The sequence below is a fragment of the Streptomyces sp. NPDC020917 genome, assembly GCF_044333795.1.
Classification (GTDB): domain Bacteria; phylum Actinomycetota; class Actinomycetes; order Streptomycetales; family Streptomycetaceae; genus Actinacidiphila.
Genome location: NZ_JBIRRR010000035.1, coordinates 1 through 42,023, shown reverse-complemented (window position 1 = coordinate 42,023; position 42,023 = coordinate 1). Strand labels below are relative to the sequence as shown.

General features: G+C 74.3%; 37 protein-coding genes and 2 pseudogenes. 17 read left to right on the top strand and 22 right to left on the bottom strand.

Going from position 1 to position 42,023, the window contains the following annotated elements; all coding sequences use genetic code 11:
• Both ACH4TG_RS39895 and ACH4TG_RS39890 read right to left on the bottom strand, forming a co-directional pair.
• Positions 1 to 92, bottom strand: a pseudogene (locus tag ACH4TG_RS39895) ((Fe-S)-binding protein); the annotation flags it as partial.
• Between the two features lie 141 nt (positions 93 to 233).
• Entirely contained in the window at positions 234 to 1,349 is a 1,116-nt protein-coding gene (locus tag ACH4TG_RS39890) for an NAD(P)-binding domain-containing protein (RefSeq protein WP_398248038.1), read from the bottom strand.
• 204 nt (positions 1,350 to 1,553) lie between these two features.
• Between ACH4TG_RS39890 and ACH4TG_RS39885 the strand changes: the two genes are divergently transcribed.
• Positions 1,554 to 2,369 (top strand): transglutaminase domain-containing protein, encoded by an 816-nt coding sequence (locus ACH4TG_RS39885; RefSeq protein ID WP_398248036.1) that lies wholly within the window; start codon positions 1,554 to 1,556, stop codon positions 2,367 to 2,369.
• On the opposite strand, the gene ACH4TG_RS39880 is transcribed toward ACH4TG_RS39885, so the two are convergent.
• From ACH4TG_RS39880 to ACH4TG_RS39870, 3 genes are all read right to left on the bottom strand, one after another.
• Positions 2,364 to 2,873, bottom strand: coding sequence for a MarR family winged helix-turn-helix transcriptional regulator (locus ACH4TG_RS39880; protein ID WP_398248034.1), 510 nt, complete (start codon positions 2,871 to 2,873; stop codon positions 2,364 to 2,366). The genes ACH4TG_RS39885 and ACH4TG_RS39880 overlap by 6 nt on opposite strands.
• Positions 2,874 to 3,006: 133 nt before the next feature.
• Positions 3,007 to 3,858, bottom strand: a complete 852-nt coding sequence (locus ACH4TG_RS39875) for an NAD(P)H-binding protein (RefSeq protein WP_398248032.1) — start codon at positions 3,856 to 3,858, stop codon at positions 3,007 to 3,009.
• 160 nt (positions 3,859 to 4,018) lie between these two features.
• On the bottom strand, positions 4,019 to 4,960 hold the full coding sequence (locus ACH4TG_RS39870; RefSeq protein ID WP_398248030.1) for a glycoside hydrolase family 3 N-terminal domain-containing protein: 942 nt from the start codon (positions 4,958 to 4,960) through the stop codon (positions 4,019 to 4,021).
• A gap of 214 nt (positions 4,961 to 5,174) precedes the next feature.
• Between ACH4TG_RS39870 and ACH4TG_RS39865 the strand changes: the two genes are divergently transcribed.
• Positions 5,175 to 5,597, top strand: coding sequence for a secondary thiamine-phosphate synthase enzyme YjbQ (locus ACH4TG_RS39865; protein ID WP_398248028.1), 423 nt, complete (start codon positions 5,175 to 5,177; stop codon positions 5,595 to 5,597).
• A 120-nt stretch (positions 5,598 to 5,717) separates the two neighbouring features.
• Here ACH4TG_RS39865 and ACH4TG_RS39860 read toward each other — a convergent pair whose 3' ends face one another.
• Complete coding sequence (locus ACH4TG_RS39860) at positions 5,718 to 6,779, bottom strand: ATP-dependent DNA ligase (RefSeq protein WP_398248027.1); 1,062 nt, start codon at positions 6,777 to 6,779, stop codon at positions 5,718 to 5,720.
• 77 nt (positions 6,780 to 6,856) lie between these two features.
• Here ACH4TG_RS39860 and ligD point away from each other — a divergent pair, with 77 nt between their 5' ends.
• Positions 6,857 to 7,867: a non-homologous end-joining DNA ligase gene (ligD, locus tag ACH4TG_RS39855; protein ID WP_398248025.1), complete on the top strand. Its 1,011-nt coding sequence runs from the start codon at positions 6,857 to 6,859 to the stop codon at positions 7,865 to 7,867.
• 152 nt (positions 7,868 to 8,019) lie between these two features.
• Here the strand turns inward: ligD and ACH4TG_RS39850 are convergent, their stop codons facing one another.
• Positions 8,020 to 9,972, bottom strand: a complete 1,953-nt coding sequence (locus tag ACH4TG_RS39850; protein WP_398248023.1) for a glycoside hydrolase family 35 protein — start codon at positions 9,970 to 9,972, stop codon at positions 8,020 to 8,022.
• A gap of 181 nt (positions 9,973 to 10,153) precedes the next feature.
• Here ACH4TG_RS39850 and ACH4TG_RS39845 point away from each other — a divergent pair, with 181 nt between their 5' ends.
• A complete protein-coding gene (locus ACH4TG_RS39845; RefSeq protein ID WP_398248021.1) occupies positions 10,154 to 11,185 on the top strand; it encodes a LacI family DNA-binding transcriptional regulator in 1,032 nt (343 codons plus the stop codon).
• Between the two features lie 192 nt (positions 11,186 to 11,377).
• On the top strand, positions 11,378 to 15,943 hold the full coding sequence (locus tag ACH4TG_RS39840; protein WP_398248020.1) for an endo-alpha-N-acetylgalactosaminidase family protein: 4,566 nt from the start codon (positions 11,378 to 11,380) through the stop codon (positions 15,941 to 15,943).
• Between the two features lie 70 nt (positions 15,944 to 16,013).
• Here ACH4TG_RS39840 and ACH4TG_RS39835 read toward each other — a convergent pair whose 3' ends face one another.
• The 4 genes from ACH4TG_RS39835 to ACH4TG_RS39820 form a co-directional block, all read right to left on the bottom strand.
• Entirely contained in the window at positions 16,014 to 16,916 is a 903-nt protein-coding gene (locus tag ACH4TG_RS39835) for a MauE/DoxX family redox-associated membrane protein (protein ID WP_398248018.1), read from the bottom strand.
• Positions 16,917 to 16,925: 9 nt separating this feature from the next.
• Positions 16,926 to 17,552, bottom strand: coding sequence for a cell wall protein (locus ACH4TG_RS39830; protein ID WP_398248016.1), 627 nt, complete (start codon positions 17,550 to 17,552; stop codon positions 16,926 to 16,928).
• Between the two features lie 34 nt (positions 17,553 to 17,586).
• Positions 17,587 to 18,009, bottom strand: a complete 423-nt coding sequence (locus ACH4TG_RS39825; RefSeq protein ID WP_398248014.1) for a hypothetical protein — start codon at positions 18,007 to 18,009, stop codon at positions 17,587 to 17,589.
• A 230-nt stretch (positions 18,010 to 18,239) separates the two neighbouring features.
• The gene (locus ACH4TG_RS39820; protein ID WP_398248012.1) at positions 18,240 to 18,734 is read right to left on the bottom strand and encodes an Lrp/AsnC family transcriptional regulator; all 495 of its coding nucleotides are present in this window, start codon (positions 18,732 to 18,734) and stop codon (positions 18,240 to 18,242) included.
• 218 nt (positions 18,735 to 18,952) lie between these two features.
• Here ACH4TG_RS39820 and ACH4TG_RS39815 point away from each other — a divergent pair, with 218 nt between their 5' ends.
• Together ACH4TG_RS39815 and ACH4TG_RS39810 are read left to right on the top strand one after the other, a co-directional pair.
• The gene (locus tag ACH4TG_RS39815; protein WP_398248010.1) at positions 18,953 to 20,743 is read left to right on the top strand and encodes an FUSC family protein; all 1,791 of its coding nucleotides are present in this window, start codon (positions 18,953 to 18,955) and stop codon (positions 20,741 to 20,743) included.
• A gap of 464 nt (positions 20,744 to 21,207) precedes the next feature.
• Positions 21,208 to 22,248, top strand: a complete 1,041-nt coding sequence (locus ACH4TG_RS39810) for a lactonase family protein (protein WP_398248008.1) — start codon at positions 21,208 to 21,210, stop codon at positions 22,246 to 22,248.
• Positions 22,249 to 22,341: 93 nt separating this feature from the next.
• Here the strand turns inward: ACH4TG_RS39810 and ACH4TG_RS39805 are convergent, their stop codons facing one another.
• From ACH4TG_RS39805 to ACH4TG_RS39780, 6 genes are all read right to left on the bottom strand, one after another.
• Positions 22,342 to 23,238 carry a sirohydrochlorin chelatase gene (locus ACH4TG_RS39805; RefSeq protein ID WP_398248007.1) on the bottom strand — a complete coding sequence of 299 codons (897 nt, stop codon included), beginning with the start codon at positions 23,236 to 23,238 and terminating at the stop codon, positions 22,342 to 22,344.
• Between the two features lie 286 nt (positions 23,239 to 23,524).
• The gene (locus tag ACH4TG_RS39800) at positions 23,525 to 24,553 is read right to left on the bottom strand and encodes an N-acetylglucosamine kinase (RefSeq protein WP_398248005.1); all 1,029 of its coding nucleotides are present in this window, start codon (positions 24,551 to 24,553) and stop codon (positions 23,525 to 23,527) included.
• Positions 24,554 to 24,555: 2 nt separating this feature from the next.
• Positions 24,556 to 25,398 carry a phospholipid scramblase-related protein gene (locus tag ACH4TG_RS39795; protein ID WP_398248003.1) on the bottom strand — a complete coding sequence of 281 codons (843 nt, stop codon included), beginning with the start codon at positions 25,396 to 25,398 and terminating at the stop codon, positions 24,556 to 24,558.
• 28 nt (positions 25,399 to 25,426) lie between these two features.
• A complete protein-coding gene (locus ACH4TG_RS39790; protein WP_398248001.1) occupies positions 25,427 to 26,104 on the bottom strand; it encodes a uracil-DNA glycosylase in 678 nt (225 codons plus the stop codon).
• Between the two features lie 118 nt (positions 26,105 to 26,222).
• Entirely contained in the window at positions 26,223 to 27,308 is a 1,086-nt protein-coding gene (locus ACH4TG_RS39785) for a WD40/YVTN/BNR-like repeat-containing protein (protein ID WP_398248043.1), read from the bottom strand.
• A 130-nt stretch (positions 27,309 to 27,438) separates the two neighbouring features.
• Positions 27,439 to 28,539 (bottom strand): NADH:flavin oxidoreductase/NADH oxidase, encoded by a 1,101-nt coding sequence (locus tag ACH4TG_RS39780; protein WP_398247999.1) that lies wholly within the window; start codon positions 28,537 to 28,539, stop codon positions 27,439 to 27,441.
• 130 nt (positions 28,540 to 28,669) lie between these two features.
• Between ACH4TG_RS39780 and ACH4TG_RS39775 the strand changes: the two genes are divergently transcribed.
• A complete protein-coding gene (locus ACH4TG_RS39775) occupies positions 28,670 to 29,065 on the top strand; it encodes an ArsR/SmtB family transcription factor (protein ID WP_398247997.1) in 396 nt (131 codons plus the stop codon).
• A 79-nt stretch (positions 29,066 to 29,144) separates the two neighbouring features.
• Here the strand turns inward: ACH4TG_RS39775 and ACH4TG_RS39770 are convergent, their stop codons facing one another.
• The 4 genes from ACH4TG_RS39770 to ACH4TG_RS39755 all read right to left on the bottom strand — a co-directional run bounded on the left by ACH4TG_RS39770 (position 29,145) and on the right by ACH4TG_RS39755 (position 33,267).
• On the bottom strand, positions 29,145 to 29,738 hold the full coding sequence (locus tag ACH4TG_RS39770; protein ID WP_398247995.1) for a TetR/AcrR family transcriptional regulator: 594 nt from the start codon (positions 29,736 to 29,738) through the stop codon (positions 29,145 to 29,147).
• 317 nt (positions 29,739 to 30,055) lie between these two features.
• A complete protein-coding gene (locus ACH4TG_RS39765; protein WP_398247993.1) occupies positions 30,056 to 30,994 on the bottom strand; it encodes a M56 family metallopeptidase in 939 nt (312 codons plus the stop codon).
• 342 nt (positions 30,995 to 31,336) lie between these two features.
• Positions 31,337 to 31,972 (bottom strand): DUF5134 domain-containing protein, encoded by a 636-nt coding sequence (locus ACH4TG_RS39760; RefSeq protein WP_398247991.1) that lies wholly within the window; start codon positions 31,970 to 31,972, stop codon positions 31,337 to 31,339.
• A 404-nt stretch (positions 31,973 to 32,376) separates the two neighbouring features.
• A complete protein-coding gene (locus ACH4TG_RS39755) occupies positions 32,377 to 33,267 on the bottom strand; it encodes a DMT family transporter (RefSeq protein ID WP_398247989.1) in 891 nt (296 codons plus the stop codon).
• Here ACH4TG_RS39755 and ACH4TG_RS39750 point away from each other — a divergent pair.
• Positions 33,266 to 34,684, top strand: a complete 1,419-nt coding sequence (locus tag ACH4TG_RS39750; protein ID WP_398247987.1) for a PLP-dependent aminotransferase family protein — start codon at positions 33,266 to 33,268, stop codon at positions 34,682 to 34,684. The two genes, ACH4TG_RS39755 and ACH4TG_RS39750, sit on opposite strands and share 2 nt — an antisense overlap.
• 101 nt (positions 34,685 to 34,785) lie before the next feature.
• The gene (locus ACH4TG_RS39745) at positions 34,786 to 35,322 is read left to right on the top strand and encodes a GNAT family N-acetyltransferase (RefSeq protein WP_398247985.1); all 537 of its coding nucleotides are present in this window, start codon (positions 34,786 to 34,788) and stop codon (positions 35,320 to 35,322) included.
• A gap of 78 nt (positions 35,323 to 35,400) precedes the next feature.
• On the opposite strand, the gene ACH4TG_RS39740 is transcribed toward ACH4TG_RS39745, so the two are convergent.
• A complete protein-coding gene (locus ACH4TG_RS39740; protein ID WP_398247983.1) occupies positions 35,401 to 36,069 on the bottom strand; it encodes a glycerophosphodiester phosphodiesterase in 669 nt (222 codons plus the stop codon).
• 274 nt (positions 36,070 to 36,343) lie between these two features.
• Here ACH4TG_RS39740 and ACH4TG_RS39735 point away from each other — a divergent pair, with 274 nt between their 5' ends.
• From ACH4TG_RS39735 to ACH4TG_RS39705, 7 genes and pseudogenes are all read left to right on the top strand, one after another.
• Positions 36,344 to 37,741, top strand: coding sequence for a DUF6421 family protein (locus tag ACH4TG_RS39735; RefSeq protein WP_398247981.1), 1,398 nt, complete (start codon positions 36,344 to 36,346; stop codon positions 37,739 to 37,741).
• A 23-nt stretch (positions 37,742 to 37,764) separates the two neighbouring features.
• Positions 37,765 to 38,523 carry an SDR family NAD(P)-dependent oxidoreductase gene (locus ACH4TG_RS39730; protein WP_398247979.1) on the top strand — a complete coding sequence of 253 codons (759 nt, stop codon included), beginning with the start codon at positions 37,765 to 37,767 and terminating at the stop codon, positions 38,521 to 38,523.
• Positions 38,520 to 39,626: a threonine aldolase family protein gene (locus ACH4TG_RS39725; RefSeq protein ID WP_398247977.1), complete on the top strand. Its 1,107-nt coding sequence runs from the start codon at positions 38,520 to 38,522 to the stop codon at positions 39,624 to 39,626. Before ACH4TG_RS39730 ends, ACH4TG_RS39725 begins: the two co-directional genes overlap by 4 nt.
• An 84-nt stretch (positions 39,627 to 39,710) precedes the next feature.
• Positions 39,711 to 40,313: a transglutaminase family protein gene (locus ACH4TG_RS39720; RefSeq protein ID WP_398247976.1), complete on the top strand. Its 603-nt coding sequence runs from the start codon at positions 39,711 to 39,713 to the stop codon at positions 40,311 to 40,313.
• 59 nt (positions 40,314 to 40,372) lie between these two features.
• The gene (locus ACH4TG_RS39715; protein WP_398248042.1) at positions 40,373 to 40,741 is read left to right on the top strand and encodes a TlpA family protein disulfide reductase; all 369 of its coding nucleotides are present in this window, start codon (positions 40,373 to 40,375) and stop codon (positions 40,739 to 40,741) included.
• Between the two features lie 354 nt (positions 40,742 to 41,095).
• Positions 41,096 to 41,665: a flavin reductase family protein gene (locus tag ACH4TG_RS39710; protein ID WP_398248040.1), complete on the top strand. Its 570-nt coding sequence runs from the start codon at positions 41,096 to 41,098 to the stop codon at positions 41,663 to 41,665.
• 275 nt (positions 41,666 to 41,940) lie between these two features.
• Positions 41,941 to 42,023: pseudogene (locus tag ACH4TG_RS39705) on the top strand (electron transfer flavoprotein subunit beta); the annotation flags it as partial.

The following is a 42,023-nucleotide window of genomic DNA, read 5'->3' as shown; positions in this document are numbered from 1 at the left end:
ACGCCCAGGCGTTCCAGCAGCCGCACGACCGCCTGCCCGGTCCGCGCGAACGCCACATCATTCACACACGTCAGAAACAGGGCTACCCGCATCGCATCCCCGCGTTCCGTCCGCGCCCGGCGGCGCCGTCCAGTCGTCGATCACGCATGCGCTCATCCTGCCGTACCGGAGGCCGCCAAGGGAAGGAGACATCCGATGTATTGCGGTGCGGGTCAGGATGGAATCGTGCGGCGTCAGACGGCGGGAGCGGCGAGGGCGACGCGTTCGGCGCCGGTCCCAGGTGTGCCCGCGAGGAGCCTGCGGACCTCGCGCACGGCACTGCGCCCCGCGCGGTTGGCACCGATGGTGCTGGCCGAGGGGCCGTAGCCGAGCAGGTGGATGCGTGGATCCTTGGCGACGCGCGTGCCGTCCATCCGTATGCCGCCGCCTGGTTCGCGCAGCCGCAGCGGGGTGAGGTGGTCGAGTGCGGCGCGGAATCCGGTGGCCCACAGGATCACGTCGGCCGCCAGTTCGCTGCCGTCGGCCCAGGCCACTCCGTGCGGAGTGACCCGGTCGAACATCGGATGCCGCTGGAGGATGCCGCGTGCCTGCGCGTCGCGCACGGACTCGGTCGCGGCCAGCCCGGTCACGCTCACCACGCTCTGCGGGGGCAGCCCCTGCCGGACCCGCTCGTCGACCTGCGCCACGACCGACCTGCCCCAGTCCTCGGTGAACGGCTTGTCCTGGAAGACCGGCGGGCGGCGGGTGACCCAGGTGGTCCGGGCCACGTCCGCGATCTCGATCAGGAGTTGGACGGCCGAGGTGCCGCCGCCCACCACGATCACGTGCTTCCCGGCGAACTCGGCGGAGCCGCGGTACCCGGCGGTGTGCAACTGCCGTCCCAGGAAGGTCTCCTGGCCCGGGTAGTGCGGGATGAAGGGGCGGTCCCAGGTGCCTGTGGCGTTGAGCAGGGCACGCGCGGCCCACGTCCCGGCGTCGGTCTCCACCAGCAGTCGGCCGCCGGAGCCCTCGCGGACGGCGGCGACGTCCACCGGCCGCCGCACCCGCAGGCCGAACGTCTCCTCGTACCGGGCGAAGTAGGCCCCGACCACCTCGGCGGACGGGCGCTCGGGATCGCCGCCCTCCAGGGGGAGTCCCGGGAGGTCGTGCACGCCGTGCGCCTTGCCGTATGTCAGCGAGGGCCACCGGTACTGCCAGGCGCCGCCCGCCGCGGGGGAGTGGTCCAGCACGACGAAGTCCGGTCCCGCGCGCAGTCCCGCCCGCCGCAGGAAGTACGCGGCCGAGAGCCCCGCCTGTCCCGCGCCGATCACCACGGCTTCCACGGCCCGCGCCGTCCCTGACTCTTCCATGCCCCTACCAACCACCCACCCCACGCAATGCTTCCCCTCGCCCCCCTCGCCGCGGCCGAGGGCCACGCCCGCATCCGCCCCCAGGCGCGCGGCGCGTCCCTTCGTGGCCGGCCACGTGCCCCAAGAGTGTTGAACGTGTTCAAAACTGCTGCCACCATGGCACTGGCCCACCATCCGGGAAGCCGAAGGGGGAGGACTGCCGTCATGACGAGTTCGCTTCTGATGCCGCGCCGCCGGGTCGGCACGCGCACGACCCGCAGCGGCGCCGCCGCGGGAGGCACGGCGCCGACGCCGATACTCGACTGGCGCCACCCGGCCGTCGCTGCGTTCGTCGGGCGGATCGACGCGGCGCCCGGCGCGCAGGCCGCTCCGCACGCCGACCACCGGATCGCCCAACTGCACCGGGCCCACCGCGTGATCGCCGCGTATGTGCGGCCGGTGTACTCGGTGCAGGACGAGAGGCCGGTGTCGGAGGTGCTGCGCCGCCGTCGCGGTTCGTGCAGCCAGCGGCTGGCGGTGCTGGAGTGCGTGGCGCGGGCGTCCGGGGTCGCGACGCGGGTGCGCGGCCTCCTGGTCGACGGGCGGTTCTGGTACCCGCGCTTCCCGCGGCTCCGTTTCGTCGTCCCGCGCCACGTCGTGCTCGCCTGGCCGGAGTTCCGCGTCGACGGCCCGTCGCCGGACGGGGGTGGGACCGCCGCGTGGCTGACGGCCTCGGAACTCTTCGCAGACCTCCACGAGTCGGGCGCCGGCAGTGCCGGTGGCTTCACCAACGCGGGCGCGGAGACGCTCTTCGAGGCGGTGTCCAGGACCGCGGTCGACTGGGACGGGGTGACGGTCTGCCCGGCCGCCGGCCCTGGCTGCGACCTTTCGGCGTACGTGGTGGCGGACCTGGGGCACCACGACTCGCGGGACGCGCTCTTCGACCGGCACGGTCAGAGCCTGTGCGGGACGGCGCGGCTGATCGCCGAGCCCGTTCTCGGGCGGCGCGCGGCGGGTGCCCAGGGGGCGGCGGCGCTATGACGCGGGCGGGGGCGCCGGGAGGGGACCGCTGCGCAGGCGGGTGATCTGGGCGGCGGTGAGGTCGACCGTACGGCGCATGTGGGTGAGGAGGAGCGCCAGATGCTCCTCGTCGTAGTCGTCGAACATCTGCCACCAGGCGCCGCTCAGCTCGTTCCAGACCTGGCCGAAGGCCGCCATGCGCTCGGGCACGGTGGTGACCAGGACCCGCCGACGGTCCTCCGGGTCGCGCGTGCGGGTGGCGTAGCCCGCGCGTTCCAGGCGGTCCACCAGACGCGTGGCCGCGCCCGTGCTCAGACCGGTCAGCTCGCCGATCCGGCCGATGGTGACCGGGTCCGCCTCCATGCTGAGCAGGTTGAGGCACTGCACGTCGGTCGGGTGCAGGCCGAAGTGGTCCGCGAGCGCCTGGTTGAACAGCGCGTAGGCGGCGGTGTAGTGCCGCGCGGCCAGTGACAGCTCCGCGAGCAGGTCCGCCCGGCGGCCCGGCTCCGGCCCGGAGCGCGACATGGTCCCTCCAGCAACGTCCTCGCGGTGTTCCCCCACCCCCGAAGCTTGCCACGCCTTGCTCTCCCCGCCCTCCGCCCTCCACCGGCCGCGGGGCCGTTCCCCGGCGGGCCGGACCGTCCGCGCAGGGCCGGCGTCAGACCTCCGCGGAGCGGAACGCTGCGGCGTGGTCCGCCGCCCACGCGGCGAACGGGCGCGGCGACCGCCCGGTCAGCCGCTCCAGCGTCCCGGTGAGCCGCACCGGGACCCCGTCCCCGGCGAGCCAGAACTCCAGCAGCGCGGCCGCGTACTCCGCGGGCATGTACGCCGCGACCTCCGCCTTCCACGCGTCGTGCCCGATCGCCTCCACCCCGATGGGCCGCCCGCTCGCCCGCTCAACGACGGCGAGCTGCTCGGTGAAGGTCAGGGACTGCGGGCCGGTGAGGTGGTGGACGCCGCCCCGCGCCTCGGCGCGGGTCAGCACGGCGAACGCCGCCTCCGCGAGGTCCGCCTCGTGCACGGGATCGGTGTGGGCGCCGGGCACCGGCAGCCGTACGGTCCCGGTCGCCGCGATCGAACGCGCCCAGTACAGGGCGTTGGTGGCGAAGCTGCCCGGCCGCAGCACGGTCAGGTCCGGCCCGGCGGCCGCGAGGGCGTCCTCGGCGACGGCATGGGTGCGGGCCAGCGGGCTCTTCAGGTCCGCCGGCCCGTCCGTCACCGAGCTCGACGACAGCAGCACCACGTGCTCGACACCCGCGGCCCGCGCCGCCGCGCCGAACTCCTCGGCGTGCGACGGCTCCGCGTACAGGAAGACCGAGCGCACCCCGTCGAGAGCCGGGCCGAACTGCGCCGGCCGCGCCAGGCTCAGAGGCACGGCCGGAACGCCGCGCGGCAGGTCGAGGGCGCCGGGATCGCGCGACCCGGCCCGCACGTCATGGCCCGCGTGATGCAGCAGGCCGGTGAGACCCCGGGCGACGCGGCCGCGGGCACCGGTGATCAGGACGGTCATGGGAACCTCCGTGGTCCGACCGGACGTCGGTGAGCCCGGACGTCCGGCATGATGTCTGCGTCACGCAATGTCTGCGTAACACAGATAAATATTCGAGAGCCGGCTCGGGCCTGTCAAACGGATGGGGTGAGGGTGCCTGTGGTCCGGGCCGGACGCGCGGTCAGACGTCCCGCGTCGCGGGCTCGTGCGGCGTGCCCGGCGCGTCCCCTGTCTGCGAGGGGAGTGACGCGCCGGATGTGCGCGAGGCCCCGGCTTCGCGCCGGACCTGCCCTTCGCGCCGGGCCCCGGACCCGCCCGCCCCCGCCGGCATCCGCGGCTCGGACGCCCAGCGCCGGAGCCGGGCGACCCGCTCGGCGGCCTCCTCGAGCCGGCCGACCGGCAGATCGCCGTCGGCCACGGCGCGGGCCGCCGCCGCGTGGATGGCGTCGCGGACGCCCGGGCCGCTGCCGGGGCCGAGCCGCACCAGGTCGACGCCGGCGATCCACGCCAGCACCGCCGCGCCGGGCACGCCCCACTCCTCGACGATCGCCGGCGCGTCCAGCGCGTCGCTCATCACCACGCCGCCGTAGCCGAGTTCACCGCGCAGCGTGCCGCCGACCGCGGACCGGCTGAGCGCGGCCGGGAGCCCGTCGCGGCCGGGAGCGGTGTGGCCGACGGTGATCGCGCGGACCCCGGCGGCCGCGCCCTCGGCGAACGGCTCCAGGCTGCCCACGCCGGTGAACGGCCCGAGTGCGGCCGCCACGCCGTGCGTCTGCAGGTCGGCGACGAAGGCGCGCGTCGCGTCGGCGGCCGGCCCGGGCCGCACCCCGAGGTGCAGGTTGGCGCCCGCGCTGACCAGTTCGGCCGCGGCGGCGCTTCCGTTCGGGGCGCTTCCGTCCGGCGCGGACGGCGGGCCCGGGTGGGCGGCGAGCGCGTCGGGCGCGGCCGTGCGGAGCGCATCGGCGGTCCGGCGCGCGGCGGCACCCTCGGCCGGTACGGCCACCCCTGGCGTGCCGCGTTCCAGGCCGCGCAGGATCCACTCGGGGAGCGGGCCACCCGGACAGCCGACGGAGGGCAGCAGGCAGGAGTCGACCAGCACGGCGAGCCGGTGCGGCGCGTTCACGGCGGTTGTCCCCCTTACGGGCGCGGCAGTTGGGGCTGGTGTGCCGGGTCTGCCGAATGGTACAGACCAATCCTGCGGCCCGGCAATGACCCCTGGCCCGGGGCCCGCACATCCCGTCCGCGGGTCCCCGGCGGAGCCGGCGCGGGCTGCGGGCGGCCGCCCGTCCGCCGGGGGCCGCCGCCCCCGGCGCGGGCCGGCAGGCGACCATGGAGGCATGGCCGACACCTTCAGCACCGAGGTCATCGATGTCGACACCGGCTCGACCGAGACCGTGCACGATCTGACCGCCGCCTGCACGGCGTTCCTGCGCGCGGCGGCGCGGGGCCGGGACGGGCTGCTCAACGTCTTCGTCCCGCATGCCACCGCGGGGATCGCCGTCATCGAGACCGGCGCCGGCAGCGACGACGACCTGCTCGCCGTCCTGCGTGACCTGCTGCCCGCCGACGACCGCTGGCAGCACCGGCACGGCAGCCGCGGCCACGGCCGGGACCATGTGCTCCCCGCGCTCGTCCCGCCGCACGCCACGCTCCCGGTGATCGGCGGCCGCCTCGAACTGGGCACCTGGCAGTCGGTGGTGCTGGTGGACACCAACCGGGACAACCACCACCGCAACGTCCGGCTCAGCTTCCTCGGCTGACGGCGGCGCAGGACCGGGCCGACTGGTCCAGCCCACCGTCCGGCGCGTCCGGCCCGTCCGGCCCGCCCGTCCGGCCCCGCGGCCCGGCGTGAGGCACGGGATCACGCCGGACGGCGGGACTCACATGCCCAGGACCTCCGCCAGGTCGTAGCTCACCGGCTCCTCGAGCTGCGCGTACGTGCAGGACGACGGCTCGCGGTCCGGCCGCCACCGGCGGAACTGCGCGGTGTGCCGGAAGCGGTCGCCCTGCATGTGGTCGTAGGCGACCTCCAGGACGCGCTCGGGCCGCAGCGGGATCCACGACAGGTCCTTCTTGCCGGTCCACCGGCTCGGGCCGCCGGGCAGCCGGTCCGCGGCCTGCGCCTCCTCGCTGGCCCACTGCTCCCACGGATGGCCTTCGACCGAGTCCATCCGCAGCGGCTCCAGCTCCTCCATCAGCGCCTTGCGCCGGGCCATCGGGAAGGACGCGCTGACCCCCACGTGCTGCAGCCGCCCGGCCGCGTCGTACAGGCCCAGCAGCAGCGAGCCGACGACCGGTCCCGACTTGTGCCGGCGCAGGCCCGCCACCACGCAGTCGGCGGTGCGCTCGTGCTTGACCTTCACCATCACCCGCTCGCCCGGCAGGTAGGGCAGGTCCTGGGGCTTGGCCACGACCCCGTCCAGGCCCGCACCCTCGAACTGCTCGAACCAGCGCGCGGCCACCTCGGCGTCCGTCGAAACGGGGGTGAGGAAGACCGGTGCCGACGCGCCGGCCAGCGCCTGGGCGAGCGCCTGCCGCCGGTCCAACTGCGGCAGTTCCCGTACCGCCGTGTCGTCCAGGGCCAGTAGGTCGAACGCGACGAACGACGCGGGGGTCACCTCCGCCAGATGACGTACCCGCGAGTCTGCCGGGTGGATCCGCTCCAGCAGCGCATCGAAGTCCAGCCGCCCGCCGCGGATGATCACGATCTCGCCGTCGAGCACGCAGCGCTCCGGCAACTGCTCCCGCAGCGCTGTGACGACCTCGGGGAAGTACCTGGTCAGCGGCTTGCCCGAGCGGCTGCCCAGCTCCACTTCATCCCCGTCGCGGAACACGATGCAGCGGAAGCCGTCCCACTTCGGCTCGTAGAGCATGCCGGGCGGAATCTTCTTGGCAGCCTTGGCCAGCATGGGCTGCACCGGGGGCATGACGGGAAGCTCCATGGGGGTGATTGTGCTCGCACCGGCCGGTCCGCGCCCGCCAGGGGGCGGCACCCGGCGGCAGCCCCTAGCGTGGACGCATGGCAGAGACGCTGGAGCTGACGGTCGGTGGGCGCACCGTCAAGGTGTCCAACCCGCAGAAGGTGTACTTCCCGCAGACCGGCTACACCAAGGGCGACGTGGCCCGCTACTACGGCGTCGTGGGCGACGGCATCCTGCGGGTGCTGCGGGACCGGCCCACCACCATGCAGCGCTTCCCCGACGGCGTGGACGGCGAGTCCTTCTTCCAGAAGCGCGCGCCCAAGAACCTCCCGGACTGGATCCCGACCGGCCGGATCGCCTTCCCCAGCGGCCGCTACGCCGACGAGATGTGCCCCACCGAGCCGGCCGCGGTGCTGTGGGCGGCGAACCTGGGCTGCCTGACCTTCCACCCCTGGCCGGTGCGCCGCGGCGACACCGAGCACCCGGACGAGCTGCGCATCGACCTCGACCCGCAGCCCGGCACGGACTACGCCGACGCGGTCCGCGCCGCGCTGGAACTGCGCGACGTGCTCGAAGGGCTCGGCCTGCGGGGCTGGCCCAAGACCTCGGGCGGGCGCGGCATCCACGTCTTCGTGCCGATCCTCCCGGAGTGGACCTTCGTCCAGGTGCGGCGCTCGGCCATCGCCGTCGCCCGCGAGCTGGAGCGGCGCGCCCCGGACCGGATCACCACGGCCTGGTGGAAGGAGGAGCGCGGCGCGAAGATCTTCGTGGACTACAACCAGACCGCCCGCGACCGCACCATCGCCAGTGCCTACTCGGTGCGGCCCTTTCCGCATGCCCCCGTCTCGGCCCCGCTGCGCTGGGACGAGGTCGAGAGCGCGGTGCCCGCCGACTTCGACATCACCACCATGCCCGGCCGCTACGCCGAGGTGGGCGACGTGCACGCCGACATGGACGACCACGCCTTCCGCCTCGACGCCGCGCTGGAACTGGCCAACCGGGACGAGAGCGAGCACGGCCTCGGCGACCTGCCCTACCCGCCGGAGCACCCGAAGATGGCCGGCGAGCCGAAGCGGGTCCAGCCGAGCAGGGCGAAGAAGGAGTCCTGAGGCCGCCCACCGGCGAACCGTGCCCGGGCGGCGGCCCCTTGCCGGCCGAAGGCCGGCCGGAGCACCGGCGGGACCGACGGCTGAACCGCCCGCCGAGGAACCAGCCGACCGCCCGCCGAAGTCCCAGCCGGATCGCCCGCCGAAGGACCGGCTCAGTCGAAGGACTCCACGAACTCCTCGCCGGGGCCGAGTTCGGGCCGGTCGCGCAACTCGACGCGGTCGCCGAACCGTTCCAGCTCCAGCACGGTGACCGTGTTGGTGCCCGGGACCACCAGCGGCCCGGGCACGTACAGCGTGACCTGCGGGCCGATCTCCCAGTAGCGGCCCAGCAGCGTGCCGTTGATCCACGCGAAGCCCTTGGCGAAACCCGGGAAGGCCAGGAAGGTGTCGGCGGGCTCGTTGACGGTGAAGCGGGCGGTGGCGAACCCGGCGGTGCCCGCGGGTGCGGCCGCCGCGGGCGCGCGGAGCACCTCCTCGGGCGTCCACTCGTCCAGGGGCAGGCCGTGCATGGTCCAGCTGTGCACCAGACGGCGCTCCACCTGGACGCCGCCGAGGATGCCCTTGCCCTGGCCCAGCAGCGGGCCGTAGTTGATCCGGCCCTGGTTCTCCACCAGCACTTCGAGCCGCGCCCGGGCGCCGGCGCCCGGGACGGTCAGCGATCCGGTCTCGCGGTCCAGCACGCCCGCGGCGGCGCCGTCGAGGAAGACCTGGGCACGGTCGTGCAGCCCGGTGACGGTCAGCGTCTGCGCGCCGGACGGAAGCAGCGGCTCGGCCCGGTAGAGGACCAGGCCGGACGCCTGGCCGAGGTCGTCGAAGCCGAGCGGGTGCGGGGAGGCCACCGCACGCTCGGCCAGCGCGGACAGGCCCGGCAGGAGTCCCGCGCCCGGCTCGGGGCGCAGCACCCGCGGCGGCAGCGGCGGCCGCAGGTCGGGCAGCGGGCGCGGCTCGGCGCCGGTCAGCGCGCGCAACCGGTCCCGGACGGCGTGGAACTTCGGGCTGGGGGCGCCGTGTTCGGTGATCGGCGCGTCCGAGTCGTAGCTGGTGACCGTCGGCTGCAGGGCGGTGCCGTCGTGGTTGGCGCCCGCCCACAGGCCGAAGTTGGTGCCGCCGTGCGCCATGTAGATGCTCACCGAGCCGCCCGCGGCCATGATCTCGCCGAGGGTGTCCGCGGCGCCCTCGGCCGACCTGACGTGGTGCGGCTCGCCCCAGTGGTCGAACCAGCCGTTCCAGAACTCGGCGCACACGAAGGGCTCCCCGTCGCGCCGCTCGCGCAGCAGGGCGGCGGCCTCCGCGGCGCGCGAGCCGAAGGTGGCCGTCGCCAGGTGCCCGGGGACCGTCCCGGCGTCCAGCATCAGGTCGGTGGGCCCGTCCGCGGTGTAGAGCAGTTCGGTGACGCCCCGGTCCGCCAGCGCGTCGCGCACCCACGGCAGGTAGGCGCGGTCGTCGCCGTAGCTGCCGTACTCGTTCTCCACCTGCACGGCCGCGACCGGCCCGCCGTAGCACGCCTGAAGCCGCGCCAGCCGGGGGATCAGCACGTCGAACCAGCGGGCCACCTCGTCCAGGTACGGCCGGTAGGAGGACCGCAGCCGCATGCCGGGCGTACCGGTCAGCCACGCGGGCAGGCCGCCGTTGTCCCACTCGGCGCAGATGTACGGGCCCGGGCGCACGATCACGTCGAGCCCGGCCTCCTGGGCGAGGACGACGAAGCGCTCGACGTCGCACCAGCCGTCGAACCGGGGCAGGCCGCGGGTGCGCTCGTGGAAGTTCCACGGGATGTACGTGTCCACGGTGTTGAGGCCGAGCGCGGCCAGGCGCGCGAGCCGGTCCGCCCACTGGTCCGGGTGCACCCGGAAGTAGTGCAGCGAGCCGGAGAGGATGCGGTGCGGCCGGCCGTCGCGCAGCAACTCGCCCTGCGGGTACGTCAGCAGAGGCGTGTCCCGGTGCGCGGCGAGCGGGGGAGTGATGGCGGCGGGGCCGGCCGGCAGGGGCCCGGGCCCTGCGGCGCCGGCGGCGTCGCGGATGCCGGGTGTGCCCGCCGGGTCGTCCAGGCCGACCACGACACCCCGGAATGATATCGATACCTTCTCGCCGGTCGACGGCTTCATGTGTGCGGCCTCCGCCTTCGTCGCGCCCTCAGCTAAGGCGTGGGGGAACTGTCGCACATCATGTTATCGATGCCAAGTGGCGATCAATCAGGCGAGCCGCACCGGTCCCGACCCCTCCTTCAGTCCCCTTATGGCAGGTGGGAGCGCTATCATCTGGGCAGGGATGAGCCGGAAGGGACCCATGGACAAGCACAGTACGCGCGAAGCCGGGCGTCCGCCGGGCATGACCGACGTCGCCCGGGTCGCGGGCGTGTCGGCCCAGACCGTGTCCCGGGCCCTGGCCGGCCACCCGAACGTGCAGGAGAAGACCCGCGCCAAGGTGCTGGCCGCCGTCGAGCAGCTGGGCTACCGCAAGAACAACGCGGCCCGCGTGCTGTCCTCCGGGCGCAGCCGCACCATCGGCGTGGTCACCCTGCAGACCAGCTTCTACTCGCGCACCGCGCTCACCCACGGCATCGAACGCGCCGCCCAGGAGGCCGGATACGCGGTGAGCGCGGCCACCACCGCCTCGCTCGACACCTCCGCCATCGAGTCGGCCATGCTGCGGCTGGCGGACCAGCACGTGGAGGGCATGATCCTGGCGGTGCCGCTGATCCATGTCAGCCGGCAGATCGAGCAGCTCACCGGTGCGGTGCCGACCGTGACCGTGGACGGCTCGCGCACCTCGGCCACCGAGGTGGTGGCGGTCGACCAGTCGCTGGCCGCCCGGCTGGCCACCCGCCACCTGCTCGACCTCGGGCACGAGACGGTGTGGCACGTGGCCGGTCCGCGCGCCTGGCTGGACGCCTCCAGCCGGTCGCAGGGCTGGCGGGCGGTGCTGGAGGCCGAGGGCCGGACGGTGCCGCCGGAGCTGGAGGGCGACTGGTCGCCGGAGTCCGGCTACCGCAACGGCCTGATCCTGGGCCGCATCCCGGACGTCACCGCGGTGTTCGTGGCCAGCGACGAGATGGCCTTCGGGGTCATCCGCGCCCTGCACGAGCTGGGCCGCAAGGTCCCTGAGGACATCTCCGTGGTGGGCGTCGACGACATCGCGCTCGCCGAGTACTGCTCGCCGTCGCTGACCACCGTCGCCCAGCCCTTCGCCGAGATGGGGGCGCTGGCCGTCGGGCACCTCATGCGCCACATGGCCGACCCCGGCGCGGCCCTGGAGCCCGCCTCCGTCGAGCCGGCGCTCGTCGTCCGGGCCAGCACCGCGCCCGCCCGCCGGGGCTGACCGGGCGCCCCGCGCGGGGCCAGGGCCGGTGCCGCGGAAGGCCGCGGCACCGGCCCTGATCCGTTTTTGTCTTCCGCTAACAGGCGCCCAACAGAGCATGTCCGACTCTGGTGTTATCGATGCCATCCTTGCTACCGTCTGCCTCACTTCAGCGCTCCACGGCTCTACTACGGAAGCTCACAGGTGGTAGGTATGACCCCGCGCTTGCCCTGGACACCGCATCGCAGACGCCGCTCCCGACCAGGGACCGCGGCCTCGGCGACGGTGCTCACCTCTCTCGCCCTGCTGGCCCTCGGCGTCGCACCGGCCCACGCGAGCCCGGCGCTCGCCGCGGCCGCCGCCGACGCGGGGACGCCCGTCGATCCGGCCCAGTACAGCCTGGTCCAGGCCGACTCGGAGTCGCCGCCCTACCCGGCGCCGCCGGCCCTGGACGGCACCGCAGCCGCCGCGTTCGACAACGACACCTCCACCCAGTGGACCGTCGCCTACGACGTGGTGAACGGGGCCGGCGTCGCCAGGACGCCGATGCCGCACTGGCTCACCGTCGACGTCGGCGGCTCGTTCACGCTGACCGGCCTCGACTACTCGGTGAAGAACCAGTCCAACGGCCCGGTCAAGGACTACAAGGTCTTCGTCACCGACAGCGCGGCCGTCGCCCGCGACCCGAAGGCCGACTGGGGCGCGCCCGCCGCGACCGGCTCCTTCCACCAGCCGGCGAGCAGCACCGAGGTGCAGACCGCGGTCTTCGACCACCCGGTCACCGGCCGCTACGTGAAGTTCGAGGCCGACAGCGCCGTCAACGGCAGCGACAACGCCTCCGCCTCCGAGATCCGGGTCCGCGCCACCGGCGACACCACGCCCGCGCCCGTCGACCCGCCGCCCCCGGCGAACCCGGCGACGCCCGTGGAACTGCGCCGCGGCGCCCTGACCGTCCAGGTGGCCAAGGAGTTCCCGCAGGTCATCTCCTACGCGATGGACGGCGGCACGCTCGGCGGACAGCCGTCGGTGCTCGACACCTTCGCGATCAACGGCGTCAACCACACGGCGACGACCACGATGTCGGCCAGCGGCGCCACCGCCACCTACACCTCGACGTTCGCCGACCTGCCGGACCTGTCGATCACCTCGACGATCACGGTGACCGGCGCGAAGACCGTGGTGTTCGCGGTGACGAAGATCTCGGGGAGCGCGGCGCACACCGTCGACCAGCTCGCCGTGCCCGGCCAGTCGCTGGTCTCGGTCGACACCTCGGACCCGCACGCGACCCTGGCCCGCACCAAGATCGCGACCGACTCGACCACCACCGCCGACCAGTTCCTCGCGGTGACCGCCGCCACCAAGCCGGACTCCGCGGCGGTCGGCACCCCCTACGGATTCGTCAGCAACTCCGGGCTGTCCGCCGGGCTGATGACGGACGCCACCGAGGACTCCGCGCAGGACAGCAACACCAACAACAACACCCGCCTGATGTCGCGGATCACCGACGCCGGCGGCGGTGCCCGCCGGGCCGAACTGACGGCCGGCACCTACACCTACGCCGCCAAGGGCGCCACCGACGCGCGGGTCGCCACCTACGCGCTGCCCCGCACCACCGTGGTGCTGGCCGGCGACGCCAACCACGACGGGCAGGTGACCTGGCAGGACGGCGCGATCGCCTACCGCGACGCCATGACGCACCCGCTCGGCGCGGACCGCGTGCCCGAACGCGTCGTGCAGCACATCCCGTTCAACTTCGCGAGCGAGGCCACCAACCCGTTCCTGAAGACGCTCGACAACGTCAAGCGGATCTCGCTGGCCACCGACGACCTCGGCCAGTGGGTGCTGGAGAAGGGCTACGCCAACGAGGGCCACGACTCCGGGCACCCCGACTACGGCGGCGACTACAACACCCGGGCCGGCGGCCTCACCGACCTCAACCGGCTGGCGTCCGTCGGCGCGCAGTACAACTCCGACATCGCCGTGCACGTCAACGTCACCGAGGCGTACCCGCAGGCCAAGAACTTCAGCTCCGGCCTGATCAAGGGCCAGGTCAACGGCTGGGACTGGCTCAACCAGTCGTACCACATCGACCAGCGCACGGACCTGGGCACCGGGGCCGTCCTCGACCGCTTCCGGGAACTGCGCAAGGAGGCGCCCGGGATCAGGACCGTCTACATCGACGCCTACTACTCCAGCGGCTGGCTCGCCGACGAACTCGCCCGCCAGCTGCACGCGATGGGCTTCGAGGTCGCCAGCGAGTGGGCGTACAAGTTCGAGGGCAACTCGATCTGGTCGCACTGGGCCAGCGACAAGGGCTACGGCGGGCCCACCAACAAGGGCATCAACTCCAACATCGTCCGGTTCATCGCCAACTCCGACCGCGACGTGTGGAACGTCGACCCGCTGCTCGGCGGCTCCTCCATCAAGGAGTTCGAGGGCTGGACCGGGCAGGACGACTGGAACGCCTTCTACGGCAACATCTGGACCAACAACCTGCCGACCAAGTTCCTGCAGCACTACCAGGTCATGAACTGGGACTTCGGCAAGTCCGCCGACCTGACCGGCGGCGTGCGGGTGGTCAGCGACGGCGGCGTCCGGCAGGTCACCATGGGCGGCGCGCTGGTCCTCAAGGGCGACAGCTACCTGCTGCCCTGGGGTGAGGCCGAGGGCGGCGACGGCACCTCGTCGCCGAGCAGCGCCGACAAGATGTACTACTTCAGCGCCTCCGGCGGCAGCCACACCTTCGACCTGACCGGGCAGTTCGCCGGGTACCGGCACTTCACCCTGTACCAGCTCACCGACCAGGGCCGGGTCAAGGCCGCCGACATCACGCCCGACCACGGCACGGTCACCCTCGACGGCACCAAGAACCAGCCCTACGTGCTGGTGCCGCAGGGCGCCCAGGCCCCGCACACCGACGTCCGGTTCGGGCAGGACAGCGGGCTGGCCGACCCCGGCTTCAACGCCGGCAACCTGGACGCCTGGCACCCGACCGGCGGGGCCACCACCGCCCGCACCGGCACCGGCGACCAGGTCGCCCGGCTCGGCACCGCGCAGTCCGGCATCTCCCAGCGGGTGACCGGCCTCGTCGCCGGCAAGCGCTACGCGTTCAGCGCCGACGTCGAGATCGCCGCCGGCCAGCGCCGGGCCACCACGGTGAGCGTCACCGGCGCCGGCCGGACCGACCGCAACACCTTCGACACCACCCCGGCCGCCAACAAGGTCGCCGCCGACGCCAAGCAGGGCACCTACGCCCAGCGCGCCTCGGTGTCCTTCACCGCGCCGCCCGGCGGCACGGTCAGCGTCGCCGTCTCCGCGGCGCCGGGCGCGGCCGCCGTCACGCTGGACGACCTGCGCCTGATGGCCGACACCACCGCGCCGCTGCCGGCGCCCGCCGCCGGTGCGACGGTCATCGCCGCGGACGACTTCGAGGGCAACCAGCCTGGCTGGGGCCCGTTCGTCAAGGGCGACGCGGGCGGCATCACCGACCCGCGGACCAGCATCAGCGAACTGCACGCCCCCTACAGCCAGAAGGAGTGGAAGAACACCTACTCGCCGTACAACTCCGGCACCCTCAACGGCAAGGCGGTGGACGACGTCCTGGACGGCAGCCACTCGCTCAAGGCCCACGAGGAGAACACCGGGCTGGTCTACCGGACGGTGCCGGCCAGCGTGCCCTTCGTCGCCGGCCACCGGTACGCGGTGTCGTTCCGCTACCAGACCAACGTCGACGGGCAGTGGGCCTGGGTCACCGGCGCGGACACCGTCGGCGGCGGCAAGGTCGCCTCGAAGGACGTGACCCGCGACGTGCTGGCGCCCGCGCTGGACACCGCCACCTACACCAAGGAGATCACCGCCGGCTGCGGCGACACCTGGGTGGGACTGCGCAAGCTCGGCGGCGCGGCGGGCACCGACTTCGTGCTCGACGACTTCAAGGTCACCGACCTCGGCCCGGCGAGCCAGGGTCCGGCCTGCGCGAGCGTCACCACCCCGACCGGTGCCGAGCTGAGCCCGGGCGTGCCGAGCGCGTACGTCACCACGTTCACCAACAGCGAGCTGACCGACGCCACCGACGTGCGGGTCGCCTTCGACGGCCTGCCGCAGGGCTGGACCGCCGCGGTCGCCCAGCAGGGCGGCAACGCCTTCGCGAAGGTCGCGCCGGGCGCCTCGGTGAGCACCACCTGGCTGCTGACCGCACCGGCCGGCGCCGCGGGCACCTCGGCGACGTGGCAGGCCACCGCCTCGTACACCAACGGCGGTGCCACGAAGTCGGTGTCGGCGGACGCCAAGGCCACGGTCGCCACCCGCGCGGTGCTCTCGCCGAGCACCATGACGGCGACCGCCGACTCGGAGAACCTCTCCTCGGGAGCGGCCGAGGGCCCGGTCGGCAACGTGCTCGACGGTGACCCGGGCACCATCTGGCACACCGACTACACCGATGCGGACGCGCCCTACCCGCACTGGGTGACGCTCAAGCTGAACGGTCCGGCCGACATCGACGGCTTCGGCTACCTCGACCGGCAGAGCGGCGGCACCAACGGCCGTGTCGCCGGTTACCAGGTGGCGGTCTCCGACGACGGGACGACGTGGCGGAACGTGGCCCAGGGCACCCTCGTCGACTCGCCGCAGATGCAGCAGATCGACTTCACGTCCACGCGCGCCTCGTACGTGCGCTTCACCGCGCTCAACGCGCTGAACGGGCAGCCGTTCGCGGCCGCCGCGGAGATGCGCGTGTACGGCTCGTACGCGGACACCCCGGTCGGCTACCCGCCGCAGTAGCCGACCGGCGGACACACGCGGCCCCGGGCGAGGTGCCTCCCGCCCGGGGCCGCGTGCGTGTTCCGCGGGTTCAGTGCGCCATCGGCAGCACGGTCCTGGCGCCGGTGCCGGCCAGCAGGTCGACCGGCACCAGCTCGTCGGTGTCGTCGTCGATCACCGACACGCGCACCGCGGGGCTCGCCGTGGTGTCGATGCTGGCCGCCAGGTCCAGCGCGAACAGCACGTTCACCGGCCGGGCACCGCGGCCCGGCGCCTCGTACACCCCGGCGAACCGCAGCAGCCGCCAGCCCTCGTCGTCCCAGTGGTCCAGCAGCGCCGACCGGACGATGGGCGAGGCGGCCTGCCAGGCCAGGGACTGCTCCAGCAGTTCCACCGAGGCGACCACCGGCACCGGGCCGCCGTCCGCGCCGGCCAGCGGGTTGCCGAACACCCTGATCCGCAGCCGGCGCAGCGGCAGCAGCCACAGGTGGTCCAGGTCCGCCGACACCGCGCACAGCAGCACGGCGGCGGCCGCCACGAAGGCCACGGACCAGCCGGGCCGCCGGCCCACCTCGGTCCACCAGGTGCCGGAGGCGGTCGCCGCCACCGCACCGCCCAGCAGCACCAGGCCCGCGCGGGCGAAGGAGCGCACGCCGATGGGCCCTTCGGCCTTGGCGCTGCACCCGCAGGACGACTCCGGCGCCGTCGCCCTGGCATAGCCGAGGTAGGCGACGAACCCGGCGCCCAGCGCCGCGGTGGCCGCGCCGGGCGCCACCGTGCCGGGCACGGCCAGCAGGGCGGCGGCGACGGCCAGTTCGGCCGCGCCCACCGCGCGCAGCGCCAGCCCGGCCCGCCGGCCGTCGTTGAGGACCCGCACCAGCACGGTGTTGGCGGCGAGTTGGGCGGTGCGCCGGCCGAAGAGCTTGCTCGCGCCGGTCACCGCCAGCAGCACGCCGCACACCAGCGGGGCGAGGTCGGAGACGATCGGGATCATCGCACCCCCTCAGTGGCCGACGGTGACGCGGGCGATGTCGATCGAGTCGTCGTCGGGCCGCCAGGCACCCAGGATCTGGGCGGACTGGCCGATCCGCACCCGCGACAGGTCGGAGGTCAGGGCCCCGCCGAGATACGAGGCGGTGGTGGTGTCGCCGACGATCCGGCCGACCACGGCGTGCTCCTGGGCGCCGTGGGTGAGGTGCAGCCGGTCCTTGGCGATGCCCTTGACGGTGCAGTAGAGGTTGACGATGTTGACCCACACCGCGTCGGCGGCGATCGTGCCGTCGGGCATGTCCACGCCGCGGGCGTACAGGCCGTCGCCGACCTTGATGTCCGCGGCGGTGGTCGGGCGCAGCTTCCAGACGCTGGTGGCGTTGGTGAGCTGGATCAGGTGACGGTCCCCGTAGGAGCCGGCGACCTCCAGCACGCTGCCGTTGATCTGGCTGATCCGGCCCTCGGCGAACGCCGACTTGGCGATCGCCGGGTCCAGCGGGGGCATCGGCGCGGCGAATGCGGCGTCGGCGTCGAGGCCGCCCAGCGCGGAGGCGCCGACGATGGTGGCGCCGCCGAGCGCGGCCGTGGTGAGGAAGCGCCGGCGGTCCAGGCCGCGGCGGTCCGGGGTGTCGTTGCTCATGTCGGTCCTGCTCCTTCCTGGTGGGTGCCGGCGGTCACTCGTAGATGTAGACGGGCAGCTTGCCCGAGCTGAGGTTCCCGATCGCTGAGAAGGCGGCGGGGGTCAGGTCGATGACGCGGTTGGTGCGGCAGGCGCCGTTGCAGCAGGTGGCCTCGCCGCAGAAGCTCTTGGTGCGCGGGCCGCAGTCGGAGACGGTGACGCACACGGTGGCGCCCGAGCACTGGTGCTTGACGTTCATCACCGAACCGCAGCCGCGGCGCGCCATGTTCTCGCCGCACAGGTCGGGACGGGTGATGTCCCAGCACGCCTGGGACGCGTTGGGCCAGGCGGCCTGGTGGGCGTTGGACTGGCAGGTGCCGCAGGCGCCGCCGCCGGCGCTGCCGCACGGGCCCCAGGCCCCGCCGCAGCAGAACCAGGTCGTCTCACCGGCCCACAGGCTGGTCGATCCGCAAGCCATGTCGAACTCCTTCACTGGCACAGGAATGACCTGTGCATGACAAAGAGGAAACGGCACAGCTCCGTCGTGGAGTGGGGGGCCGCGACGGACCGGAAAAGGGAACTCCAACTGCGCCGTACGTGTCGGATGAGTCGGCAGTGCAGGTGGAACATCAGCCATGATGCGCGTTTCTACGCGCGTCCGCCAGAGGGAAGAACGGGTCCGCGGCATACGCGTGGGGCGGCGTGCGGCTACCGTGGCGCCCGCTGGCCGTCCGGCGCGGACCGCCCCACCGCCTCCACCAGCGGCAGCACCCGGGACGCCACCCGCTCGCGCAGCGCGATCTCGGTCCGGGTCCTGACGACGCCCGGCAACTGGATCAGCCGCTGGATGATGTCCTCGAGGTGGGCGTTGTCCCGGGACACGACCCGGGTCAGCAGATCGCCGCCGCCGGTGATCGAGTACGCCTCGATGATCTCCGGCACCGCGGCGAGCGCCTGCCCCACCGCGTCCAGATGCCCCTGGGTGACCTCGATGCGGACGAACGCCAGCACCGGGTGGCCGAGCGCGGCGGGCGAGATCCGCGGGCCGGCCGTCGTCGTCACCCCGTCCCGTTCCATCCGGTCCAGCCGCGCCTGAAGGGTGCCGCGGGCGACGCCGAGGATGCGGGCGTACTCGCGGACGCTGGTGCGCGGCTGCTCCAGCAGCAGCCGCAGGATCCGCGCGTCCAGGGCGTCGACGGGCATGGGCCACTGGTCCCTTCATGGTCGAGAATCCGGCGTGCTCACCGTACCAATGGCCCAGTCTCGGGCGAACGGTTTGAGCCACCACCGCAACAGGTGCTTTCCTGGTGGTGACGATGGCGTTGCGGGTCCCCGCAACGCCTTTGTCATGCCCGGCGGGCGTCGCCCGCCGCGGACACCGATACCGACCGGACAGGGGTGGGACCGCACAGGTGAAGAGGATGTTCGTCGCACCGGACCCCGGCCGCGCCCGGCTGCGCTTCGCGGCCCGGGCCCTGCTGGGCATCTCGGCGGCCGTCGCCGCCATCGTGCTCGCCGGGCTCCCGGCGCCCGCCGCCTGCGGCGGCGGCCTGGCCGCGCTGCTCGCCTTCTTCACCGTCGCCGACCCGACCGTGCGGCGGCAGGCGGTCACCACCGCCCTGCTGCCGGCCGCGGGCCTCCCGGTGCTCGCGGTCGCCGCCTGCCTCCACCCGCACCCGCTGCTCCGCGACGCGGCGTTCGTCGCCGTGGTGGGCGCCGGCGTCTACGCCCGGCGCTGGGGGCCGCGCGGCCACGCGCTCGGCGTCTTCGCCTTCATGATGTTCTTCGTCGCCCAGTTCCTGCACGCCGTCCCCGCCGACCTGCCGGAACTCGTCGCGGCCCTCGCCCTCGGCCTGGGCTGCGCGGCGGCCGTCCGCTTCGGGCTGTGGTGCTACGAGCGCGGCGGCACGCCGCCGCCCGCCGTGGACCTGCCGCAGCCGCGCGGGCTGCGCCGCCCCACCACCCGCCAGGCCGTGCAGGCGGCGACGGCCGCCGCGGCGGCGCTCGCCCTCGGCGAGGCCGTGTCCGCCGACCGCTGGTACTGGGCGGTGGCCACCACCTGGTGGATCTTCGTCAACACCGCCTCGCGCGGCGAGACGCTGGTGCGCGGCTTCCGCCGGGTGCTGGGCACCGCCACCGGGATCGCCGCCGGCTTCGCGCTGGCCGTCCCGCTGCACGGCGCGACCGCCCCCTCGCTGCTCCTGGTCGCCGTCTGCGTCTTCGGCATCTTCTACAGCGCCCCGGTCTCCTACAGCTGGATGACGTTCTTCGTGACGGTCATGGCCGGATCGCTGTACGGGCTGCTGGGCGTGCTGCACCCCGGGCTGCTGGTGCTGCGGATGGAGGAGACGGGCGCGGGCGCGGTCGCCGCCGCGCTGGCCGTGCTGCTGGTGCTGCCGGTGACCACGCACGCCGCCACCGACGCCTGGATCCAGCGCGCCCTGCACACCGTGCGGGAGGCGGCCGCGAACCTGGACGACGCGCACGGCGCCGGGGTGGCCGCGCGCGCCGCCGAACTCGACGTGGTGCTCGGCCGGGTCCGTGCCTCGGTCGCGCCGCTGGTCCACCCGCTCAGCCCGCTGCGCGCCCGCCGGCACCGGGCCCGGCGGGTGCTGGAGTTGCTCGACGCCTGCGCCCACCAGGTGCGCGGCCTCGCCGAGGTCGCCGCCCACCCCGGCGCCGGCCAGGACGAGCGGCTGCGGGCCGCCTGCCGCCGCGTGGAGCACGCGGTGCTGCGGCTGGTCCCACCGACCGGTGACCGTGCGGCGACGGAGCTGCCGCCCGGCGCCCAACTGCCGGGCCGGACCGGCCCGCTGACCGCGACCGGGCGGGAGCCGGTGAGCGGATGGCAGCCGGAGAGTGCGCGACGTATCCCGAACGCACCGCGGCGTGCGAGCGAAACGCGGGCTGCCGCCGCACCGCCGGCCGCACCGCTGGCCGCTGCGGGGACGCGGGCTGCCGCCGCACCGACGGCCGCGGCGGGGGAGCGGGTCGCCGCCGCACCGTCGGCCGTGGCTGGGGCGCGAGTTGTCGCCGGGACGCGGGCGGCCGCCGAACCGCGGGCCGTGACCGGGACGCGGGCTGCCGCGGCGCCGACAAGCTGCCCGTGGGCCGACCGCGCGCTGGCCCACCTGCACGGCCTGGAGACCGCACTCGCCGACCTGGCGGCTCCGCTGCACGCCGCGCCCGGCCGCGTTCTGGCGACTGCCTGAGGCGCGGAGCCGTAGGGAAGGTGCCGCAGCTGGCCGCGTTCTGGCGGTCGCTGTGGCGCGGAGTCGTAGGGAAGGCGTCGCGCATGGCCGCGTTCTCGCCGCACGCGGCCCCGAGTGGGTTCTGGCGACTGCCTGAGGCGGGGAGCGCAGGGAAGGCACCGCGCCCGGCGGCGTACTGGCCGCCTCCTCACGCGGAGCCCCCGCACCGTTCTCCCCGCGGCCCGGACACGGGATCCCCGCACCGTTCTCCCCGCGGCCCGGACACGGGACCCCGCATCGCTCAGGCCGCCGCCTGGGGCGCGCGGCCGCCGCCGGGCGTAACTCCCCCCATACGGGTGCCGGTCGGGCGTCACGCGGGCCGTGGCCGCCGCCGAACCGCCGGCGGCAGGACCCGGGGGCGACGTAACGGACGTCACGTACTACTCTCAGCCGCCGTAAAGACATCAGGCGGAAGAGGTACGGCAGTGGCCGGGCACGCTTATATCGGGTCGTTCACGTCGGCGGGAGGCCGTGGCCTCACCGCGGCCGGCGTGGATCCGAAAACGGGAGCGCTCACCGCGCTCGGGGACACGGCCGAGGTGCCCAACCCCTCCTTCCTCACCCTGTCCGCGGACGGGCGCACGCTCTACACCGTGAGCGAGACCGAACCCGAGGGCGCCGCCGCCGCGTTCTCCCTCGCCGACCCGGCCGCGCCCGCGCTGCTCGGCGCACCCGTGCCGGTGCGCGGCGGCGCCCCCACCCACCTGGCCGTCCACCGGGGCCACCTGCTCACCGCCAACTACGCGGCGCCCGGCAGCGTCACGGTGCTGTCGCTGCTCGACGACGGCGCCCTCGGCGAGGTCCGCTCGGTGCTGGAGCACGAGGGCGACGGGCCGAACCGCGACCGGCAGGAGGCGCCGCACGCGCACGCTGTGCTGCCCGACCCGACGGGACGCTGGGCGGTCAGCGTGGACCTGGGCACCGACTCGGTGCGGGTGTGCGAACTGGACGCCGAAAGCGGCGAGTTGGAGATCGAGCGGGAGCTGGGCCTGCGCTCCGGTATCGGCCCGCGCCACCTCACCTTCCACCCGGGCGGGGCGCACGCGTACGTGATGAACGAGCTGGACTCGGTGGTCACCGTGTGCCGCTTCGACGCGGAGAAGGGCAGCCTGCGGCCGCTCGCCGAGGTGTGCGTGCTGCCCGACGGCAGCGCGGGCGAGAACTACCCGTCCGAACTGGTGGTCTCGGCCGACGGCCGGTTCGCCTGGGCCGCCAACCGCGGCCACAACAGCATCGCCGTGCTCGCCATCGACGAGAGCGGGGAACGGCTCGAACTCGTCGACACCGTCAGCTGCGGCGGCGACTGGCCCAGGCACCTCACCCTCGACCCGTCCGGCACCCGGCTGTACGCGGCCAACGAGCGCTCGGGCGACGTCACCTGGTTCGACGTCGACCCGGCGACCGGCATCCCCAAGCAGGCCGGCTCCCTGGCGCTGCCCGCGGTGTCCTGCGTCGTCTTCGCCTGAACACGGACGCGGGCGGCCTCCCTTCTGGGAGACCGCCCGCGTTTGCGTGTGCGCCAGGGGCCGCCGCGACGGCCCCTGGTTGCCGTCCGTTGGCTACGGCCGGGCCTGCACGCCCTGCGGCGTCTGCAGGGCGATGCCCAGGACCGTGGCGTACTGCGTGACGACCAGCTTGCCGACCGCCGGGTAGGGGCCGAGCGCGTCCGCGCCGGAGCAGCCGGCCTCGGCGGCCGCGGTGTGCAGCAGCTGGGGGGCGATCTCCGGGCCGATCAGGCAGGGCGCCAGGGCCAGCGTGCCGGAGCCCGACGTGCGCAGCTGCTCCGCGGCACGCGCGATGGCGCCGTCCTCGTCCAGTGCGGCGGCCAGCACCGGAACGGCCAGCCGGGCGGCCAGCAGCAGGCCGGTGACGCCGGCGGCCTGGGCGGCCTCCTCGCCGCCGACCGTGGCCAGGATGATGCCGTCGGCCGCGGTGGCGACGGTGAACAGCCGGGCGCGGTCTGCGCGCGCCAGACCCGCCTCCGACAGCCGCACGTGCAGCGCCTCGGCGAGCAGCGGGTGCGGGCCGAGCACGTCGGTCAGTTCGACCTGCGCCTTGCTGTCCGCGATGGCCTGGCGGACGCGCCGCAGCACCGACGCCTCGGGGCCGGCCAGCAGGGGCACCACCACGGCGGAGACGTCGTCGCCGGGCTTCTCGGCCGCCACCCGGTCCAGCACGCTGCGCAGCGACGGGAACTCCGCGCCGTCGGCGTCGGTGTCCTCGCCGTCGACGAACGCGATCCGCGGGTCGAGGCCGGACAGTTCGGAGCGGGCGAGGCTCACGACCTCCTCGGCGAGGCTGAGCGCCGCGGCGGTCGGTGTGCCGGGTACCGCCAGGACCAGAACCGGCGCGCCTTCGGGCGCGGCCAGCGCCTCCGGTCGGCGGTGTCGTCCGGGCTGGCGCGGACGCGGCATGCGTACGGGGAGGCCGGAGGAGGGGCCTGGTGCAGTGCTCATGGCGTCGCATGCTAACGCGTTGCGCGGCCTCGATGTTCGGGCGGGTACGAGGAAGGCCACGGCTGTCCGGAACTGTCCGATTCCCCCGGCCCGCGCCGGACACGTTCGGTCAGCAACCGAGTCTGACCTGTACACATGCGCTGCCGCCGGGCCTGCCGGCGCGCGTGGGACGCCCGCGTCCGGCGGGCCCGCGGAAGGTGCGCGGTGCCCGGTGGGCGGGCGTGACGGGCGTGGCGGGCGGCGCCACTTGAGGTCCCCGCGAGATCCCCGGGGACCCCGCGAGCGTTCAGCGAACGGTCTCCGGAGCCGGCCGGCCGCCGGCCGCGGTATCCGTCCCGGTGAGTGTCAGCAGGACGCCGTCGGCGGGCAGGGCCAGCGCCGAACGGTGCAGGGCCGACGCGATGAGCACCGCGCCGTCCAGCGGATCGCCGGCCGCGGCGTGCAGGTCCGCCTCGGGCAGCAGCCACTCGGCCTGGTCGCGGAGCGGGTCCAGAAGCGGTTCGCCCATCCCGAACAGCCCGCCGGCCAGGGCCACGTCCACCGGGCCGGGGCCCGGGCGGACCGCGGCCGCGGCCTCCAGGATGTGGGTGGCCGCCCGCCGCAGGATCTCCGACGCCACCGGGTCCTCGGCGGCGCAGCGCGCCACGTCGGGCGCGAACGAGGCCAGCACCGCGGGCCGGTCGGGCCGCGGGTACAGCCGGCCGGGCAGCGACGCCGCCGGCCCGAACCGCTCCTCGGCCAGCGCCAGCAGCGCCGTGGAACCGCCCGCCCGGCCGTCGTGGGCGCGCATCGCGGCGTCCAGGCCCTCGCGGCCGATCCAGGCGCCGCCGCCGGCGTCGCCGAGCAGATGGCCCCAGCCGTCCGCGCGCCGCCAGCGGGTGCCGTCGGCGGACACGCCCAGCGCGATCATCCCGGTGCCGGCCGCCACCACGACACCGGACCGCAGCCCGAGGGCGCCCGCGTAGGCGGTCACCGCGTCGCCGGCCAGCGCCAGCCGCCGCACGCCGAACGCGTCGGCGAACGCCCCGGGCAGCCGTGCCCGCAGGTCGTCGCCGAGGGTGGCCATGCCGGCCGCGCCCACGCACGCGGCGTCGATCCGTGCCGCGCCGGCCTCCCGCATCAACTGCTCGGCCAGCGGCGCCACGAGGCCGAGCAGGCTCGTGGCGTCGATGCCGCGGTCACCCGTGACCGCCGGGCGCGGCGCCGAGGCGCGGGTGCCCGACCCGGTCGGACCGGCGGCCGGGGCGAGCTCGACGCGCAGCCCTGAACCGCCGGAGTCGACGCCGAGCACCCACGCGGAGTCGGAGTCCGGCACCCTCAGCCGAGCCCGCGCGAGTCCTGCTTGAGCGCGGTGTCCACGGTCAGCGCCGAGGCGACCACCATGCTCAGCAGCGGGTCGGCGAGCTGCCGGTGGATCTGCAGCACGTAGTTGTCGGCCGTGGTGAACATCGTCTTCGCGAGGCCCTCCCACGTCTTGGTGATGCGGCCGATCTCCTGCTCCGTGTGGTCCACGATGGCGAAGTTCCAGGCGCGCCAGTTCTCGGCCTTGATCGCGCCGATCTTCTGCCCGTTGTACATGAACGCGAAGTTGATCTTGCCGAAGGCGTTCTGCTGCACGATCTCGCCGAGCGGCTCGCCGTTGGCGCGGTGCACCAGCACCTTGGACTTGATGAACTTCGCCGGGCGGGTCAGCACCAGCTGCGGCTGTCCCTGGGCGTCCCGGACCTCGAGCTTGTGGGTGAGGAACTGGTCCACGCTGGAGACGAAGCGCAGCACCTTCTTGGCGGTGCTCTGGCCGATCTCCACGACCGAGCCGAGCGTGCGGCCCTGCTGGTCGAACACGCTGTACTCGTTGACGAGTTCGATCAGCTTGGCCTTCTGGTTCACCACCAGGATCGGCTCGGTGAACAGGGTGCCGCCGCCGAAGCCGCTCGGCGCGACACCGGCCTGCTGCTGGACCTGCCGCTGGATCTTGGACGGGTCCGGAGCGCCGCTGACGTTCAGCTCCCAGGCGTTCCCGCCGCCCTGCTGGGCCTGCTGCGGCACCTGACCCGGGTTGGTGTGCTCGGTCCACTGGGTGCCGTCCCAGTAGCGGAGCAGGTTCGGAGTGCCCTGCGGGTCGGCGTACCAGCCGGCCGGGGTATTCGGATGCGTCGTCACCGGGGAAGCGTACCTAAGCGGTGACCGCTCAGGGGAGCCGCCAGTCCACCGGGTCCGCACCCTGGCGTGTCAGGAGTTCGTTCGTGCGGCTGAAGGGACGGGAGCCGAAGAACCCGCGGTCCGCGGACATGGGGGAGGGGTGCGCCGACTCGATCGCCGGCAGGTCGCCCAGCAGCGGCCGCACGTTGCGCGCGTCACGCCCCCACAGGATCGACACGAGCGGCCGGCCGCGGGCGGCCAGCGCCCTGATCGCCTGCTCGGTGACCTGCTCCCAGCCCTTGCCGCGGTGCGCGCCGGGGCGCCGCGGGGCGGTCGTCAGCGCCCTGTTGAGCAGCAGGACGCCCTGCCGGGTCCACGGGGTCAGATCGCCGTTGGACGGGCGCGGCACGCCCAGGTCGTCGACCAGCTCCCGGTAGATGTTCTCCAGGCTGCCCGGCAGCGGCCGCACGTCGGGGGCCACGGAGAAGCTCAGGCCCACCGCGTGGCCCGGGGTGGGGTACGGGTCCTGGCCGACGATCAGCACCCGCACCTCGTCGAACGGCTGCTGGAACGCGCGCAGCACGTTCGCTCCGGCCGGTAGGTAGGTGCGGCCGGCGGCGATCTCGTCCCGGAGGAAGCTGCCCATGGCCGCGATCCGGTCGGCCACCGGGTCGAGCGCCTTGGCCCAGCCCGGCTCGACGATTTCGTGCAAGGGTCGCGCAGTCACGATCCGTCACTCTACTGGCTCAACGAGGGTGCTGCGGACGGGGATCGGGGATCCGGCCGGAGGCCGGCGGCCCTGGGCGAGGCCGCCGGGGCACGCCCGGAGGACCGCGCATCGACGGTCAGACGACGGCCGCCCGCACGCACAGCACGTCCGGCAGGTGCGCGATGGCCTGCTCCCAGCTGTCGCCCTGGTCGGCGCTGGCGTACACCTCGCCGTTGCGGTTGCCGAAGTACACCCCGCCGGGGTTCGCGTCGTCGGTGCACATGGCGTCGCGCAGCACCACGCCGTACGACGGTGCGTCGGGCAGGCCCGCCGACAGCCCCGTCCAGCTGCCGCCGGCGTCCTCGGTGCGGTAGACCCGGCAGCGGTAGTCCGGCGGCATCCGGAACGCGTCGGCGCTCAGCGGGAAGACGTAGGCCACGTCGCCGCGGTGCTTGTGCGCGGCGACCGCGAAGCCGAAGTCGGCGGGCAGGCCCTCCGCGATGCTCGTCCACTGGGCGCCGCCGTCGTCGCTGCGGTACACCCCGCCGTGGTTCTGCAGGTAGAGCCGGTCCGGGTCCACCGCGTCCTGCGCGACCTTGTGCACGCACTGCCCGAACTCCGGGAAGCGCTGCTCCTCGGGCATGAAGGTGGCCTGCACACCGGAGTTGGACGGCACCCAGCTCGCACCGCCGTCCTTGGAGCGGTACACCCCGCCGGTCGACACGGCGACGGTCACCAGATCCGGGTCACAGGGATGGGTCACGACGGTGTGCACGGCCTGGCCGCCGAACCCGGCCTCCCACTGCGGGCGCTGCGGGTGGTCCCACAGGCTCCGCACCAGGGTGAAGGTCTCGCCGTCGTCCTCGGAGCGGAACAGCGCGCCGGGCTGCGTGCCCGCGTAGACGACGCCCGGTGCGGACGGTCCCGCCGGGTGCAGCTGCCAGACCCGTTCCAGGGAAGTCCCGGTGTCCTCGGGGAACTTCACCGCGGGCCGGGCCGGTTCGTGCCACGTCTCGCCGAGGTCGTCGGAGCGGAACACCGACGGGCCCCAGTGGGAGCTGTCCGCGCCCACCAGCAGGCGCGGGGACGCGTTCCGGGTGTCGATCCCCACCGAGTACACCGCCTGCATCGGGAAGTGCGGCCCGGTGAACTCCCAGCCGCCGCGCCGCCGGCCGAGGAACAACCCCTTCTGCGTACCCACTGCGAGCAGCACGTCGTCCATGACGTCCTCACCTCCGCGTTGCGATGTGCTCGACATCACAAGAGTCTGCACCCACCCACTGACAACGTCCCCCTTGCGGGCATCGCCGCAGGTGACAGCGCGGGGCGGAGGTGAGGAGCCGCGGAGAAGGTCAGGCGACGGGACGCGGGTACGCGCGGGCGTACTGCGGCGGCACCGCGGCGGACGCCGGGGCGCCCAGCTCGTGGGCGGCCTGCAGCGGCCAGGTCGGCTGCCGGAGCAGCGCGCGGCCCAGCATCACCGCGTCGGCCTGGCCGCTGGTGAGGATCGTCTCGGCCTGCCGCGCGTCGGTGATCTCGCCGACCGCGCTCACCGGCAGCTCGGTCTCCGCCTTGACCCGGGCCGCGAACGGCACCTGGTAGCCCGGCCCCAGCGGGATCCGCACCCCGGCCGCGTTGCCGCCGGTGGAGACGTCCAGCAGGTCCACGCCGCGCACCAGCAGCTCCTTGGCGAACCGCACGGTCTCGTCGGCCGTCCAGCCGCCGGCGTCCAGCCAGTCGGTGGCGGAGATCCGGAAGAGCAGCGGGAGTTCGTCGGGCCACACCGCGCGGACCGCGTCGACGGCCTCCAGCGCGAACCGGACGCGGTTCTCGAACGGGCCGCCGTAGCCGTCCGTGCGGTGGTTGCTGTGCGGGGAGAGGAACTCCCCGATCAGGTAGCCGTGCGCGCCGTGCAGCTCGGCGACCTGGAAGCCGGCCCGCAGGGCGCGGCGGGCGGCGGCCGCGAACTGCTCGACGACCTCGGCGATGTCCGCCTCGGACAGCTCGTCCGGCACCGGGTGGCCGTCGGCGAACGGCACGGGGCTGGGGCCGACCGGCTGCCAGCCCTCCTCGCCGCCGAACAGCGGCGCGCCGCCCCGCCACGGCCGGTCGGTCGACGCCTTCCGCCCCGCGTGGGCGAGTTGGATGCCGGGGACCGCGCCCTGCTCCTTGGCGAACCGGGTGATCCGGGAGAACGCCTCCACCTGCCGGTCGTTCCAGATGCCCAGGTCGGCCGGGCTGATCCGCCCCTCGGGGCTGACCGCGGTGGCCTCGGTGAGGATCAGGCCGGCGCCGCCGGCCGCGCGGGCGCCGTAGTGCGTGACGTGCCAGTCGTTCGGCACGCCCTGCTCCGGTCCGGCCGGGGCCGCCGAGTACTGGCACATCGGAGCCATCCAGACGCGGTTGCGGATCGTCACGGACCGCAGGGTCAGGGGCTCGAACAGTGCGCTCACGGCATGCTCCTCGGATCGGGCAGCAGAAATAGGAGGGTTCGGCGCGCCAGGGGCCGCCGGACCGCTTCCTACGATAGGCACCGTAGTACGGCAACTGTCAAACTACGAGAGTCGTCGTAATATGACGTTCATGACCCCCTCGGCCCCCAGCTCCTCGACCGCCACCCGACCGGACGGCGACGCCTCGGCCGCCGGCCGCCACCTGGAGCACCCCGCGACGGAGGACATCCGCCTCGAAGAGGTGCTGCACGCGCTGGCCGACCCGATGCGGCTGACCGTCGTCCGCGAACTGGCCGCGGCCAGCGCCGAGGTGGCCTGCTCCGAAGTGCCGCTGCCGGTCAGCAAGTCCACCACCACGCACCACTTCCGGGTGCTGCGCGAGGCCGGCGTCATCTGCCAGGTCTACCGCGGCACGTCGAAGATGAACGGGCTGCGCCGCGCGGACCTCGACGCGCTGTTCCCCGGGCTGCTGGAGCGGGTGCTGGCGGCGGCGGCCGCACAGGAGGAGCGGCTCTCCGGGAACTGAACCCGGGGGCCGGGTCCGCCGCAGGTCGACCGACTCTGCCGCCGGGCCGGAACCGGACCCGCCGCCGGGCGGCGTCCGCTCAGGCCCTCGCGGCCGGTTCGAGCCCCGGGGTGTCCTCCGGCGGGAGGCCCGCCGACCAGTCCAGCCCGTACCGCCGGAACAACTCCGCGCGCAGCAGCGCCAGCGGCATCGGCGCGCCCGGAAGCAGCAGCGCCACCGTGGAGCCCATCAGCAGGGCGCGCAGCAGCTTGTACTCCTCCTCCGGGTTGTCGGAGCCCCAGCGCTCCACGGTGTCCCGCAGTAGGAAGGCCAGGCGCTGCTGCTCGGGGCACTGGATGAAGCCCTCCTCCTGGAGGATCGAGGCCATGTGCGTCCGCATCAGCGTGGTGCGGGTCCGGGTGAGGTTGAGGATCGCGTCGATGGCGCGGGCCAGCAGCTCGTCGCCGTCCTTCGCCGGCGGCTCGCTCTCCAGGGCGGCGGCGAGCTCCCGGTGCATCAGCCGGTGCACCGCGGACTGCAGCAGCGCGCGTTTTCCGGAGAAGTAGTACGACACCAGTCCGCGTGCCGACCCCGCGCGCTGGGTGATGTCACCCAAGGTCGTGGCCTCGTAACCGCGTTCCTCCACGAGCTCGACCGTGGCCTGCAGGAGGCGTTCGCGCGACCGCTGTCGCATGGCTTCATTGACGGAAGCGCTTCGAGGGGACATGCTTTACTCCTGCGTTGACTGGCTCAGAGCCAATATACTCAGCGCGTCCCTCCGGACCACGGGGTCCGTGAGGGGAATGAACGTCTGCCGGCCCCGGCGACGCGGGGGATCGTCGGGGCCGACAGACGCTCCTCAGCCACCGTTCGGGCAGGTCACGGCGATGCGGCGGCCGTCGGCGCCGGAGCGCGCTCCGCCTCCTCGGCCGGACGCCCCGGGTCTGCACCGGCCCGCACCGCCGATTCCGGTACTCCCCGCCAGAGCCGTTCTCCGCCGCCGCGGAACCGTCATGTAAGCGCGTGCAGTCCGGGGCCGAACGCGATGATCACCGGCACCGCGGGCACCAGCAGCGCGCACGCGGTCACCCGCAGACGGCGGGCCAGCGGCAGCCGGGGCGCGGCGTCCAGCAGCCGGTGCACCCGGCCCTGGAGCGCGCCGTCCGGGCCCGCGCCCGGGCCGAACGCCCCGCGCTCCTCGTTGAGTTCGACGAGCGCCAGGGCGGTCGTCAGCCGGCCGAAGCGGCGCGAGGCGGTGTCGTCCGCGGCCAGTTCGACCAGGTGGTGCACCTGGTCGCGGAAGGCATCGAAGACCGGCACCTGGGGGAAGCCGCCGGCCAGCGCCCCCGCGCAGTTCAGCAGGACGTCGTGGCGGGCGCGCGCGTGGCCCTGCTCGTGCGCCAGCACCGCGTCCAACTGGCGGCCCTTGAGTCGCTGCAACGCGCCCGTGGTGATGACCAGTTGGCCCTGCGCGCCGGACAGCCACCAGGCGTCGGGACGGGCGTCCTCCAGGACCACGAGGCGCTCCTCGGGCGGCACCGACTCGCCCGGCAACCGGGGCGCGCGGACCCGCAGTTCGGTGTGCCGCCGTTGGCGCCTGGCGCGGGCCGCACGCACCTCGCGGGTGAGCATGGCGGCCGTCCACACCCCGCCGAGCGCCAGGGCCGCGGCGAGCCAGCCGGCCCAGTGGCCGTAGTCCGACAGCCCGTAGGCCTCCACGACGCCGCTGGGCGCGAACGCGAAGACGTTGCCGCGGACCTCCGCCCAGGCCGCCGATCCGGCGAGTGCCATGGCCAGCACGCAGCACAGCAGTACGGCGGCGACCACGCACTGCCAGACCCACAGGGCCAGCACCGGTTCGCGCTCCGGCCAGTCGGCACGGGAGAGCAGGCGCGGCGCCGTCGCCGCCGCGAGTGCGCCGAGGACCAGCAGCACGATCGCGACCGTCATGTGATCAGCCTAGGGACGGCGGCCACGTCCGGGTACGGCGCCCGACGGGATGTGACGCATCACTCACAGGATGTGTCGGCAGGTCGCGCGGGACCGATCCTGACGCGGGCCCGCCTGCACCGCGAGGCCGGTCGTGCGGGCGCGCTTCCCGCCGGAGCGGCATCGGGGGAGGGGCCCGCGCGGCTGACGGGCGCGCGGGACGCACGCGATGTACGGGAGCACGGGACGCAATGGACGCACCGGCGTCGCGTCCGGCCGAAGGCGTGACGTCGCCCGGGAGGAACAGAGTCGGTCCGCGGGCCGTCCCCGGGACCGCGACGGCGGGCCGCGGGGGCCGGGGCGTCACATCAGAAGGAGCATCGCGACCATGCCGAGGGCCATCGAGACCCGGCAGGCCACCGCGACCTCGGGTGACTGCCGCAGGCGCAGGGCGGAGGCGGCGCCGGGTATCGCGCCGGCCGGCCCGCCGGGAAGTGCCGCCCGGCGCACCGCCGTTCCGCGGGCCGGCGTCCTCCGGACCGCCTCGTCCATGGCGGCCGGACCGTGGACCGCGGTCATGTGCGCGGGCGCGGCCACCACGCGGGTGCCGGCCACCAGCACGTACCCCGCGAAGTACAGCAGCAGCACTCCGGTGAGCAGCGGGCTGCCCGCGCCGTGGTGGCCCGCGTGGTCGCCGTGGGCGGCACCCGGGCGGGACATCGCCAGCGCCATGTAGACCATGGCGGCCGAGCAGACGGTGTGGTGGAGGCGATGGGTGCGCCGCCGGGCCACCGAGTGCACGGCGGCGCCCGCGAACACCACGGCCAGCACCGGCGCCACCCACGGCCCCGGGTCGAGGACGGACAGCGGCACGGCCATGACGGCCATCCCGGCACCGGTCAGCGCCTCGTCCCTGGCCGCGCCGCGCAGCAGGCAGGACACGGCCGCGGCGAGGCTCAGGGCCACCAGCAGCCAGGACACCAGCGGTGGTCCGTGCATCGCCGTCCCCCGATCATGTCGCGCCCCTCCCTGCCGCGCGGCCGTGCCGCTCCTTGCCGTCCCCGCATCTGCCGTCCGCCCCCCGGCCGGGCGGCAGACGCGGTCCGGCCGTGGTGCGGCCCGCACGGTCGTCCGCCTGAGTCGTGCCCATCTCCGAGGGCGCACACGCCTGCGCACGGGGGTACCCGGGGGAGTGCGGCGGCCGGGCTTGCGCGCCCCGCGCACTCCGGCCGCGCCCGCGTTCCCCGCGCGGGGCGAGGGACCGGCACGACACGGCGACCCGCCCGCCGGACCGCGCCGACGTCCCCCGGCGCCCGCCGCGTGTCGGGGGTCAACTCCCCCTGGGACGCCGGGGTCAGCGCGCCCTCGGACGCGGGCGTCAACTCCCCCCTCGCGCGCGGGCGTCAGCGCGCCCGCTGGGTGACCGCCACACACACCAGCACCGCCAGCGCGGCCGGCAGCGTCGCCGCGCCCAGGTGCTCGCCCAGCAGCACCGAGGACCACACCAGGGTCAGGACGGGCTGCGCCAGCTGCAGTTGGCTGGCCTTCGCCACGCCGATGCGGGCCATGCCCCGGTACCAGACCAGCATCCCCAGGAACTGCGACACCACCGAGACCCAGAGCAGCCCGCCGACCGACTGCCCGGTCAGGTGCGCCGGTTCCAGCGAGACGGCGACCGCCGCGGCGGGCAGCGACAGCGGCAGCGCCCCGACCAGCGCCCAGCCGATCACCTGCCAGCCGGGCATCACCGACGCCAGGCGCCCGCCCTCCACATAGCCGGCCGCGCACGCCAGCAGCGAGCCGAACAGGTACAGGTCGGCGCCGGTCGGCGCGCCGCCGCTCTGACCGAGGGCGAAGGCGACGACCACCGCGGCGCCCGCGAGAGCCGCGCCCCAGAAGGTGCGCGAGGGGCGCACTCCGGTGCGCAGCGAGCCGAGGGCAGCGGTGCACAGGGGGAGCGCGCCGACCACGACCGCGGCGTGCGAGGTGCCGGTGGACACCAGGGCGAGGGTGGTCAGCAGCGGGAAGCCGACGACGACACCGCCGACCACGACCGCCAGGCCCGGCCAGTGCGCCCGGTCCGGCACCGGCGCCCGCCCGGCGGCCAGGAACGCGCCGGCGACCGCGGCCGCGAGCACCGCCCGCACCGTCACCGTCGACCAGGGGCCGAACCCGGTGAGCGCGTAGTGGGTGGACGGGAAGGTCAGGGAGAACGCCGCGACCCCGAGGAGGGCGAGTGCGGTGCCGCCGAGCGCTATCGGGGCGGTGGGAGTAGCGCTATTCTCAGCTGTCATGAACAACGATAGCAGTGCGGCTGTTGTCGCCGACGCCCTGCGCGGGGAGCTGCACCGCTTCTCTCCCGGCGAGAAGCTGCCGTCGAGCCGGGCGCTCGTCGACCGGTTCGGCGTCAGCCCGGTGACGGTGTCGCGGGCGCTCGCCGGCCTCGCCGCGGAAGGGCTGGTCGTCACCCGCCCCGGAGCCGGCACGTTCCGCGCGGCCGCGCGCGAGCCGAAGGGCCCGGCGGCGGACACGTCGTGGCAGCAGGTCGCCCTCACCGCCGAGGACCCGGACGCCGCGCCGCGGGTGGTGGACGCCGCGCCCGTGATCGCCTGCCTGGCCCCGGCCCCCGACGGCGTCATCGCCTTCCACAGCGGCTACCTGCACCCCTCGCTGCGTCCCGAGCAGGCGCTCGGCGGGGCCCTGGCGCGGGCCGCCCGCCGTCCCGGCGCGTGGGACCGGCCGCCCGTCGAAGGGCTCGCGGCGCTGCGCAGCTGGTTCGCCCGCGAGACCGGCGTCGGGCCGGCGCAGGTGCTCGTGACCGCGGGCGGGCAGGCGGCGCTCGCCACCGCCCTGCACGCCCTCGCGCCGCCCGGCGGCGCCGTCCTGGTGGAGTCGCCGACGTATCCCGGGGCGCTCGCCGCGGCCCGCGCTGCGGGCCTGCGGCCGGTGCCGGTCCCGGTGGACGGCGAGGGGGTCCGCCCGGACCTGCTGGCCGACGCCTTCGCCGCCAGCGGCGCCCGCGCGTTCCTGTGCCAGCCGCTGTTCCACAACCCGACCGCGGTGGTGCTCTCCGACGCCCGGCGCCGCCAGGTGCGCGAGATCGCCCACGCCGCGGGCGCGTTCGTCATCGAGGACGACTTCGCCCGGCGGCTGGGCCACGGCGGGCCGCTGCCGCCGCCGATGGTCGCCGACGACCCGTACGGCGCCGTGGTCCATGTCGCGTCGCTGACCAAGCCGACCTCGCCGAGCCTGCGGATCGGCGCGCTCGTCGCCCGCGGGCCGGTGCTGGAGCGGCTCCGCGCCATCCAGGTCGTCGACAGCTTCTTCGTGCCCCGCCCACTGCAGGAGGCCACGCTGGAACTCGTCGGGGCGCCGGCGTGGCCGCGCCATCTGCGCGCGGTGGCCGCGGGGCTGCGCGAGCGGCGCGACGCGATGATCGCGGCCCTGCGCGAGCATCTGCCCGCGCTCGCCCCGGCCGCCACCCCGCAGGGCGGCTACCACCTGTGGCTGCCGCTGCCCGACGGCACCGACGAGACCGCGCTGACCGCCGCCGCCCTGCGCCGCGGGCTGGCCGTCGCCGCCGGACGCCCGTACTTCCCCGCCGAGGCGCCCGCGCCCTTCGTCCGGGTGACCTTCGCGGACACTTCGGGCGCCGAGGAGGTCACCGAGGGGGTCCGCCGCCTGGCCGCGGCGCTCGGCGACTGCCGCTGAGCCGGGCGGTGAGAGCGGACCGGGGCCAGGGCAGGGCCTGCCCTCGGGAGGGGCCTGGACGGCCTCGGGCCACGCCCGGCCCCTTCGGTAGCCTGACCGCCATGGACATCGCCGCTCAGCCCACGTTCCGCGCCGCCACCGCCGACGACGTGCCCGCGCTCGTCGCGCTGATCGAGTCCGCCTACCGCGGCGACGACAGCAGGACCGGGTGGACCACCGAGGCCGACATCCTGGAAGGGCAGCGCACCGATCCCGCCGGTGTGCTCGCCGTCATAGAGAAGCCCGGCAGCCAGCTGGTCGCGGTGGAGAGCGCGGGCGAGCTGGTGGCCTGCTGCCAGCTGGAGCACCGCGGCGAGCACGCCTACTTCGGGATGTTCGCGGTACGCCCGACCCTGCAGGGTGCCGGGCTCGGCAAGCTGATCATCGCCGAGGCCGAGCGGTTCGCCCGCGACGAGTGGGGGGTGTCCGAGATGCACATGACGGTCATCTCGGTCCGCGAGGACCTCATCGCCTGGTACGTGCGCCGCGGCTACGCGCGCACCGGCGAGACCAGCCCGTTCCCCTACGGCAACGAGCGGTTCGGGCTGCCCACCCGCGACGACCTGGAGTTCGAGCTGCTCACCAAGCGGCTCGGCTGAACCCGGGGCGCGCCGCCGCGGGCCGGCACCGCGCCCGCACGCGAGCGGCGCGGGGCGGGTCCGGGTCAGGGCCGCGGATCAGGCGGCCGGCTCCTCGGGCAGGTCGGTGGCCGCGCCGTCCAGGCCGAGCGCCCGCACCAGCGCCCAGTCCCGCGCGGAGTTGACGCTCCACGCCATCACGTCGATCCCCGCCGCGTGGCAGCGGCGCACGGTGTCCAGGTTGAGCTGCGTGAGGTCCAGGCTGACCAGGCGCGCGCCGACCGCCTGGGCACGCGGCACGATGTGCGGCCCGAGGTCGCTCGCGACCAGCACCGTGCGGACCCCCGGCAGCAGCGTGTGGATCTCGGCGAGCGCCTCGTCGTGGAACGACAGCACGCTGACGCGGTCCTGCACGCCGCGCTCGCGCAGCACACCGGCCAGCACGCGGGCGGCGGCCACGTCCTTGATCTCGGCCTGCAGCGGCCGGTCCACCGCGTCCAGGACCTCCTCGAAGACCGGCACGCGCTCGCCCCGTCCCGCGTCCAGGGCGCGGATCTCCTCCAGGGTCAGGTCCCGGATCATCCCGCTGCCGTCGGTGGTGCGGTCCACGTCCGCGTCGTGCATGACGATCAGCGCGCCGTCCTTGCTGAGGTGCAGGTCCAGCTCGATCTGGTCCATGCCGGCCTGCTCGGCGCGGCGGAACGAGCGCAGCGTGTTCTCCGGCTCCACGCCCATGACGCCGCGGTGACCGACGGTGAGGAAGCTCATGTCCCGCACCCTAGCGAGAGCCGGCGACGCCGGGCCGAACGCGCCGTGACGCGCCGGCGTCGCGTGCCGCTCCGGCCGCTGCGGGTCCGTTCGCTCGCCCTACCCGCTACCCGGGGATTGTGCGCGTTTTCCTCGCCCGTTCCGGGGAACTCGCAGGAAAAATACCGGCTGCACCCCCATGTTGCCGCATGATCTCCGTCGGCTCCCCTTGATCGATGCCGGTGGGCGCGGCTACGGTGGGCGGGACGACAAGTTCTTTTGTGGAGGAGGGGTCATGAGTGAAATTCTTTTGCCGACGACGCGCGGTGAGGGCGGGACGTCCGGCGAGGGAGTCACCAGCCACCCTCAGTGGGCGGTGCTGAAGCAGGCCGTCGAAGCCATCCGGCCGTGGCAGCGCAAGGACGGCTCGATCGACTTCGAGGCCGAGAACGCGCCCAGCCGCGAGGACGCCGCCAAGACCCTGGGCCGCGTCGTCGACGCGGTCGAGCAGCTGTCCGGCGAACTGCCGCACGACGCGGCCTACCACGAGGCCCTGGTGGCGGACCTGCACCGCTGGGCCGACGGCGGCTTCGGCGTCCCCGACTTCCTGGACTCGCTGCTGGCCTTCCAGCCCGCGCAGGACCGCCGCGACGGTCTGCAGCACCTCGTCGTCTTCCCGATGTACACGCAGAACGGCAACCCGGACCGCAACCTCGAAGCCGTGGTCTTCGACGTGGTGTGGCCGGACTGGCTCGCCGAGCTGGAGCGCACCCGCTACGACAACCCGCTCTTCGTGCCGATCACCTTCGCGGACTTCACCCCGGGCTACGACACCAACTCCGCCGTGCTGTTCCCGGAGACCGTGGCGGTCCGCGAGGCTCCCGAGCGCTGGACGTGGGGCGCGATCTTCTGCGACCGCGAGGCCGCCCGGTTCCGCCGGGTGAGCGCCGCCGCCGTCGAGACCCTCGGGCTGGAGCTGCCCGAGGAGGCCGCCCGCCTGGTCGAGGACCAGGAGCTGGCCCAGCAGACCTTCGTGCTGTGGGACATGATCCACGACCGCACCCACAGCCACGGCGACCTGCCGTTCGACCCGTTCATGATCAAGCAGCGGGCGCCGTTCTGGATGTACGGCCTGGAGGAGCTGCGCTGCGACCTGACGAGCTTCAAGGAGGCCGTCAAGCTGCAGGCCGAGGGCCACCCGATGGGCCTGGGCGTGCAGTACGCCATCCTCTTCGACCGCCTGTTCCGCTTCCCGGTCACCGGCGAGCGGGTGCGCAACTACGACGGGCTCGGCGGACAGCTGCTCTTCGCGTACCTGCACAAGCACGACGCCGTACGCTGGACGGACAACACCCTGCACATCGACTGGGAGCGCGCACCGCAGGTCACCAACCAGCTCTGCGCCGAGATCGAGACGCTCTACCGGGACGGCATCGACCGCCCCAAGCTCGTGCACTGGTTCGCCGCCTACGAACTGGTCGCGACGTACCTCTCCCCGCATCCCGGCTCGGTCTGGGCCAAGGGTCCCGACGCCCTGGATCTGTCGCTCCCGCCGCGCAAGCTGGTGGACGACGTGCTTGCGGACGAGTTTCCGCTCAGCATGTTCTACGAGGCCCTTGCGAAGAAGCTCCGTGAGGTGATCGCCTCGACCAAGGGCATCACCGGCGACAGCGCGCTGCGAGGCGTCGCATGACCGGTGCGGGCGAGGAGGCGGAGATGACGACGGACACCTACGCGGGCGGGCTCGACGGCGCCGTGATCGCGGTGGCGGGCGCCGGTGGACCGGCCGGGCGCGCGGTACTGCAGCGGCTCGCACGGGCCGGCGGGCACGTGATCGCGGCCGACGCCGACCCGGGACGGCTCGCCGAGTCGGTCGACGCGGCGCGCTACGACGCGGGCGGCGCGGACATCACCGGCGAGATCGTGGACCTGCTGGATCTGGAGGCCACCCAGGACTGGGCCGGCCGCATCGAGAAGGACCACGGCCGGGTGGACGGCCTGGTGCACCTGGTCGGCGGCTGGCGCGGCTCCGCGTCCTTCCCGGAGACCGAGCTGTCGGACTGGGACGCGCTGCACGACCTGCTGATCCGCACCGTCCAGAACACCTCGCTGGCGTTCCACGACGGCCTGATGCGCAGCCCCGGCGGCCGGTACGTGCTGATCAGCGCGGCCGGCGCCAGCGCGCCCACCGCGGGCAACGCGGCGTACGCCGCCGCCAAGGCGGCCGCCGAGGCGTGGACGCTCGCCCTCGGCGACTCGTTCCGCAAGCTCGGCCCGGACGACGGCCCCACCGCGGCGGCCACCGTCCTGGTGATCAAGGCACTGGTGCACGATGAGCTGCGGGCCCAGCGCCCCAACGCCAAATTCGCCGGCTTCACCGACGTCCACGACCTCGCCCAGGCGATCGCCGACGTGTGGAACGCAAGCCCCAAGGAAGTGAACGGGACCCGACAGTGGCTGACGCCCCGACCGTGACCGACCCGACCGACCCGGACACCCCGGACGTGACCGGACAGCCCGCCACCGACGCCGTGCGGCGCCACGACCCGCAGGTGCGCGGGTTCGCCAGTGACAACTACGCGGGCGTGCACCCCGAGGTGCTCGCCGCGCTCGCCCTCGCCAACGGCGGCCACCAGGTCGCCTACGGCGAGGACGTGTACACCGGGCACCTGCAGGACGTCTTCCGCGCGCACTTCGGCCCCACCGCGGAGGCGTTCCCCGTCTTCAACGGCACCGGGGCCAACGTGACGGCGCTGCAGGCCGTCACCGAGCGCTGGGGCGCGGTGATCACCGCCGAGTCCGCGCACATCAACGTGGACGAGTGCGGCGCGCCCGAGCGGGTCGGCGGCCTCAAGCTGCTCACCGTCCCCACCGAGGACGGCAAGCTCACGCCGGAGCTGATCGACCGGCAGGCGTACGGCTTCGACGACGAGCACCGCGCCCAGCCGCAGGTCGTCTCGCTCACCCAGACCACCGAACTGGGCACCTGCTACACGCCCGAGGAGATCCGGGCGATCTGCGACCACGCGCACCAGCTGGGCATGACCGTGCACATGGACGGCTCCCGCATCGCGAACGCGGCGGCCACCCTCGGCGTGCCGCTGGCGGCGTTCACCACCGACGCCGGGGTCGACCTGCTGTCCTTCGGCGGCACCAAGAACGGCCTGCTGCTCGGCGAGTGCGTGGTGGTGCTCAGCCCCGAGCGGGTCCGCTCGATCCGCTACCTGCGCAAGATGTCGATGCAGCTGGCGTCCAAGATGCGGTTCGTCTCGGTCCAGTTCGAGGCGCTGCTCGCCGGCGACCTGTGGCTGCGCAGCGCCGCACACGCCAACGCCATGGCCCGCCGCCTGGAGCAGGCGGTACGGGACGTGGACGGGGTGACCGTGCTGCGGCCGGTGCAGTCCAACGCGGTCTTCGCGATGCTGCCGCGGGAGGTCAGCGAGCGGCTGCAGAAGCGCTACCGCTTCTACTTCTGGAACGAGGCGACCGGCGAGGTGCGGTGGATGTGCGCCTTCGACACCACCGAGGCCGACGTGGACGGCTTCGCCGCCGCCATCGCGGAGGAGATGGCCGGCTGAGCCGCACCCGCTCCTCTCGCATGAATATGCATTGAAGCGTAAATGTATTGCCGACCGGGTCGGTGGCTGCCTAGGCTCCTCGTCATGGAGCCGATCCCCGTGGCCGCCGACCCGGCCGCCTATCTCGCGGCCGACGAGGCCATCGACCATCAGCACCCGCTGATCCGGGAGACCGCGGCGCGGCTGCGGTCCGCTGCCTCCGAACCGCATGACTATGCGAAGGCGGCGTACGAGTTCGTCCGCGACGCCGTGCCGCACTCCGCCGACGCCGGCGACCCGCGGGTCACCTGGCGCGCCTCGGACGTGCTGGAGCAGCGCACCGGCATCTGCCACGCCAAGTCCCACGCCCTGGCCGCCCTGCTGCGGGCCGGGGGCATCCCGGCCGGGCTGTGCTACCAGCGGCTCACCGAGGACGACGGGACCCAGCCGGTCCTGCACGGGCTCAACGCGGTGCTGCTGCCCGGCCGCACGCGCTGGGCGCGGATCGACGCCCGCGGCAACATCCCCGGCCTCGTCGACGCCGCCTTCTCGCTGGACGAGGAGCGACTGGCCTGGCCGGTGCGGCCGCACCTCGGAGAGGCCGAGTCCCCGCTGGTGTACGCCGCGCCCGCAGCGGAGGTGCTGGCCGCGCTCCGGGCGGCCCCCGACCGCGCCCGCCTGGACCTGCCGAGCGAACTTCCGTCCTGATCGCCGCCGCGCGCGGGAATCACGGCGGCCGCCGCGACGCTGCAAGGCTGAGGGGAACGATCGGAGCAGCGACGTCGAGCAGGAGGACAGGAGTGCGGGCCACGGACGGCGGGCAGCGGCTGACGGCCGCGGAACTCGACGGGCCGCTGGGCGAGCGGGCGACCCTCGTCCAGTTCTCCAGCGCGTTCTGCGCCCCCTGCCGGGCCACCCGGCGGGTCCTCGACGACGTCGCGGGGATGGTCGAGGGCGTGCGGCACGTCGAGATCGACGCCGAGGCGCACCTGGACCTCGTCCGCCGGCTGGGCATCCTCAAGACCCCGACCGTGCTGGTGCTCGACGCGGACGGGGCGGTGGTGCGCAGGGCATCGGGCCAGCCGCGCCGCGCGGACGTCATCGCGGCCCTCGGCGCCGCGGTCCGGTCCGCGTGAACCGCCGCGCGCGGCACGCCGGTTCGTCCCCGAGTGCACCCCTGCCGCGCCCATGGGACCTGCCCGGACGCCCCAGGGATCGCCGCAGGTACGGCCGTCCGGCAGGCGATGTGACGGACCTTCCATCTGCCGGGGCCGCCTTGACGGGGTGCGCCTCGAATCGTCACTCTGACGTGATGGCCCGTGATCTCCTTCCGCGCATCCACGCCGGCGCTCACGTCACGCGGCCCGAGGGCGCGTGGCGGCGTCCACGCTGCTGAGCCCGCCGTGCCCGCGAGCCGCAGGACGCAGGACCCGCCCGATGCAGAAGGACACCCGGTGACCGCCACGACCGACATCACCCCCGACGACCAGGTGCCGGACCGGCCCCACGGTCCGGCTCCCGCCCTGCCCCGCCAGGCCCGGAGCGCCGGCCGCACGGCGCAGCCGGGCACGGACGGGGGAGCGGCCTTCCAGGCCGACGTCTTCCGTGCGGTGTTCCGGCGCCACGCCGCGGGGGTCGCGGTCGTCACCGTCTCAGGACCCCACGGCCCGGTCGGCTTCACCGCCACCTCGCTCACCTCGGTGGCCGTCGAGCCCCCGCTGCTGTCCTTCGGCATCAGCCTCGGATCCTCGTGCTGGCCGGCGGTGGCCGAGGCGTCGTTCGTCGGCGTCCACGTCCTCGGCGAGCACCAGCAGTCGCTCGCCGCGCTGTTCGCCCGCAGCGGCGCCGACCGCTTCGGCCCCGCCACCGCATGGTCCCCGGGGCCGCACGGTGTGCCGCTGCTCGACGGGGTCGCCGCCTGGCTGGTGGGCCGGATCGCCGGCCGCGTGCCGGCCGGCGACCACCGCATCGTCGTCGCCGAGGCCGTGGCCGGCGACCCGCACGGCCCCGGCGGGCCGCTGTTGTACCACCAGGGCGGGTTCCACCACCTCCCCGGCTGACCGTCCGGGCGCCCGCCGACCGCCTGTGGGGGCGTGTCGCGCGGGTCGGCCACCTCACAGTGCGGCACGCTTGCGGCTCTGCTCCCGCCGCTGTCTACTGGCGAGTAATATTTCGGTCGAGGACGTTGCTGCGTCCCCGCCGGGGACGGCCGCCGCAGGCGCCTATGCTGCCATTCCGGGTGGATTCCGCGGCGTGCGGTGGGCCCGGTCCGGTCCGGGGCAGTGGACGAAGACGTGCAGAACGAAGCAGCAGGACGAGCAGTAGGAGTGCTGGCGTGAGCTTGAGGATCGTTGTGGCTGTGAAGTATGTGCCGGATGCGACGGGTGATCGGCACTTCGCTGAGGATCTGACGACGGA

What these genes read in the sequence shown, in the direction of transcription:
- ACH4TG_RS39890 (WP_398248038.1), bottom strand. Translation starts at nt 1,349, where the DNA reads ATGGAAGAGTCAGGGACGGCGCGGGCCGTGGAAGCCGTGGTGATCGGC.
- ACH4TG_RS39885 (WP_398248036.1), top strand. Translation starts at nt 1,554, where the DNA reads ATGACGAGTTCGCTTCTGATGCCGCGCCGCCGGGTCGGCACGCGCACG.
- ACH4TG_RS39880 (WP_398248034.1), bottom strand. Translation starts at nt 2,873, where the DNA reads ATGTCGCGCTCCGGGCCGGAGCCGGGCCGCCGGGCGGACCTGCTCGCG.
- ACH4TG_RS39875 (WP_398248032.1), bottom strand. Translation starts at nt 3,858, where the DNA reads ATGACCGTCCTGATCACCGGTGCCCGCGGCCGCGTCGCCCGGGGTCTC.
- ACH4TG_RS39865 (WP_398248028.1), top strand. Translation starts at nt 5,175, where the DNA reads ATGGCCGACACCTTCAGCACCGAGGTCATCGATGTCGACACCGGCTCG.
- ACH4TG_RS39860 (WP_398248027.1), bottom strand. Translation starts at nt 6,779, where the DNA reads ATGGAGCTTCCCGTCATGCCCCCGGTGCAGCCCATGCTGGCCAAGGCT.
- ligD (WP_398248025.1), top strand. Translation starts at nt 6,857, where the DNA reads ATGGCAGAGACGCTGGAGCTGACGGTCGGTGGGCGCACCGTCAAGGTG.
- ACH4TG_RS39850 (WP_398248023.1), bottom strand. Translation starts at nt 9,972, where the DNA reads ATGAAGCCGTCGACCGGCGAGAAGGTATCGATATCATTCCGGGGTGTC.
- ACH4TG_RS39845 (WP_398248021.1), top strand. Translation starts at nt 10,154, where the DNA reads ATGGACAAGCACAGTACGCGCGAAGCCGGGCGTCCGCCGGGCATGACC.
- ACH4TG_RS39840 (WP_398248020.1), top strand. Translation starts at nt 11,378, where the DNA reads ATGACCCCGCGCTTGCCCTGGACACCGCATCGCAGACGCCGCTCCCGA.
- ACH4TG_RS39835 (WP_398248018.1), bottom strand. Translation starts at nt 16,916, where the DNA reads ATGATCCCGATCGTCTCCGACCTCGCCCCGCTGGTGTGCGGCGTGCTG.
- ACH4TG_RS39830 (WP_398248016.1), bottom strand. Translation starts at nt 17,552, where the DNA reads ATGAGCAACGACACCCCGGACCGCCGCGGCCTGGACCGCCGGCGCTTC.
- ACH4TG_RS39825 (WP_398248014.1), bottom strand. Translation starts at nt 18,009, where the DNA reads ATGGCTTGCGGATCGACCAGCCTGTGGGCCGGTGAGACGACCTGGTTC.
- ACH4TG_RS39820 (WP_398248012.1), bottom strand. Translation starts at nt 18,734, where the DNA reads ATGCCCGTCGACGCCCTGGACGCGCGGATCCTGCGGCTGCTGCTGGAG.
- ACH4TG_RS39815 (WP_398248010.1), top strand. Translation starts at nt 18,953, where the DNA reads ATGTTCGTCGCACCGGACCCCGGCCGCGCCCGGCTGCGCTTCGCGGCC.
- ACH4TG_RS39805 (WP_398248007.1), bottom strand. Translation starts at nt 23,238, where the DNA reads ATGAGCACTGCACCAGGCCCCTCCTCCGGCCTCCCCGTACGCATGCCG.
- ACH4TG_RS39785 (WP_398248043.1), bottom strand. Translation starts at nt 27,308, where the DNA reads ATGGACGACGTGCTGCTCGCAGTGGGTACGCAGAAGGGGTTGTTCCTC.
- ACH4TG_RS39775 (WP_398247997.1), top strand. Translation starts at nt 28,670, where the DNA reads ATGACCCCCTCGGCCCCCAGCTCCTCGACCGCCACCCGACCGGACGGC.
- ACH4TG_RS39770 (WP_398247995.1), bottom strand. Translation starts at nt 29,738, where the DNA reads ATGCGACAGCGGTCGCGCGAACGCCTCCTGCAGGCCACGGTCGAGCTC.
- ACH4TG_RS39765 (WP_398247993.1), bottom strand. Translation starts at nt 30,994, where the DNA reads ATGACGGTCGCGATCGTGCTGCTGGTCCTCGGCGCACTCGCGGCGGCG.
- ACH4TG_RS39760 (WP_398247991.1), bottom strand. Translation starts at nt 31,972, where the DNA reads ATGCACGGACCACCGCTGGTGTCCTGGCTGCTGGTGGCCCTGAGCCTC.
- ACH4TG_RS39750 (WP_398247987.1), top strand. Translation starts at nt 33,266, where the DNA reads ATGAACAACGATAGCAGTGCGGCTGTTGTCGCCGACGCCCTGCGCGGG.
- ACH4TG_RS39755 (WP_398247989.1), bottom strand. Translation starts at nt 33,267, where the DNA reads ATGACAGCTGAGAATAGCGCTACTCCCACCGCCCCGATAGCGCTCGGC.
- ACH4TG_RS39745 (WP_398247985.1), top strand. Translation starts at nt 34,786, where the DNA reads ATGGACATCGCCGCTCAGCCCACGTTCCGCGCCGCCACCGCCGACGAC.
- ACH4TG_RS39740 (WP_398247983.1), bottom strand. Translation starts at nt 36,069, where the DNA reads ATGAGCTTCCTCACCGTCGGTCACCGCGGCGTCATGGGCGTGGAGCCG.
- ACH4TG_RS39735 (WP_398247981.1), top strand. Translation starts at nt 36,344, where the DNA reads ATGAGTGAAATTCTTTTGCCGACGACGCGCGGTGAGGGCGGGACGTCC.
- ACH4TG_RS39730 (WP_398247979.1), top strand. Translation starts at nt 37,765, where the DNA reads ATGACGACGGACACCTACGCGGGCGGGCTCGACGGCGCCGTGATCGCG.
- ACH4TG_RS39720 (WP_398247976.1), top strand. Translation starts at nt 39,711, where the DNA reads ATGGAGCCGATCCCCGTGGCCGCCGACCCGGCCGCCTATCTCGCGGCC.